We start from the raw sequence: 57671 nt of genomic DNA on the forward strand, positions 1-57671 counted from the left end.
GGCCCAGTAGCGGCTGCGCGCCAGGTTTTTCACTACGCCGTCTTTCACCCATTCGGTGCGTCCCAGCTGCATAAAATCACCGTCGGTCCAGGGTTGAGCCGGCACATCGAGGCTGGTGGGGTCGGAGTAGAAATTTACTCGCTTGTCGAACATCTTCTCGCCGGTACGGTTGCCGCCGCCCTTTTTGCTCATAAAGCTGCGGCCCTCGTCGGCACTGCGCGCATCGAAGCCGCTCATCATGTAACCCACCAGGCCGGACACCGCATTGGGCTCCAGGATCACGGTGTACTTGCCCGGTTCCAGGGCACGGGCTTCCTGGGACAGGACCGCTTTGTCGATGGCGACAGAGGAGGTGCTGCCGGTATTCATTGCACCGAAATCGGTAACGTCACTTTCGGCCCAACCAGAACCCAGGCCATTCTCGGTGCGCATAGTTACAGTGAAATTGGCAGAGGTAGAAGCGTGGTAGCCGAACAAGCCTTTACTGGTGGCGACTGCAGCAAAAGAACGCTGGTCTTCCAGGTAACCTGCGGCAACCACTTTCTTTTCCTTGGCTGCAATAATGGAATCTGCCGCAGCCTTGGCGCGCTGGTCTGGAGTGATATCTGCAGTGGACTTGGCGAAGCCGTCTACGCTGACATATTTCTGCGGTCCCAGCATCGGCATGGCTTCCGGGTTTTCCGGAGATAGCTTGGCCAACTCTTCGGCGCGACGCATCACTTTTTCGAGTGAGGCATCACTGAATTCATTGATAGTGGCCACACCGGATTTCTTGCCGAAACGGGCTTCTACGGCCAGCTCGATATCATTGACGATACCACTGGTGGAAACGCTGTTGCGCGCGTAGCGAATATTGCCGGTTTCGCTGCCGGCCAGCTGCGCGCTGGCTTCATCGGCGCGGCTGTATTTTAAAACCTTGTCGAGAATACGCTTCGCTTCACTTCTACTCAGAATGGCCATTGCCTTTTCTCCAATTACTTATTCTTGTGCGCCGCTCAGGAAATCTTGCGCTTGGTATTGATTACATTAATTTGGTCAAAACGGGTGGTGGAACAGCCGTGGGAGACTGCACTCACCTGGCTCGGCTGGCCCTTGCCATCGAAGAAGGTTCCGCCCAAGCGGTAATCGCTGCTGTCGCATATCGCCGAGCAGGAATTCCAGAATTCCTGGGTATTGGACTGGTAGGCGACGTCCTCAACCTGGCCGACGATCTCGCCGTTTTTGATCTCGTAGAACAGCTGCCCGCCGAATTGGAAATTGTAGCGCTGCTGGTCGATGGAATAAGAGCCGCGTCCGACAATGTAAATGCCTTTTTCCACATCGCGGATCATGTCTTTGGCTGAGTACTTCTTCTCGCCCGGAGCCAGGGAGACATTGGGCATGCGCTGGAACTGCACACTGGACCAGCTATCGCCATAGCTACAACCGTGGGATTCCTTTTGGTCGATCATATGCACCTGATCGCGGGTAGCCTGGTAGTTCACCAGGATGCCGTCTTTTACCAAGTCCCAACGCTTGGTTTTTACCCCCTCGTCGTCATAGGCGACGGCTCCGAGGGAGCCCGGTTGCACCTTGTCGGCAAACAGGGTGACCTTATCGCTGCCGTACTGGAATTTACCGCTGCGCCACTTATCCAGGGTGGCGAAGGACGTTCCCGCGTAGTTGGCCTCGTAACCCAGCACGCGGTCCAGCTCTAGTGGGTGACCCACAGATTCATGGATGGTCAGGCACAGATGCGAGGGTTCCAGTACCAAATCGTACTTGCCCGGATCGATGGACTTGGCTGATAGCTTGGCTTGGGCCTGCTCGGCTGCAAGCACTGCATCCTCGGCCATATCATAGGAAGCTTTGTAGAGCGTGGTCTGACCGCGAATCTTGTCTTTGTCGTGACCGGCCAGGTATTCATAGCCTCTCCCCACTGGGTCACTGAGACCGTTGCGAGTCTTGAAAGCACCGCTCTGTTTATCAACAGCGGTCACCTGCATAGGTGCCCATAGGCGATGGACATCCTGGTCAATATAGGAGCCGTCGCTAGAAGCAAAGTACTTTTGCTCATTCACCAAATACAGGGAAGAGCGGATATAGCTGGCCCCAGCTTTGAGTGCCCCATTGTTAACATCCATCAGGAAATCGACTTTTTCACTGATGGGGACCTGCAGGGCATTTTGTTCGATAGGTGTCTGCCAGGAAACCTCGCCCACGCCTTTTACCGGTGCCAAACGCACGGGCTCGGTTTGGTACTTGGCATTGGCCTTAGCTACGGCAACTGCTTGGCGCGCGGCAAGGGCGACGCCATCCGCTGTAAGGTCGTTGGTGGCGGCGAAGCCCCAGGTACCATTGGCGATCACACGAATACCAGCGCCAAGGGATTCTGTGTTGACGATATTCTCCACGTTGGTTTCGCGGGTCATAACGTACTGGTTCAGATAGCGGCCGATACGCACATCGGTATAACTGGCCCCGGCTTTGCGCGCGGTATTCAGGACTACATCAGCCAGGTGTCTTTTATGGGAGCTGTGCATGCCCTCATTGAGCAGCTGCTCGGCGCTGACCTGAATGCCCTGTAGCGGCAACAAAATACCACTGGAGCCGACGCCGGCGATCTTGAGGAATTTTCTTCTTTCCATTGGCTACCTTTACCCCACGAGAGCATGAGCACTCTCTGCGGGTACTTATTGTTATTACGACTGACGCTGGAGGCCTTATGTGCACGGAGGTCAGACTTTGGATACGCACAACTAACAGGACCAACCTAAAGTTGTAAAGTACTCGCTCGGTAAAGTGAAGTTTCGTAGGGGTAAGACGTTGTGAGGGTGGAAAGGGATTCAAAGAGCAGCATTTCTTCGAACTTTGTCGAAAGTAAAATCTTTAAGCAGGATACCGTTGCGGTAAACGGGCCTCAGCAGGTTAGCCTCTGATTTTAGGTCGCTCTGCACAATAGTTCGAAGTGCACCATCATCACCGCGAATCAACGCAAGGCGGCCCCCCTTGGACCTTTTCTCGGGTCCGGTTCTCGGATTCTTAAAAATATCGTACCAACTGCCATTGATACAGATAGCGCTGGCTTTCATTGCAAACCCCATCATATCGCGGTCAACTTTTTGTAGTAATCCTCCTCCCATACCAAAGGTCAGATTTTCTGTGCTTTGATTGTTTTCTTTCATTGCTTGGAGAATTTTCGGGATTACAAATCGGGTGATACCGTCTCCTTGTATAACCCGAATAAAGGGGGGGAGTAATCGATACCCTTTTTTATTCTTCTGCGAGCCAAATATCCGCATCAACCTTTCTATTGCTTCTATCACGATTTCTTCTGGGTTGCCGGAGTCAGGCCTTATTACTAATGTGCCGCCACCGTGAGTAACTTTATCCTTTAATTTTTTTCCCCAGATATTTTCTATAGCATTCCATAAATCATAGCTATCGCTGACAACAGCCACAGTTTTTCCTTCCCCAGAAAATTGCTCAAGTATATTACGGTAAGCATCTTCCTCATGCTGCTGTCCCCAAGCGATAATTGTGCTGTGTTCAGCGGCGGGAATGGAAGCTCCAGGTACAGCGGCGTTGTAAAATCTTTTTGCGGCTAATATTCCGGATATCGTATCAGTCCCCTTAAAATTAACTAAATGAGCCATGCCTCCCAGCATGGCTGTTTCGAGACTGCTGGCTCCCCGAGCCCCGAAATCATGTAAACGAAATTCCAGCGTATCCAGATTTTCCGCTGTTTCAAATAAATACTGTGAGATAATTTTCTTTATTTCGCGGCTCTGGGTAGCTACGGTTGATGGATACCAGATGCTCCGTAAAAGTGCAGTTTCAATATAAGTGGTGAGCCAAAAGCAGGAGGGGCAGGTATTTACAACCTGAGCTAAAACATTGGTTACTGGAATGACTTGTCCTTCTTCTATCGCTGCAATTTCAAGGGGCATTAAACCATTGTGGTCATTTAAAATATGATTCCATCCATCACGGTTAAATGGTAGTCCATGGGGGGTTAAAATATTTTCAGCTTCATCAATTTGATGAGAACTGATGGGGGTGCTCAGGTATTGCTTGATAAACGCCTGCAAGCCAAAGAATACCGTCGACGTAAATTCTCCACCACGACACTCTACATAACTACTAATATGTGATGTTCCTGGGGGGTACTGCAGATAATGACTAGTTTTATAGCTATCGACATTGAGAATAGGATTTTCCAAGCACTGAAAGGATGAATTAGAACTGGGCGCGTTCATATTTTCAAAACCATAAGTTGGCGTTGATTTTATGTTACTATTTACCTGCTGTTATAGCGTGTAATTGATTTTTGAATTGTATGCCAACCACAATGTTCAGTTTTACAGCGCTAATAGCTGCTACTTTAGCAAAGCATAAAAGCAAGCGACCCACGTTTAAAAACTTGTCATCCACTCATTTTACCTTCTATTGATTGACCTACTCTATTGGTATGTGTACATTTATATGCATGTGAGGCAAAGGAACGTCATGCTCAATGAACTCCAGTAAATTTCGGCGTGTTTATCGGCGGATGACTATGCCTACCTTGGTGTCGATCGATTGCAGTAGCGCTGTCACACAAAGTAAAAAATGCGTAAATTGGTTGCTGTAGAGAGAGGTTCGGCAGAGCAAAAAAATCTGCCCGGTCATAACTTTCCTGTGTAGAAGCGTTCCTTCCATTAATGACTTGTTGTTTGGGAAAAAGTCATCGCAGTTTACTAATTTGAATGATATTGGAATTGCTCGTAGAGAATACGGCATTGATATAATTTACTATTGATTCCAATCCTATTGAGCTACTTATAAAAACTCTGCTGCAGACTCGTAATACTTTGCGGAAAAATTGTCTTGCCGTCATAGCAGGAAAGCATAAACAGTATCTTTAGTGAGAGATTGGATACTGTTTCGAGATCATTTGAAGTTTGTAGCTAATAATAAGGTGGATTTTTCTATTTGGGAGCAGGAGATAAGTTATGAGTGAAGGGTTTATAAAGCGCATATCACGTTTAATCTCTGTGTCCGCCAATGCCGTCGTGGACTCGGTTGAAGCCACTGCACCAGAGTCAGTGATGGAGCAGGCAATTCGGGAGGTGGATGATGCAATTGCAGATGTGCGAGATCAGCTAGGGAAGGTGGAGGCATCCAAGTATCTAAACAGTAGAGCGTTAAGCGATGAAAATGCTCGTCATAAGCATTTAGCTGAACAAATTGATATTGCTATAAATGAAGGTCGTGATGATTTGGCTGAAGTCGCCATTGCCAAACAAATGGATATTGAGGCGCAACTTCCAATTTTAGAAAAAGCGATCAATGAAAATGAGATAGAAATAAAGGAACTAGGTTCCTATATTCTTGCCCTGCAAGGTAAGAAACGTGAAATGCGTGAGCAATTACAAGAATTTATTGCAGCCAATAAAAAGGTAAGCAATAGAGTTACTGCCGATGAATATGGCAGGGATAGAAAGCCAAAAGCCCAGGTAGAACAAGCTACCGATGCATTTAATCGAGCAGTAGGTAATATAGCTATATCGACATTTGACTCTGGGATAGATGCCAGCAAATTAGCAGAGCTTGAGGAGTTCGCGCGAAATAATCGTGTGAAAGAACGTTTAGCCAAGATTAAATCGGGGGGCTGATGATATTTTTATTGCAAGACCAAAACCTGATCTTTACTGGTGCGCTGATTTTAATGTTTATGATAGCGCTTCTTGAAGGCGTCATGACATTGATTGGTGTTGGTATTTCAGATTTACTGGATAATTTATTACCAGATTTTGATGTTGACGTGCCAGATACAGGGTTGTCTGGCGGGATGACTAAGATGCTTGGGTGGTTGCGTTTCGGTGAAGTTCCTGCACTTATACTGTTAGTAACTTTTCTGGTTAGCTTTGGAGTCACCGGCCTAGTAGCCCAAATGCTCATAGAGTCTCTTGTTGGATATTTATTGCCAGGCGGTTTACTTGCTGTGGCAGTCTTTTTTCTTGCGCTACCTCAGGTACGTTTTGTTGGCAACATTATGCGGCGCTTTGCTGTGGGTGATGAATCCGAGGCAGTTGAGAGAAATTCCTTTATTGGCCGTGTAGCTATTATTACGATCGGTAAAGCAGAAATCGGTTCACCAGCAGAAGCACGTTTTAGTGATGAATACGGAACTACACATTATGTGATGGTGGAACCGGATGAAAGTGAAACATTTAATCAGGGGGATAAGGTGTTACTGGTTGAAGAGCTGGGAGCACATTTTCGAGTAACACGCCCCAGCAGTATACATCTTATGGAGAATAACTAAATGGAGAATCTAGAAGTGATAGGAAACCTACCGGTTATGGTATTTATTGCCGGGGCTGTACTAGTGGCCTTAATTGTTATTGGAACTATTTTTGCGCGCCTGTATACAAGAGCCTCAAAAGAACGCTCATTTGTGCGTACTGGTATGGGTGGTCAAAAAGTCATAATGAATGGAGGTGCATTGGTACTACCGGTTCTACATGAAATTATTCCTGTGAACATGAATACTTTGCGCCTGGCGGTTTCCCGTAAAGAGCATCAAGCGCTGATCACCAAGGATCGTATGCGTGTTGATGTACTTGCTGAATTTTATCTGCGGGTAAAACCGGATGTAGATGCGATAGCCAATGCTGCACAGACTTTGGGGCTGCGTACTTTAGACCCCGAAGCATTAAAAGAAATGATCGAGGGTAAATTTGTTGATGCGTTACGCTCTGTAGCAGCTGAAATGGAAATGGCCGAATTGCATGAGCAGCGCAGTCAGTTTGTACAAAAAGTTCAGCAGGTAGTTTCCGAAGATCTATTAAAAAATGGATTGGAACTCGAGGCTGTATCTTTGACCGGTTTGGATCAAACCCATAAAGAATTCTTCAATCAGGATAATGTGTTTGATGCTGAGGGCCTCGCCAGCATGACCCGCTCTATTGAGACGCGTCGTAAAGAGGTCAATGATGTCGAGCAGGAAACTATGGTACAGATCGAGAAGAAAAACCTCGAAGCTGAACGCCAAAAGTTAGAAATTGATAAGGAAAAACGTTACGCACACTTGGAGCAACAGCGCGAGCTGGAAAATCGTGAAGCTGCTCAGAAGGCGGATATCGCCCGTGAACAAGCAGAGCAGGAGCGCGCCGCACGCAAGGCTGAAATTGAAGCCCAGCGCGAGGTGAGCCAATCTCAAATTGCTGCGGAACAGGCAACTAAGTTACTGGAAATCGAGAAAGAGCGACGCTTGAAAGAGCAAGAGATTGAAGGTGAGCGTATTCTCGATGAGCAGCGTATTTCCAAAGAGAAATCAGTGGAAATTGCCAAGCAGGAACGTGCAATTGCTGTTGCAGAAAAGTCCAAAGAGCAATCTCTTGCGGACCAACAGGCCAACGTAGCTCGAGCTGAAGCCGTAAAAGCCGAAGAGCAAGTTCGCACGGCTCAGGATGTTGAAGTTGCTGAGCGTGATAAGCGCATTGAAATTATCGAAGCTCAAAAAGTAGCGGAGCGTCAGGCCACGGGTATTAAGGTAATGGCCGATGCAGAGAAAGCAGCTGCAGAGGATAAGGCTGAAGCATTGCGCTTGCAGGCTGCAGCTGAAGCTGAGGCTATTCGTATTAAAGTCGAAGCTGATCGTGAAAAATATGCGGTGGACGCTGAGGGGCAGCGCCTGATGAATGAGGCTTTTAATAGCCTTAATGAGGCCCAGATTGCACTTAAGAAGGTCCTCAGTCTGCACGAAAATCTGCCCAATATTATCCGTGAAAGCGTTAAGCCGATGGAAAGTATTGAGGGAATGAAAATTATCTCTGTTGAAGGCTTAAATGGTGTTGATGGTAGAGCAAGCAGCGGCATTTTAGATGGCGAGGCTGAATCCAAAGGACAAAGCTTGCCTGAGGCTCTGGTGGGTAGTGCTCTAAAACACCGAGCTATGGCGCCGCTGGTAGACTCGCTCTTAAAAGAAGCTGGAGTTGGCGACCTCAATAAGACTACTGAGATTGATAGTTAAAACAACGTACATTTTTTAAATTATATAGTACAAAACTAACTATTGTTTTTAGAAATAAATGATTCTTATAACCCGGTTCTAAATAGATAGATCCGGGTTATTTTTTATTAAGGTACAAAATATGAAGCGCTGTACCAGCTGTAAAGATGGCGTTCTTAAACCAGGATCTATCGAAGAGTTATTTCGTGGATATACCTGTTCTTCCTGTGAGGGTAACTGGATTCTTATTGAAGATTACTTAAGCTGGAAAAGACAAAATCCTGAATACAAATTTTCAGAAGACATTAGTAATCTGAATGATGTAGTTGCCGAAGATACTAAACGAGCTATCCTGTGCCCAGTGTCTGGCTCCATAATGCAAAAGATAAAAATTATTGCTAGTAGTGAGCACCGTATTGATTACAGCACTGTTGTCGGTGGAGTTTGGTTAGATAAAGGCGAGTGGGATTTACTAAAAGCTGAAGGACTTGCTGGCTCACTTAACTTTTTAGTTACTCATGAATGGCAGAAAAAGATCAGGGAGAATAAGGCCCAAGAGACTTTTTCTGAAATGTATCGGAGTAAATTTGGCGATGACTTATATGATAAAGCTAAAGAAGTTCGCAAGTGGCTTAATTCAACCGAACAGAAAGCAGATGTTTTGGCCTATTTAAATGCGGAAGATCCTTACTCTGCTGAACGTTAACGCCTAATCAATATGTCCTGTTCCAGGGAGGCTGACTAACGTGGCTTCCCTAGAATATTAGCTCCATTGTACTCTCATGTAAAAACAGATTTATTTTCAATCGATCATATCCGAAAAAATTACAGATTTAATTTGATTACATTGTTTTTTTGAATTAATGGAATTTAATTGTCTTGATTTGATAACTGGTTAGCTTATTTTTATGGCGTATTTTTGGAGTCGTATAGGAAGCGCAACTGTTCAATGATAACCTCAAATTCGTTGTTTACTTAAAAAAATAATAGAGACATTTAAATTTAAGGTTAGGTATATGGATATCAAAAAATTATTACTGGCAAGTTTACTATTAGTGGGTGCATCTATTTCGTTGCCTGCGCTATCTGCTAATCTTGTGTGTCAACTCAATGTAAAGTCTGGAGGTCAAGTTTTTGGCAATGGCACCTCTAGCTGCACGGGGATAGACTTTAGTTTTGGAAATTCCACCTCTGGTAAATGGACTATTACGAATATAACCAAGTCTATTGATCGAATAAATTGGATAAAAGGTTGTAGTTCAGGCCTTTCATGCAATGTGACAGTAAGAGCCTATTCAACAAATCAAGGCCAAGCATATATTCACTATGTTGATGGCAGTATTGAGTATGTGAGTGCTGATATGTGGTATGAAACAGGTCATTAACCTGTGGTATTTGGCGCCGAATTTTATGTCGGCGTCAAATATAATATATGTATTGCGGTATGCTTGCTGGACTTAAAGTATAAATGCGCCATATCGAAGTTTAATAATTATCCTCAGTGTCTTCACCTTAATGCTGTTTGTTCCGCATCCTAATGACTCTTAAATTAGGTTGGCGGATTCACTCATCACTGACATATTCTTCTGCTAGTTAATTAAATTATGCATGGCAAAATGCACCATCTTTGGCTTTTATTAAAGCCATGGAATACAAGGACTATTACAAAATACTCAGCCTGGATCGGAGTGCGGATCAGGCACAGATTAAGCGTGCCTATCGAAAATTAGCACGTAAATATCATCCGGATGTCAGTAAAGAGGAGGGCGCCGAAGAACACTTTAAGGAAGTAAATGAGGCCTATGAAGTATTGAAGGACCCAGAGAAGCGAGCTGCTTACGATCAGCTCGGCAGTGGTTTTCAGTCTGGCCAGGATTTCCGACCGCCCCCCAATTGGGACCAGGGTTTTGAGTTTCACGGTGGTGGATATACCGAAGCTGATCCTGAAGCTTTTAGTGACTTCTTTGAAAGCTTGTTTGGCCGCGGCGGGTTTCGTCAGGCTTATGGGCAGGGGCAGCGCCGCTCTTATAGTGCCCAGGGTGAAAATACCTATGCCCGCATCACAGTAGACCTCGAAGATAGTTATCGTGGCGGTACACGCCAAGTAACCTTAAAGCACTCGGTATTGGGTGCAGATGGGCGACCGCAACTGCGTGAGCGCACTCTTAATATAAAAATTCCCAAGGGGATCACTGAAGGGCAACAGATTCGCTTAGCTGGACAGGGTGAGCCTGGCATTGGAGAAGGTAAGCCTGGTGATCTCTACCTGGAAATTGCTTTCAACCCCCATCCCCTTTTCCATACAGAAGGTAAAACGGTTTACCTGGATTTGCCTTTGGCTCCCTGGGAGATAACGCTTGGAGCCAAAGTTCAGGTACCCACTCCCGATGGTCCCATTAAAGTGACCATTCCAGCAAACAGCACCAATGGTAAAAAACTGCGCCTCAAGGGCCGCGGTATCCCGGCAAAGCAGCCGGGGGATATGTATATAGTGATGCAAACTGTTACGCCGCCAGCCACTACTGATATTGAACGCGAGGCATACCGTCAGTTTGGCGACGCATTCAACTTCAATCCGCGTCAGTCCATGGGAGGATAATTGTGATGCCTAAAAAGGTTGAGCAGCTTAGCGGTGTTCTCCTGGATGAAGAGAGTGAGTTAACTTTGAGTGAACTGTGTCGGGCTTGTGGTGTGCCGGCGGAGCGCATTATTGCCTTGGTTGAGGAGGGAATTATTGAGCCGCGTAGCAGGGAAGTGCAGTGGCGCTTTAGCGGAATTTGTGTGCGCCGGGTGCGCCGGGTTTACAGCCTGGAGCGAGATCTGGGGGTAAATCTTGCCGGCGCTGCATTAGCGATAGAGCTGCTGGAAGAAATAGAGCGTCTTCAGGCGCATCTGGCACGGCTGGAGAAAGGTCGAAAACGCTAAGGTTATCTATTGTCTTGCTTGTAGATATGGGCCAATCAGCTCGATCTTCTCAATCCAAATAGCTCCGCTGTACCCTTCGGGCAGAAAACTGAGCTCTTCCGGTGTGTAAATACCGGGTAAGCCCCGCTTACCATTTTTATGGTCCACTGCCATCACCAAGCTATTGGCTTTGGCTACTCGTTCAGAGTAGCGGTTGGGCCAACCCCACAAAGCCCATCGCCAGGTATTGGGTGCAACAACAATGCTGTTTCGGCAAGACTCGGGAAAGTAGCCACTCCAACCGAACAGTGCATATTGCAAAGCACATTGTTTGGCGCTTGTCTTGCTGAAGGCCAATGCATTTGGCCGTAACTGGCGCATCCTTTTAATTGGGCGATCGCCACCGTAGACCATAAGCCGGGAATTAATAGGCAATTGGTGTTGCCGAAGATAGTTATCCAATCGCTCTGCTTCTGTTGGATCATTACTCTTAATATTGATCAGAAACTGCTTGCCGGGAAAGTGCAGCAAGACCTCTTTTAAAGTGGGAAGTAAACCCACCCCCTGGCCACGAAAGGGAAATGTCTTGCCGCCATCAAAGGTATAGCCGTAACCAATATCCAGCTTCTTTAAGTCCTTTATGGACTGTTCCCGGGTGACACCTGTTCCATCCGTGCGGCAGTCTATGGTCCAGTCGTGAAATACCGCGAAGTCGCCATCAGTGGTGGGATGGACATCGATTTCGACAATGTCCGCGCCATGAGAAAAGGCAGCTTCCATAGAGGGAATAGTGTTTTCCAGATAGCGGTGTTCCGGGGTATAGATACGGACTGCGGTGCATTCGTCACGGGTCAAATTATCCCGGTTGTAAGTTTGGTAGACGCCGCGATGGGCAATCAGGATCGGTTCCCCTTGCTGGGCTGTCGCCAGCCAAGAGGCATTGAGTAGGTAAATTGCACCGAGTCCAAATAGGGCTGTTAGCGCTACGGTTTTGCCAATGGTGCTTCTCTTCATCAAGCTGCTCTGCACTTTTCCTTGGTAGGTGTTGCAGATATTAGTCAGTTTTTGGGAAGAGAAATGGGCGCAGAGGTGGCGAATTATGGTGAATTCAGGCAGTAACTATGGGGTGGTGCGGCACCACCCCGAATATTATCAGAGTGCAGCTTTGGTAATGGTTCCTACCAGGTAGCCGGTATATACGAGGTAAGCCATTAGCAGCGCGGAGCCTTCCCAGCGATTGATTCGGCCCTGGCCTTTGAAGCCATAGGCAAAAATAAACAGGGCAATTGTGAGGCCCAGAACCATCGGCCAGTCCCGGGACAGCACCTCGTGGGGTACGTTGTTCATGGGAGCAATGGTGCCGGCAATGCCAACCACCGCCAGCAGATTGAACATATTGGAGCCGACAACGTTACCGATGGCGATATCGTGCTCACCTTTTCGTGCGGCCACTAAAGTTGCGGCCAGTTCCGGCAGTGAGGTTCCCAGGGCAACAATAGTCAGGCCTATCACCAGATCACTGACCCCCAAAGATTCGGCAATGGTTACTGCTCCCCATACGAGGATTCGGGAGCTGACAATCAATAGTACCAGCCCCGCTACCAACCAAAATATGGCAGTTCCGAGTGGCATAGGGTTGTCTTCCAGCTCAGTTTCTACTTCTCCCTCAAGCTGGTCACCTTTATTGCGCATGGCAGAAAAGATACTCCAGCCGATCAAGGCGAAGAAACCGAATAACAGAACAATACCCTCCCAGCGCTCCAAGCGGTCATTCCACAGGAAGGCACCACTGAGCAGGGTGATTGCCAGCAGCAGTGGCAGCTCTTTACGCACAATCTTTGAGTGTACCGATAGTGGGATCAGCAGGGCGCTGAAACCGAGAATCAAACCGGTATTGGCAATATTGGAACCGTAGGCATTACCCAGGGCGAGGCCGGGGTTGCCATTCAAGGCGGCAATGGCTGAGACCACCATTTCCGGAGCGGAAGTACCAAAGCCGACGATCACCATGCCTATTAACAGTGTGGGCATGCCGCAATGTTTAGCAGTGGCGGCAGCTCCGTCCACAAAACGATCGGCACTCCAGACCAGCACAATAAAGCCAGCAATGATGGCAGCAGCGGCGAGAAGCATAGGGGGTCCTCAATAAATACATTCAGGCGGGGTTTTTACCCGACAAACGGGGGCCGATTGTACCGGCTCTGGCAAATACAAAAAGGTATTCAGTTATTTGGATGGGCTGTCAGGGGCAAATTAACGTAAATGTCCCGTCAGTCAGATGGTTTCGCTGCCAGTGTGGGCTACAGTCAATGCATGGCCCGGTAAATCTGCAGGGTAATAATGGGATCGCGCGCCTAATCGCAAAATCCCTGAGCTGGTGGAGATGTCGGGTAAATCTACGCGGGTCGCACAAAGCAATGCGCGGCAGATTCCGCGATATCCATGTCACCGGCCGCTAAGCCGGGTATTTAGGAGGCCTTTATGAGACTCAAAGCTTCAATTGGGATACTGGCCGCGGCGATGGTTTTGACTCTGTCTGCCTGCGAACAGCGCAAGAAAGATGAAGGGATGGACGGCAATAAAGGAATGGGCACCGCTGAAACCGGTTGCTGCCAGCATGCCGAAAATGCCTGTGCCGGAGATGTGAGCAAATCCCAGTGCGACCAGATGACCGGCAAGTTTCACAAGGATCATATGTGTCGTACCGATACCGGTAAATGCACGCGTAAATAAGGTCGGCTGTGCATGGGTGTGACGCAACGTCGCACCCGGCTCCCGATTACTCTCCCGATCCTGTCCAAGGACCCGTTGCCAGCTGGTTATTCTCCCAGGCGCTAGCTTTGGAGACTGGTGACTAAAAACACTCTTCTAGTACTCATTTTTTAGCTGATCCAGAGTTCCTTGACATTAGTTACATCTGCAACTAACTTCGTTTGCGCTTTAAATCCACAATCCGCAGCCCCGCTTTGAAGTGCTGCGATGATAAGAAATGGAGGACCGCATGGCCGACTTATTTGAAAACCCGATGGGACTTAACGGCTTCGAATTCGTAGAGTTTACAGCGCCGGAAAAAGGCATCCTTGAAACCGTTTTTACCGCCATGGGCTTTGAGAAAATCGCCCGTCACCGCTCCAAGGCAGTGGAGTTGTGGCGCCAAGGTGATATCAACTTCATCACTAACTACGAGCCCGACAGCCACGCCTACTACTACGCCCAGGAGCACGGTCCCTCCGCTTGTGGCCTTGCCTTCCGCGTAAAAGATGCCAAGTTCGCCTACGAAGAGGCCCTGCGTAAAGGTGCACAGCCTGTTCATGTGAATACTGGCCCGATGGAACTGCACCTGCCGGCAATCAAAGGTATTGGCGGTGCGACCCTGTACATGATTGACCGCTACGAAGATGGTGAGTCCATCTACGATATCGACTTTATCTGGGAAGAGGGCGTAGAGCGCCGCCCCGAAGGTTGTGGTTTCCACACTCTGGATCACCTTACCCACAACGTGTATCGCGGCCGAATGGATTACTGGGCCAAGTATTACGAAGACCTGTTCAACTTCCGCGAGATTCGTTACTTCGATATCAAAGGCGAATACACCGGCCTGCTGTCTAAGGCGATGACTGCACCGGATGGCAAGATCCGTATTCCGCTGAACGAAGAAGCAGCTGGTGGCGGCGGCCAGATCGAAGAGTTCCTGATGAAGTACAACGGCGAAGGTATCCAGCATATCGCCTTTGCTTGTGATGACTTAATTGCCTGTTGGGATCGCCTGAAAGAGCGCGGCATGGAGTTTATGACCCCGCCGCCGGACACCTACTACGAAATGCTGGAAGAGCGCCTGCCTGGGCACGGTGAACCTACTGAAGAATTCCAGAGCCGTGGCATCCTGCTGGATGGCACCACCGAGGGCGGCCAACCGCGCCTGCTGTTGCAGATTTTCTCCGCTAATATGCTCGGCCCGGTATTCTTTGAGTTTATCCAGCGCAAGGAAGATGAAGGGTTTGGTGAGGGTAACTTTAAGGCCCTGTTCGAATCCATTGAGCGCGACCAGCTCAAGCGTGGCGTCATTAAAGAAAAGGAATAATAACGGAGGCTTCAATGGGCATTAAGCGCATTCACCACGTGGCGTATCGCTGTAGGGACGCCAAGGAGACAGTGGAATTCTACCGCGATCTTCTCGGCATGGACTTCCAGCTGGCCATTGCCGAAAACGAGGTACCCTCAACCGGTGAGCCGGACCCTTACATGCACGTCTTTATGGATGCGGGTATGGGGAATGTGCTTGCCTTCTTCGAAATCCCCAACTCCCCGGAGATGGGGCGCGATGAGAACACACCCAAATGGGTGCAGCATATCGCTTTCGAAGTGGAGTCCATGGAGGAAATGCTTGAGACCAAAGCACGACTGGAAGCGGCCGGGGTCGACGTACTCGGTCCTACCAATCACACTATCTTCCAGTCGATCTACTTCTTCGACCCCAACGGCCATCGTATCGAGCTGGCCGCCAATACCGCCAAGCCCGGTATGCACAAAGAGCTAAAGCGGGTTGCTGAGGATATGTTGGAAGAGTGGTCACGTACTAAAAAAGCCCCAAGGCACGCCGCCTGGATGCATGGGGAAGAAGAATTTGTGGAAAAAACTGAAGGGGAGGCACAGTGAAGTTAGCCAGCCTTAAATCCGGCCGCGATGGCCAATTGGTTGTTGTTAGCGACGACCTTACCCGTATGGTGCCAGCTGGCGATATTGCCCCCACCATGCAGAGTGCGTTGGACAATTGGGCATCTGTCAGCAGCGAGTTGGAGAAGCTACACGAACACCTGCAAAATGGTGAGATTCAAGGGGAAGCCTTTGACCAAACTCTGTGTGCTTCGCCTTTACCGCGCGCATATCACTGGGCCGACGGTAGTGCTTACGTGAATCATGTTGAGCTGGTGCGCAAAGCCCGCGGTGCTGAGGTGCCGGAGAGCTTCTACAGCGATCCGCTCATGTATCAAGGTGGTTCCGATACCTTCCTGGATCCACGCGAGCCGGTAAAGATGCCGCAAAGCAATGGCTTTGGCATCGACTTTGAGGCAGAAATTGCCGTGATCACCGACGATGTTCCTATGGGGGTGTCCGCTGAGGATGCACTGTCCCATATCAAGTTGATAATGTTGGTCAATGATGTATCCCTGCGCGGATTGATACCTGCGGAACTGGCCAAAGGATTTGGTTTCTACCAGTCCAAACCCTCTAGTGCTTTCTCCCCTGTTTGCGTAACCCCTGAACAATTGGGTGAAAACTGGCGCGCGGGTAAATTGCATCTGCCACTAATTTCCCATCTTAATGGTGAGAAGTTTGGCGAGCCCAATGCCGGTGTGGATATGACTTTCCACTTCGGGCAACTGGTCGCCCACGCGGCCAGGACTCGTCCGCTTTGTGCAGGCACCATTATTGGTTCCGGAACGGTGTCCAATAAGTTGGATGGCGGCCCCGGTAAGCCTGTTGCTGAGGGTGGTGTTGGTTACAGCTGTATTGCTGAGATTCGCATGATTGAGACCATCCAGAATGGCTCTGCAAGCACACCATTTATGGACTTTGGAAATACCATTGCCATCGAAATGCTCGATGATAAAGGGCAATCTATCTTTGGACGTATTGAGCAGACTGTAGAGCAGGTTTAACACCGCTTAGCCAAACCTCGACCGGATTTTATCCCCTGGAGTTAACGACCTAGGGGCAGAATTTGGTCGAGGCATTTTACTTACCATTCTGCTGTTGAATTATTCCTCCCTAAATTTTTCACAACCAACTTAGTAGTGCTGCCTTGAATGGCTAAAAGTGTGTTGGCAAAGAGACCGGCACAGATGTTATTGCTAAGTTTATATATGCAACTTATTTCATAGCTTTTGTACTTGCCCATCTGCTTTAACAGCTTTTTGTTGTTACAAGCCACATTTTTAAACTGATGAGTTTTGTAAAAGTGTACTTTATATAAATTGCTATGCATCCTATTTGAGATTAAGAATGATAAATATTTATAAGTAAAAATATCTTCTTATCTCTATTTTGTCTTCCCAGTTGGAAACGGCTAAATATTGTCTGTTGCCAGATTATTATCGGCTAATAGATTTCAACAAAGTAGGATTCAGGCAAGGTTAACGCTGGATAAAAAAATAGTGCCAGAGTCGATTTAAAAAGCGCTTTTATACTCTGTTGGCCCTGGAACTTTTCTGGTTCAATGCCCGCCCAATTCACAGGCGCTACAAATTTTCAGTTTTTAAAAAAGGATTTGTGCAGCGTTTTTATCTCATAAAATGAGGGATCGAATATGCCTATTTGGGTCGATAAAACCGTTCTCGCTGTAACTGGAACACGCGTAAACCCCGTACAACAATCTGTAGCCAATCATCGGGGTCAACTGACATACAACTTCAGCCAGTGTAAGGATCCGGTAAAAGCACAAATCACTATTCACGAAGATACTTCCGGTGGTGTTTGTGAAGCGCTTTCCGCTTTTTGGATCAAGTATCACTCTGATGGAGGGAGCTTGTGGGATTGGTTAATGCCGGCGGGTGCACTGGATGAACAGCACTTATTTCACGTAATGACCCTGCAACAGGCGGGCACACAGAATAACCAAGACGCAACTACAGAAGCCTGGCTCAGCACACAGAATATTTTTCCCACCAGTCAAAATGTATTTGGTGGTGCTTTCCCGAATGGCCGGGGAGGAAATACTATTCGGGGTATTCATCATTCCCGTAGAGCGCAAGGCCAGAGTGGCGTTTTCTCTCCCAATGCTTTGGCAAGGGAGATTATTTTGGATCAGACGGGCGGTGCTGGTTGCTATAAGAAGATAGGTCTTGATGGCACTTTTGCAGGTCATGCAATGGCTGCCTGGGTTGCGCAGGACATTACTTTTTTTGACCCCAACTTTGGTGAATTCTGGTTCGAATCCAGAAATTCATTCTTCAATTGGTTTACCCAATCATTTTGGCATAACTCTATGTATTCAGTAGGGCTAAGCGGTGGCTATGAAGTTCGCTCTTACGCTCGCCGCACATAAATTGGCAGTAACTGTTTTAAGTGGTTCTATTAGTAGTAGCAATCCACTACCAATTTTTTCCTCTTAGCCCTTCCCCCATGGGCGCTCGGCAGCCGGGTTCACCCGGCTGCCTTTTTTAGTTATTACCACTTCTACCTATTTCACTTCTTATCATTGACTCATTTTCAAGTCGTAATTATCTGGAGGTAATAAGCTCTATCTCTGGAAAGATAAAATCAATTGTCGCCAACTACAAAAAAATATTTCCATTTAGATAGTTTCCATGTCATAGGTCAATTTTTTTGCACCAAAAATAGTACCAGAGTCGAATTAAAGGACCTGTGTAATCTGACTGGCAAGTGTAGTTGGGTCTGTTCTAGCATGGAATTAATCGTAAATAGCCGTGATATTCTTACCCATAAAAAATAGTGCCAGAGTCAAATAAATACTTGCGCCTCAATCTATTTCGAACTGCTATCTATGGCCTGAGAAAAGAGTGCCAGAGTCGATTTTAAAAAAAAATGGACACCTATCTGCCCTGTAATTTTTCTGTTTCAATCTAATGCATATACCGGAAAGCACTTCTCAGAAGTAGTTAACTAATCGCTGAATAAGTGTTTCTACATTGTGAATACAGGGGAGATGGACATGCCGATTTGGTTTGATAAAACAGTACTTGCACTTACCGGGACAAGGGTTGGTCCTGTTCAGAGATCTGTGGCCCAGCACGGTGGCACACTTCAATATAATTTCAGTCAATGTTTGGATCCGGTGAAGGCACAGATCACCATACACCAGGATACTGCTGGCGGAGTCTGTGAATCCCTGAGTGCCCACTGGATCAAATTTCACGCAGAGGATGGAAGCCTTTGGAATTGGCTCTTCCCCAATAATACATTGAGTGAGCAGCATCTTTTCCATGTGATGACCTTGCACCAGATTGGTGGAAATGCACCAAACCAGGATCAGGTCTCAGAGACGTGGCTGCAATCTCACAATATTCTGCCTCTTCAGAATAATGGCGGTGTGGGTATCGCTGGGCCAAATGGTCAGCGCCAAATTCACGTGGTCACAGGCCCTCGGTTAGATCGTGGACAAACTACTATGCGCAACTCTGCAGCGCTTGCTGATGAAATTATTAGGGAGCCGACGAGAAGCGCTGGCTCTTACAAGAAAATCGGTATTTCAGGTAAGGTGGGTGCCCACGCCATGGCAGCCTGGGTTGCGGAAGATGTGTTGTTTTTCGACCCAAATTTTGGAGAATTCTGGTTCCCAACCAAGAACGCATTCCGCAACTGGTTTGTAAACTCTTTCTGGAATACATCTATGTATGCCATTGGTCTGAGTGGGAGCTATGACGTGCGCTGTTATGCGCATGCCACCTAAGTTGCCAGCCAACTGATTGACCGCTTGGTGGAGGAGATTATACTCCTCCACCCTGCTTGTGGCGGTATGTCTATTCCGCTGAGTCACTATTATCCATCCTTCGTGTATAGTGCTGGTACAAGCTTGCCACGCCTACTCTGTAGGGTAACTAAAAGAGCAAGCTCTGTTGTTCTTTTTAGATGCCAACAGCACTACGGAGCCAAGGGTGAAATTCAAGAAATCACTTACCTACTACCTCAAGTCCCTAACAGGACCGCTTATTGCCACTAGCCTATTGATGCCCTCAGCCTGGGCAGCAACTGCTACAGAAGAGCTTCAAAGTGTTCTTAACGATCACTGGCAATACACGCTGAGAGAAGACCCGATTACTGCCGGGCGAGTTGGCGTTTCCGATTACAATCGAGAACTGCCCGGGGTAACTGCAGAGGATCGTCAACGTCGTATAGAGGCTGAGCAGGCCTTTATCCGGCGCCTTGAGGCTATCGATCAAAGTAAGTTAAGTGCTTCAGACCGCGTCAATAGTGAGCTTCTCTCTTGGGTTCTTGCCAGCTCAGTTGAGGAAGAGGAACTGTTTCTCGACCGAATTCCCCTAAACACCTTCTCAAGTTTTTACGCAAGTGCGCTTGAGGCAAATAGTGGTTTGGCGATGAGGGATATCGCCGATTACGAGGACTATATTGCCCGTATCGGTGAATTTGGTCGCTACTTCGATGAGAACATTGCCAATATGCGCGAAGGTATTCGCTCTGGCTTTGTGTTGCCCAAAATCGTTGTAGAAGGTATAGCGCCAACGGTACGCGCTCAAGTATATAAAGATCCCAGTAAAAGCAGCTTGTATAAGCCTTTTGCTGAGATGCCGCAAACCATCGCGCCCGATGAGCAGAAGCGTCTGCGAGAGCAGGGTTTAGCTGTGATTAAGCAAGTAGCTATTCCCGCATTTGGACGAGTAGCGGATTTCCTTGAGGGCGACTACCTGAAGGCGGCCACAAGGACTTTGGGTGCTGAACAGATGCCTGGTGGTAGTGACTACTATCGCCACAACATCCGCTACTACGTGACCCTGGATCTGGACCCTGCGGAGATTCATCGCACGGGCCTTGCAGAAGTGAAGAGAATCCGTGCGGAAATGAAAGCCCTGATCAAGGAGTCAGGCTTTAAGGGCAGCTTTACAGAATTCACCCAATTCCTGCGCACAGACCCACAGTTTTACGCTAAAACGCCGGAACAGCTGCTCAAGGAAACGGCCTATATATCCAAGCGTATTGACTATGTATTGCCGGAGTTCTTTAACTTACTGCCGCGTACTCCCTATGGCGTGGTACCAGTTCCCAGTGAAATAGCACCTAACTACACTACGGCCTCCTATAATCCAGCCGCCATTGGCGGTACTCGCGGTGGTGCCTACTGGTTGAATACTCACGGGCTGGACCAGCGTCCCTTGTATGAGCTACCTGCTCTTACCTTGCATGAAGCAGTACCGGGCCATCATTTACAAAATGCTCTCTCGCAGGAGCTTGAGAATGTACCGGACTTTCGTCGCAACCTTTACCTGAGCGCTTATGGAGAAGGTTGGGCCCTTTATTCTGAGAGGCTGGGTAAAGAGATGGGACTGTACACCACTCCCTACGAGCACTTTGGACGCCTCAGCTATGAAATGTGGCGTGCCGCACGCCTTGTGATTGATACTGGTATTCATTCTCAGGGGTGGTCACGACAGCAGGCATTAAACTTTCTTTCCAATAATACATCCCTCTCTCCGGCTAATGTACGTGCAGAAGTAGATCGCTATATATCCTGGCCGGGGCAGGCGCTATCTTACAAGATGGGGGAAATTAAAATTCGACAGCTGCGAGCTATTGCGGAAAAAGAGCTTGGCGATAAATTTGATTTGCGATCGTTTCACGATGCACTGCTAAGTAATGGTGCTTTGCCTCTTTCGATGCTGGAAGAACAGATGCAGCGCTTTATTGAAGAACAGAAGTCTGCCTAAGCCTACCCTGAATCCCATTCACTACCTGTGGGTGGGATTCAACCTTTTCAATATGTCCTCTGTCGTAAGCAAAACTTTCTTTTAGATAGCTGAAAATACAAGTCCCTTTGTTGGCGCAAAATGCAATATTTTTGTCTCATATTTGGAGTGGAGGTTGTGTAGGCAATAAAGGTCTAATAATCACACAATATGTATTTTTTAAGATTGAATACCTGGTTATTCTTTCCTTTTACATTTTTATGAGAAGTAAAATGAATATCTTTAAGTGGGTGATTTTTTTAGGCTTGTCTCTGATAAGCGTTATGGCTTTTTCCTCAGCGAAAGTAACAGATAAAATAACAATTGATTTTGAGAGCGCTGATAGATTAGTTGATATTTTATCTGGAGACAAAGTATCTGATAATCAATTAGATAAGCTGATGAGTTTACAGGGTATACAAGCAACGATCCATCAAACCTCAAGATTTGACAATAAGGCCAGTGCTGAGTCATTTCGGTCTAGTTTGATCGATGTTGTTGAAGGTAATCCAGTTAAAAATGATCCCTTTAGATTTCAACAGTTAAATGAACGATTGTCCGAAGTCGAAGATATTCTCAAGATAATAAAGCGCAATCCTCAGCAATATTTAAATAGTGTAAAGAGGGGAATTGGTGATTATTCTCCTAAAGATATTTCCTTTGATACTAATATTTTTATGGTAGTCGGGGGAACTTCTGACGGTTGGGCCCAAGATGATAACTTTTATATTGCGCTGCAGTATTTTAAAGGAGATTATGAAGGTTTACTGACACTTTCAACGCATGAGTTATATCATGTTGCCCAGTCCAATTTTTATGGAAAGGGAAAAAATCCAGACTCTAATTGTGAGAAAATCTTAAATCAAACCCGTCTGGAGGGTATAGCCTCTATTGTGGGTTCTCCATTAAATGTTACAGACGGAAAAGAGTACACAGAATGGTTTAAGAAAAAATTTAAAAGAAATTTACAGCGAATAGATAGTAACTTTGTTTTATTTGAAACAATGCTTTTTCGTGCATGCATTGACTCAAGTTTAGACTTTGACAAAATCTATCAGTTGGGTTTTTCTGCAGTATGGGATAGCCCGCTGTATTTTGTAGGTTTCTATATCGGCAATAGAGTCGAAGAGTTAAAGGGCAGGGATTACCTGATTTCACTTTTACAGGAATCACCTTCAGCTATGTTTAAAGCTTATATCAAGCTTTATAAAGATGAGGAAAATAAAGATTTAATAAAGTTCGATAAACCGATTGAAGATATTATTCTTGCCATATAGCACCTAATCAAAACTCTAAGAGTTGGTTCTGGAAATTCTAGGCGCCTTGAGTAGGCGTCTAATTCTCTTGTTACATACCCTGATCTTCCCGAAAGCATCTAGCTTAAGCAAATTATCGATTAATAAGTTTGAAAAAAGGTGTATAGCTGTCTACTTTAAGTGGTACAGCCTTTATCAGACTTGATTATATTCAAATTAATTTACTTATTGTGTTTACATTTAATTCTGCTGCTTTGAGAGAATTATAAAGAGAATTTGTATGCCTAACAGTAAAGTTGGGGTGGTGATACCAACATACAATGAAAACAATAATATTGTTAATACGTTGAACTCTATTGTTCATAATAATACGACTGATGTAAAAATTTACTTATCTGACGATAATTCCTCAGATACCACGGTCGGGTTGGCTGCTGATTTTCTTCAGAAAAATAGAATCCCATATAAAATTATTTTAAACGATGGTAACAATGGGGCAGGCTATTGTAGGAATAGTGCTCTCGATCAAATAGCTGAACCGCTGACTTTATTTTTTGATGCCGATGATCTAATCCTCCCAAATATGTTGGATCGAGCGGTTTCAATTGCTACAAAAGTTAACAGTGATGTTTTGTTGATGGCCTATCAGTGTAGATTTCCAGGAAGCACTATTAATCTCGGTATGGCAGGTGATGACAATTTCATTTTCTACAGAGCGATTAGAACCTTTGGTAACAGGACTTTTTCCACTTTTGATCATGATAGCATTCTATGTTTAACACCCTTTCCTTGGAATAGATTGATTAAAACCAGTTATGCAAAAAGGGTTTCCCTTAGATTTTCACAAACGCCTGTACATAATGATGTGTTAGCACATTGGAATTTGCTCACAAATGCTAAAGATATTGCATTATTTGAATCCCCTTTCTGTATTCATAATGTCGACTCCACAGGAAATAGGCTTTCAAATATTTCAGATGCACGGCGTACATCTGTGTTACAGGTTTTTGATGAGATTGAAGACTTCTTTAATAAGAATATTAATCTTAGAGATAGATTTTACCACTTGTATGTCAAAAGCAAGTTAGCATTGTTTAACTGGTGCTGGCGTAATCTTGACGAAGAGTATAGGGGGAGCTTTCAATCTCAGTTTACAAGATCTTTTCTATCATTGAGTAATGCGGATTTGAGAATGCTCTTTGACAAAGATCCAGATACTGCTAATTCTGTATTAGATTACCGAACTTCAGTGGTATGCGCATGATTTCGATTGTCATTATTTCAAAGTCTAGCGGTGTCTATCTCAATACTTGTCTGCAGAGTATTATTCGACAGCAATACAAGGACATAGAGATTCTTGTCCTTCATTCTTGCGAAAATGATGGGCGAAACCGGATTAATAACTTTACAGGTTTAATGCCCAGAGTTCGAAGTATTCATATTCCGAGTACTTCACAGATTGATGACCAGCTAATTTTTGAATTTGGAGTAAAAAATACTTTAGGAGAGTATGTTGGATTTATCGATGAAGGAGATTGTTGGTACCCTACATTGATCCCTAAATTACAGGATATAGTCAATAGTGAGAATCCAGATGTAGTATTTTTTAGCCATAATAAACCCCTACAAAAATTCTCAGAATCCATTGGTGATAAATCCAGGTTTGTTTTAAAAATAAATTCTATAAATGTCAGGAGGTTTTATCGCAGGGACTTTGTTTGTGGAAATAAGCTATCCGAATTTATTTTGGGTTCCTGCGTTAATGGTCACTCTCTACATTGGATAACAACCGTCAAGGCTAAATCAATATTAGTTTTACCAGAAATTGGGTCGTATAGTTTAGTCAACATGGATGAAAAGAAAAGTGATCTAATGATTCAGCGATTGGTGAATCAATACCATTTTGTATTTGACTACTTAACAAAAAATGCTAGAGGTGCGGATTATAAGAATGATCTTCTGGGATATTGGTTGCTGTATTTGATAGAATTACGACCGCTATATGGTGATAAAAAAGTAATTTCTCTATTAATTAAGTCAAAATTAATAGAGAAATATACAGAAAGAGAATTTAATGAAGCTTTAGGCGCTCTGAAGTTAGATAGAGATAAGCAGAGTTTGGTGAGAGAGTGGTATTCTGACTGCAATAAGATGGATAAATATTTAAATCTATTTTATAGGTTGCTGCCATCAAAGCTATCTATCTATATACGGCAAAATGGTTTTAGATACTCCATGAGCAGAGGGTTTAAAAATACTTATTATCGACTGCCTGACTGGGTAAAGTCACTGATAAAATTTACCAGGGAAAGAGCCAAGAGAAGAGTTTCCAATGATGAATTGCTAGAGAGATTAGAATATCTAATAAAACAGGGACGGTTTGAGCAGTATATGTCGATAATCAATGAAGATTTTGAGAGCAAGCTATCGAATCAAATCACCGAGATCAAGAAGGAGTTGATGGAGCTTAAAAAAGAAGTTCATTAAAGATCTTTTTAGATACTCCATAAAACAATCCAAAGTCTTAATATTTAATCTGATTTTTCTGAGTTCCAGCCACCTCCATACCTTTCAGAAGATATAATCTATCCATCCCATAGAGTGGATATATTTTATTAACATTCCACCACACATAAGAACTACCATTCCCCGTAAATAACCAGGATTAATTTTAAATAGAAAATGAGATCCCAGCCAGGCACCTATAACTTGTCCAATCATCATTAAGATTCCCGCAGCCCATAAAACTTGACCGGCAAATAAGAATACGATTAAAGATGCGATATTAGTGGAAAAATTGAGAGGTTTTGCATTGGCCGTGGAGGTTAGTAAATCCTGTCCCCTACAGGCAACGCCTGATAAGGCAAAAAATGATCCAGTTCCGGGGCCAAACATACCATCATAGTAACCAATAAATGGGATTACGCCATATTGGTATTTCTTTCTTGAGACCTTGGGTTTAGTACTACTATGAGTAAGGGATGGCGAAACTATAAAATAAATAGCGATAAATAGAAGAACAGCAGGGATAATAAATGACAAAACATCAGTATTGATGAACTGTACCGCTATTGTGCCCATGGCTGCGCCAATAAAGGCAAATAGCATTAGATTTTTAATTCCATCCCAACTGATCTTGTTGTTTTTAAGCATCATGTAGGTAGCAGTTGCAGTACCAATACTGCCTTGTAGTTTATTGGTGCCCAAGGCAGCTAGTGGTGGGACGCCACTAAGAATAAGGGCCGGTACAGTTATCAGGCCGCCCCCACCTGCTAGTGTATCAAGTAGGCCCGCAATAACGGCGACGAAAAACAAAATAAACAATAACTCTATAGAGAGGCTAGCGAACTCCAAGAAGGTATCTCCTTTCGCTTGGTATTATGGTAGATAGTGATTAGTACCAAAAATAATTTTTAGTCGGTTTGTACCGGAATTCCAAAATTAATAAATCGATTTTTTTCCATGCCACCACATTAGGAAATTCTCTCCCACTGAATATTGGGGCAGGGAGTGGCGGCTTCTTTTAATCCCCTGTTCCTGTTCCATCTCGGTTACTTTTAACTTGGCGGCTTCAAACCATGCCCCAGGATTATTCACTCCCTGATTGAGGGCTTCACCGTAAAGCGCGGAACTAAACCAGGTGCGCTCGGAATCATCGCTACATCCAAAGGAGCTGCGATCCGCAGCGGCCGAAGTAAAGATGACCCGATTGGGGCTATGTAGGGCTTCTACCCATTGACCGGAAAAGCAGGCTGAAACAACGATCCACTGGTACTGGGCGTTAATATTGTTCAGCAATCGTTGCCCATCTTTCAGTGAGAAATCATTTAGGGGAATCTCCCCCTCGGCAATTTTGAAATCTCCATTTCGAGCACCATGGCTGACCAGGTGTATAAGAAGTAAATCTTCTTTGGGGTCCATTAACTGATCAATTGCATTAAGGCTTTCCTGGATACTGGTGCGGGTAGCTAGGGGGAAACCGTATCCGCCGCCGTTACTGAGGCGCAGCATACGTTGGTCAATGCTAAAGGCTTCGTCGAGGCGCTCTGCCACCCAGTCCAGCTCCCTGGCAAATACTGGAGAGGTGCCATCACCACCTATAAGTAGGGTATAAATATCGCGCACGCCGGGCCTCTGCGAGGGGAGGGCTTTTATAGCGTCATGTAAGCGCTCACTTTCGCTATAGAGACGGGTTTCTGCCTGGGCACCGGGAATATCCGTCTGTGCGCGCCAGGCGTCTTCGCTGGGGTAATAGGTACCCCCGGAGAAATAGGCAGACTCCTCGACAGTGTTTCCTTCAGCATTCGTACTTATTCGTACGCCTTCTCCTTCTGCTTCTCCATAGCGAAAAGTGGCACGGATAATCGTGCCGTCAGGCTGGGTGAGTTCACCTTCGCCTGAATAGGAGCCGTACTCGAAGCTGCCGGTATAGCGATAGCCATCGCTATCTGAGTAGCTGCCCTGTATTAAGTATCCGTATTCAAAGGCACCCTGATAAAGGCTGCCATCTTCTGCAGTGAGTTTGCCTTCGCCGTGGGGATCAAAGTTTAAAAACTCACCATGATAACTCCCACCTTCATCCCAATTTAAAGTACCGCTTTGCAGCTCCCCTTCATGGAACTCTCCCGCCCACTCAGTTTCATCGCAACTATAGCGACCTTTGCCGTGGGGCTCTCCATTGCGGAATTCCCCTTCATAGCTACAGCCATCACTTCCAGTTAACTCACCTTCACCTGTCATGCGACCTTCTCGAAAATCGCCACGATAATGGCTGCCATTTGGCCATTCGAGCTGACCCCGTCCATGAAACAGACCGTTAAGCATCTCGCCTTTGTAAACAGAGCCATCTGGCAAGGCGGTACCACCTGCGAATTGGGTTGGCTCACATGCGCTGAGAAAGAAAATAAGCGGCGTTAAATAGGTGTATTTCATTCCATGATCCAGCATCCGGCTTTTGGAATCAGACTAACAAAAAATAATGCCAAGTGGCCTCTATGTTTTATTCAGCTGGTCGAATTTAAGACCGTATTTATCTAAAAGTTGGCGTACCCGGTGTGAGTCGTTATTGGATTTTTTTGAGGTGCGGCTTACTTGAAATAATTTGCGTCCGGCTTCTGCCATCGAATTGGACTCTGCACAAACCTGAATTAGCCCAGCTAGTTTGATTTGCTCGTAGTAATCCATCTGTTCGGTGTGGTCACGACCCAACAGTGCTTCGATACGGGCAAGGGATAGTGATGAATCTGTTACTGGATTTTGCCATTTAATCCGCAACCTATGGATTTCCTCTTCTACTACCTGAGTCGTGATACGCCCACCATCGGCGAGGGTACCCATACGCAGGATACTGGCGTTAAGGTCGCGAAAGTTCGCAGACCAGCTGGCCTCGCGGGAGCGCCCAAAACTCAGGTACTTTTCCCGTGCTGCTCTATTAAAGCTGACAAGATGCCCGGATTTCCTGGAGAAAGCCTCCAGCTCAAAATCTATATTGGGTTCCAGGTCTTCAATACGCTCTCGTAGAGAGGGCAGTCGGTAGGTCCACAGATCGATACGGGCGAGCAGGTCCGCGCGAAATTTACCTTCTTGGCAGAGCTGTACCAGATCCCGGTTGGTACCGGCGATCAGCTGGAAGTGACTGCTTACTTCCTTATCAGAGCCGAAAGGCATAAAGCGTTTGTGCTCAATCGCACGCAATAACATGGCCTGCTCATCCAATCCCAACTCACCGATTTCATCGAGAAACAGCAGGCCCTTATCTGCTTCCATAAGCAAGCCCGGCCGGTGGGTGGTGGCACCGGTATAGGCGCCTTTACGATGGCCGAACAGGGCGGACATGGCATTTTCGCCGCGCAGGGTGGCGCAGTTAACGGCTACCAGGCCACCCTCCAGCTTGCCCCGCTGCTTGCGTAGTTCAAAGACACGCTGGGCCAGCTGGGATTTACCTGCCCCTGTGGGACCGGTAATTAGTATGGGGGCGTCGGAGCGAATCGATACCTGCTCCAGCTGCTCGATCATCTGGTTAAAAGCGAGATTGTTGGTCTCGATTCCCCCCTTCAGATAGGTGGTGCCCTCCTGGTGTTCCCTCTGGAAGCGCGAGGCAATCTGGTCGTATTTGGACAGGTCCAAATCGATGATTTGGTATTCGCCCGGCAAGCTACTGTTCTTTCGCGCCGGGGAAGTTTGCAGCAGACGCCCGGGGAAATACCCCGCCTCTGTTAACAGGTACAAGCAGATCTGGGCTACATGAGTACCGGTGGTGATATGCACCAGGTACTGCTCGTCATCCGGCTTGAAGCTATAGGCGCGGGCGAAATCCAGCAGATTGCTATACACACTCTCGAAATCCCAAGGGTCATTGAAGTTCACCCGGTGGTGGACCACTTCGGTCTCTGGAGAGACCCGCGCAATATCTTCTGTGACCTGGTCAGCCAGGCTTCTCGAGTGGTTGTCGAAAAGGAGCTCCAGCCGATCGATCAATAGGTCATCGTGCTGGCACATGGAAATGTTTGGGCGCCATTTATCCCAGCGCTTGTCGCCTTTGCCGCGCCGGTCCTTGCTGGTACCGAGAATACTGATAGCGATTGTCTTCATGCTATCTAAAATATGATTTAACTATCAAAAAAGATAGATATTTATGAATCCCCTGTCTCAAGAATTCTACGAAAAAATCCTGAGATAAAAAATAAATCGTTAAAAAACAATAGGTTACAAGTATTTTTCAGTTGTCTGCAAAAGTTGGCACCCAATTCGCTATATCAATAACTAAATGAAACACATGAATACCAAGCGCGGTTTCAAAAGGGGTGGAAGATGAAACCAATGCCATATGAAGTAATGCAGGCAGGTGGGGTACCGATTAAGTCTTGGACCCTGGGTGTGCCTTTTGAAGATGAAGCCAAAGCGCAGCTCAAAAATATCTCGCAGATGCCATTCGTCCATAAATGGGTCGCGGCGATGCCTGATGTACATCTAGGCAAAGGCGCCACCATTGGCAGCGTGGTCCCAACTCTAGGGGCAGTAATTCCCGCTGCCGTAGGGGTGGATATTGGCTGCGGTATGATGGCGGTTCGCACCAGCCTGACGGCGGCGCAACTGCCGGACAACCTGGCTGGAGTGCGCAGCGCCATCGAACGCGCTGTGCCCCACGGCCGTACTGGACGACACCGGGGGAGAGGGCGGGATAAGGGGGCTTGGGAGAACCCACCGGACGATGCACTTGCCGGTTGGGTGCCTCTTGCCGCCCAGTTTGAACTGCTCAAAGAGAGGCATTCAGTATTAAAAAATACTAATAATATCAATCACCTGGGAACACTCGGCACAGGCAATCACTTTATCGAGATGTGCCTGGATGAACAGGGTAGCGTGTGGTTGATGTTGCATAGTGGCTCTCGGGGAGTGGGAAATAGAATAGGTACTTACTTTATTGAGAAAGCCAAGCGGGATATGGAGCGCTGGCATATCCACTTACCGGACAGTGACCTGGCCTATTTCCCGGAAGGTACAGAGCACTTTGATGACTATGTGCAGGCGGTGGAGTGGGCGCAGGAGTTTGCCCGTATCAATCGCGAAGTAATGATGGTGCGAACTATTAGCGCGGTGAAGCAGGCCCTGGGAATGGATTTTGAGGCACGGATGGAAGCGGTGAATTGTCACCACAATTACGTTTCCCGCGAGCATCATTATGGCAAAGATGTGTTGGTGACCCGGAAAGGCGCTGTAAGAGCGCGTGCCGGCGAAATGGGTATTATTCCCGGTAGTATGGGGGCCAAGTCATTTATTGTGCGGGGGCTGGGTAACGAAGAAAGCTTCTGTAGCTGTAGCCATGGGGCCGGACGAGTGATGTCCCGTACCAAGGCCAAAAAGCTGGTCTCCCTGGAAGAGCATCGCGCGGCCACCGCCGATGTGGAATGCCGAAAAGACGAGGGTGTGATCGATGAAACCCCATCGGCCTACAAACCTATCGAAAAGGTTATGGCAGCACAGAAAGACCTGGTGGAAATCGTCTACACCCTCAAGCAAGTGGTTTGCGTCAAAGGCTGACGCGTTTTAGGCCAGGGATCGGCCGAACTAAGGCAATTGCTAAAGTATGCAGGCCGCCGAGCGAATTCGCCGGGTTGCCGCAACCGAGTTTGAGTTCTTTAGCCCGTCAGCGGAGCCGGTTCTGAATTCCGGCCCGGCACCACCGCCTATGGCGGCAGGTGTACCCACGGGATAGAAGTTCAAACGCCTACTTTGTAGCTCACTTGGTAGAGCAGTCGATAACTTATCGATTGGTAGCAGGTTCGATTCCTGTCAAAGTCCCATCGTTATCCAAACGACCTGGAAAGAGGCGAGAGCCTGGGGTTCGATTCCCCATTAAAAATCTACCTGGGGTCCGATAGCCTCTTGATACGGTAAATAGGATTTAGCGATTTACTGCGGAGGCATTCTGGCAACTGTGTCGTTAATCGTGGGTCTGCCCTGTGCGATCCAGCGGCAAGATTTATGATTGTGTCTCCTGGCCAAGAATTTTGGCTGTAGGCTCAGGGGGAGCTAAGTGGAGAAAATCGTAATTCCTCTGCCGCTGGGGCCAACTCGGCACAAACGGTTTACCACCTGTCGCTGGACGGGCCCCACCCTTGCGGCCCAATGGGGTAGCGCAGTATGGAAACGGAATAAAAGATAAGAACCATGATATCTCTGTTCAAAATATGGAAGAACGTGGATGTTGCGGATAGCGAGCGAGTGTTGCTATTTCGCCGCAACCGTTTTGAAGGGGTGCTGCCACCTGGCAGCCATCGTATATCCCTATTGTCCGGTGATGTACGGGCAGAAACTTATGATATTACCGATGTGGTATTCGGTGAAATCAAAGCCAAATTTTTGTTAAACACCTATGGTGAGATCCTTGGTGAATACCTGCAATCCTATGAATTGTCAGACCATCAGGTGGGATTGTTTTACCGGGATAATCACTTGGTCGATATTTTGCCACCGGGTACTTTTCGTGCTGTGTGGAAGGGCGGTGAATCCGTGCGGGTGGAAATCGTGGACATTTCTGAGGAATACGCCATCGATAAAAAAGTCCTGGGCTTACTGGGGCGAGGTGTACGTGCTGGACAAATGCGCACCGCCCTTCAGGCGGTAAGCTACAACGAGATTCCCGATGAGCACGTGGGCCTGTTAATGGTCAACGGTAAGTTGGAAAAGGTGTTACAGCCCGGCTGTTATGGCTACTGGAAATACAACCGCTCTATCGAGGTCAAGGTACTGGACTTGCGGTTAAAAACCATCGAAGTCAGTGGCCAGGAAATTCTGACCAAGGATCGGGTCAGCCTGCGTATCAACTTGACTGGTGCTTACAAAATTGCCGATGCAAAAAAAGTAGCGCTAAAGCTCAGCGATAGTACAGGCTTTATTTATCGCGAATTGCAGCTGCACTTGCGCGAGGCCGTGGGTACCCAAACCCTGGATAGCCTTCTGGCCGATAAGGACAGGCTGAATATTGTGATTGCGACTGGCATCCGTGACAAGCTGGTGAAATATGGTATCGAGCTTACTAGTGTCGGAGTCAAGGATATTATTTTGCCCGGCGATATGAAAATGATCCTTAATCAGGTTGTAGAAGCACAGAAGGAATCTGAGGCAAATCTGATTAAGCGCAGAGAAGAAACCCAAGCAATGAGATCTCTGCACAATACCGCCAAGCTGATGGATAACAACCCGGTACTGTTGCGCTTGAAAGAACTGGAAGCTTTGGAACGGGTCAGTACCCGCATCGATAAAATTTCCGTATATGGCGGTCTCGATGGGGTGATGAATGAGTTGGTGAAGTTACGCCCTACGGCTTAAAGGCGCCATTCACCAAAAAAAGATGTAAATTTTAAGGAATTAAACAGTGATTGAGATAGACGGCGCCCAGGGGGAGGGCGGCGGACAGATTTTGCGGACTTCCCTCACTTTGTCTGTTTGTTTGGGAGTACCGGTTCGAATTAAGAATATTCGAGCGGGTCGTAAAAAAACCGGTTTGTTGCGCCAGCACCTAGCCTGCTTGCGAGCAGCCAAAGCAATTAGCAATGCCGAAGTTAGCGGCGAACAATTGGGTGCTTCGGAAATAACTTTTGCACCGGGAAAAGTGCGTCCCGGTAAATACCACTTTCCTATTGGCTCGGCCGGTAGTACCAGTTTGGTGTTTCAAACCGTCTTGCTACCGCTGTTATTGGCCGATAGTGCCAGTGAGTTGCGCTTCGAAGGTGGCACCCATAATAAAAGTGCTCCCAGTTTCGATTTTATGGTCCATGCTTATTTGCCTTTGTTGGCTCGTATGGGCGCAGGTGTAGAAGTGGCTCTGGATGATTATGGCTTTTACCCTGCCGGAGGGGGCTCTTGGCGTGCTCGTGTCCAGCCGTTATCACAGTGGTCAAAGCTGGAACTGACGGAACGCGGCGAACTTCTGAATCGCGAAGCAGTTGCCACCTCTGCCTATATTCCCGCTCATGTGGCCCAGCGTGAACTGGCACAGGTGCACAGAAAGTGCGAATGGCCATCGGAGCAATTGCATCAAAGGCAGGTGAAATCCCAGGGGCCGGGTAACTTATTATCGTTGCGGTTGCAATTTGAAAAAGTGACAGAAGTTTTTGAATCTACGGGTGAGCAGGGGCTGAGTGCCGAGCGAGTTGCACAGCGTGGAATCTCACAAATGCAGAGATATTTAAACTCTAGCGTGCCGGTTGGTGAGTATTTGGCTGATCAGTTGTTACTGCCGATGGCCCTGGGCACTGGTGGTCGTTTTCGCACTATAAATCCTAGCCCACATCTTCTGACCAATATCGAGGTAATTAGGAATGTTATTGGTACGGAAATACAGTTAACAAAATTTTGTGACAATGACTGGGAGGTTTGGGTTGGTGATACTTAAAGCTCTTCAGAGAAAAATATAGTTATCGGATGAAAATAGTTTTAGGTTATCATAGCCCCCCTCAAAGAAGCTTTTTCTTACTCATCCTACAAGGAAAATAAAGGAGATTTCTGCAAGCGTTAGAGGTGCTTTGGTACTGATTTTGGCATTAATGCTCAGACTAGCGAATATCTTTTTTAATTTCTCTTTCTACGACATTTTTTCTTGATGAACTTTTTACAAACTTATAAAAGGAATTTATAGGAATGAGCACTAATTTCCTAAAGTTAGCGGTTCCTATGCTAGCTCTGATAATAACGGCATGTGGTGGCGGAGGGTCATCAACATCTGAATCGAATCAGGCACCAGTAGCCAGTTTTACTTTATCTCCTGAATCAGGGCTCTCACCAGCTGTTGTTAGCTTTGATGCATCTGCTTCCAGTGATAGTGATGGCAATATTAATAGCTACGACTGGGATTTTGGCGATGGTAGTAGCGCTAACGGGAAGGATGTCGAGCATACTTTTTATGCAGACGAAACCGCAAATCAGGAGTACACGATTAAGCTGACCGTAACTGATAATGATGGAGCCACGGATACAGCCGAGATAACGTTTACAGCACTAAAAAATTCACAACCGGTTGCAAAATTTTCGTACAGCCAACCAGATGTTAAATCTCGTTCAATTAAGTTTGATGCATCAGAAAGTACTGATGTGGAAAGTAGCGAATTACTCTACACCTGGGACTTTGGTGATGGTAATACCGGTGAGGGTGTACAGCCCGAGCATGAATACCAAGAAAACGGAGAATATGAAGTTCATCTTGTGGTGGACGATCAAACGGGGCTGACTAGTGAACAATCTATTAGCGTAATCGTCAGCAACGGAGAGTTTCTTATCTCGGGCCAGTTGTCGCTTTTGCAGGGTGTATTTGTTGATAGCGACACCAATGATTCAAACACCGAGCACATGCCTAATAACCTCATGAAAGATGCACAGGCAATTTCAAGTATTAGCGAAGTGTCTGGTTTTGTAAGCCGATTAGATAGCAGCTCCGAGGAAAGTCGGTACGATTTTTATCTCACTACCCTAAAAAAGAATCAAGAAGTATTCCTCCACATGCAGGAGTGGAATGATGGCAGTGCAGATATTGACCTGTATCTCATCGATGAATCTGGAAATTGGGTAGAAGGTTCATATGGTGTTGAAGATGAGGAGTCTGTGCTGGTACCTGAAGACGGTACTTACTATGTAGTTACACATGCTTACTGGGGTGCCTCAGCATACCGAATGCGATTGTCTTCAGTTCCGACGGTTGCCGGTGCAAGAAAAGGAATCCGGGCTAGTGACAATTTTGTGGCCAATCAGCTAGTAGCTCGTCTTAGGCCCAGTCTTAAAGCTGCTGGTATACAAGCGCTGGACTCAGTGGGTGCGATTAAGGGAAGTTCTGGAACTCATCGACCGATGCTGTTAGATGCTAATCAAGCTGCAATTGGGTTTGGTAAGGCTAAGGCAACCGGCACTGTTACAGATTTAAGCCGCATTGGAATAAAAGTTCCTAGTGAAGTGCAGTTCAAGTTGGAGACCATTGATGCACTTAAGGGCCTCCATGCCACCGGTCAGTTTGAGTATGTGGAATTAAACCGTATTCGCCAAAGTCAGTCAGTTGACGACCCACTTTACCCCAGAATGTGGCACTACTCGCAAATTGCTGTATCAGATGCATGGACAACTTCTACGGGTGAAGGGGCAATTGTCGCGGTATTGGATACGGGTATTTTATCCGGGCATCCTGATATGCAGGGCCAGTTAGTTTCTGGCTACGACATGATTAGTGATAGCGGAGCAGCACTGGATGGGGACGGTATTGACTCTAATCCAGAAGATCCGGGAGACGATCCCAACAGCATTTTTGACTCTTGGCACGGAACCCATGTAGCGGGCACTATCGCAGCAACGGCCAATAACGGCGTCGGTATTGCAGGGGTTGCTTATAACGCCAAGATTATGCCTGTGCGGGTACTCGGCTACGGCGGCGGGAGTGATTATGATATCGCACAAGGCATATATTTTGCAGCGGGCCTTACCAATGATTCTGGCACAGTCCCCGATCGCAAAGCAGATGTTATCAATATGAGTCTTGGTGGGCGGGGCTACTCCCAGACCTTGCAGGATGCGGTAAGCGCAGCTCGTGAGGCGGGTGTCATAGTGGTTGCGGCTGCCGGTAATTCTACAGATGATGCTACTAATTACTCACCAGCAGGCCTAGACGGGGTTGTGACGGTAGCTGCGACTCGAGAGGGGGGCGAATCTGCCTGGTACTCCAATTATGGCTCCGTTGTTGATTTGACTGCGCCGGGGGGGGAGACAGGAGAGTTCAATGCCGACGGTGGTGTGATTAGCACGGTCGGGCAAGAAACTGAAAGTGGGGAAATAGAATTTACCTATACGGGGATGCAGGGCACTTCCATGGCCGCACCTCACGTGGCTGGTGTTATTGCTCTTATGAAAGAGGAGTGGGAGTCAATGACTCCCGACGACTTTGATGGGTTAGTCACAGACTTCAAGGTTTCATACGGCGAGACACCGGATGCCTTTTACGGATATGGTGAAATTGATGCGGAGCTCGCTGTTGCCTCGGCAAGAGCCCAGGCCACTGGCTCAACTATGGCTGGTCGCCTTTATGTCGAGAATGGCCACCAGCGAGAGTTGTGGACCCAGACCGAGCTGGATATTGAGCTGCTCGCCGATACATCGGGAGTTTCGGTGGCTGAAGTTAGCGTGTCAGACTCTTGGTTAAGTGCTACTTACCTGGATGAGGAATCAAGCGGACTTGGTAGTTATCGAGTTACTGTAGATACCGATGCCATGCAAGCCGGACGCTATACCGGCACCGTCAGCTTTACAGCATCTACAGATACCCGATTTGATCTGTGGGTGTCGGTGCAGATTGCCAGTGAGGATGTTGCTTCAAATTCTTATGCTGGTGCCATATATGTGGAGTTTGTAGATATTGCAACTGGCGAAGCTGTTGGTCGGGTGATGGCAACTTATGATCCTGAGCTGGGAAGTTATAGTTACACCTCACCATCTTTGGATGCGACCTCGGAATCAGGCTTTGGTGTGATGGCTGGTACTGATGTCGATAATGATGGTGTTATCTGCGAGATAGATGAACTCTGCCAGCGTTTAGAAGGTGAGGATGGCTGGGATCCGGTGAGTGCAGGACCATCTCATATGAACGTGAAAAACGTAGATATGGAGTTGGGTGTGCTGTCGGATACCCTTGAAGAGTTATAAACTCAAGTACACTTGATTAAGTTTGGCAATCCCCATCCCTTGATGGGGATTGCTGCAAGTTTAAGCTCTTATCTACTTTTACTATTAAAAATAATGCATAGCATGGATTTTGAAGTACCGTTTAGTTAGTCAAGTCCGTAGAAAATTCCATAGTTTTTACAATTGTCAAAATCAATAACTGACTATTGGTTTTCGTAGTTATTGATCTTTTCTTTTGTTACGGCCAGGTTAGTTCAAGTATTAATACGCAAACGGTGTCACGTATTCTGCCCCGCGATATTAATAACTATTTGGCCTGCCATCACCACTTTCCAGGAAGTCCCTCAAGCTGCCGAGTAGATAGTGGTCCCAACCACTCTTACACATATCCCAGCATTTAATGTCAGGGGATAGGCCAATATGAGTGAATATGATTTCGGTTCCATTGTTGGCACTGCTAAATTCAAAACGTAGTGTGGTTCCTTCCCACTCTTTGGGATCATCAACATATTCTGAGATCATAAAAGACTGTATACATTCGAGTTCTATCAGCTGCATAGGTATTAATTTTTTGGCGCGAAATATCCAATATGACTTCCCTGTAAATCCAGTTTTGGCGATATCGTCAACTGCCAAGAACGGAGCGCTTGTGGGAGTCCACCACTTAGGCATTTGTTCAGTTACTGCCAGATAAGCTCTTTCCTGTGTAACTGGACTAAAGAAAGATACGGTATAGTCAGACATAACTCTCCTCCCACTTAGGTTTTTTCTTTGGATAGATTTTAAATATTAGTTTTAGCGTTAAATACTATTCTTGCAAATGTTTAAGCTGAAATTATTTGCTTTATTGAGCCGGCCTAATGGTATTACTCTTTTATTTCACTCATAGTAACTGGTGTTTATTATGATTTTTAATACCTATATTAGTTAAATTTGTTCAAAATGTTCCATTAAGCTGTTTTTTTCTATTTTATTTAGCTATGGAAGATCTGATTTCAAGTGGTTGATGTGTCTCAGTTAAATTAAATTGTAAAAGAGCTGAATATATTTAGAAGAAGACAATTTCACTGATTTATATCAATAGCTAAGTTGCTACTCGAGCTGCATAATGCTCCCCGCACCTGGGATGGCTGCTGAATATTGGAATTATTTTATGGAATGAATCCTGTTTCAGCGGTTGCCTTCTACTTAATCTTTTGCAAAGGAACGGCGAATGAAACAACAGAAATTATCCACCGTAATCGCGGCCATCATCCTTGGCATTTCCGGCTCTCAGGGAATTGCAGCAGAGAATGAAAGCGCCACACTCACTGATGCCCTGACTTCAGGGCAGGCGGGGGTAAATCTTCGCTACCGGATAGAAAATGTTGATCAGGACAATATGGACGATGTTGCTATTGCCTCAACCTTGAGAACCCGACTGAATTGGACCAGTGGCAGTTACCGTGGTTTTGATGCGTTTTTTGAAGTGGATAACATTAGTGAAATTGGCAACGACAATTACAATTCCACCGTGAATGGCAATACCGAGCACCCCGTGGTTGCCGACCCCCAGGGCACAGAGGTTAATCAAGCTTACTTAAAGTACAGTGGTTTTAACTCTATGGTGATTGCTGGTCGACAGCGCATTAACCTGGATGATCAGCGTTTTGTCGGTGGTGTGGGTTGGCGCCAGAATGAACAGACGTATGACGGCCTGCGTTACCAATTTGGCGGGGAAGGGGAGTTACAGCTGGATTACAGCTATATCTACAACGTAAACCGTATTTTTGGAGAAGACAGTGACTTATCGGACCTGGATGGGGATATTCAACTGTTTCATGCCAGCTATCCACTGGTAGAAGCGCATAAGTTAACTGCCTTCTTCTACAACCTGGACCTGGATAATGCTGAGAACTTCTCATCCCGTACTTTCGGTGCCGCTTACCGGGGAGATTTTGGCCTGTTCGAAACTCAGCTGAGTTATGCCCGCCAGGAGGATATCGGCAATAATCCCAGTAATTTTGCAGCCGATTATTATCTTGCTGAAGTTGCCGCACCATTGGGGCCGGTAAAAGGCAAGTTGGGTTATGAAGTTCTGAGTTCTGACGACGGTGTGGGTTTTAGCACACCACTGGCGACACTACACAAATTCCAAGGCTACACAGATAAGTTCATTGAAACTCCAGCAGATGGTGTTGAAGATTTATATCTCGGTGCCAGCCTGGCACTTGCCGGGGGAGACTTGGGAATTACTTACCACAGTTTTGAGGCCAATGAAGGTTCAGCAGATTACGGGACTGAGTGGAATATCAGTTACGGTCACGAGTTTAATGAATATTTCTCAGCGTTGGTAAAGTATGCCGCTTACGATGCAGATGAATATAGTGAGGATACCGATAAGCTCTGGTTGATGCTTACAGCAAAATTCTGATTTTTGTTAATTAACAATTTTCAAGTAGATATAAAAAAGCTGGGCTTGTACATAACGAAGCCCAGCTTTTCTTGTCTCAGCAGTAAACTCTGGCTTATAGATGCGTCAGTAAATTTGCAATCTACTTGTCCATTGTTAACAGGCCAGAAACCTCACCTTTGGGGTCCAGCTGGGTATGCAAGTTAACAAAGACCTTCCCATCCATTAGCGCCTTGCGATAGGGCTCCTCCACCATCCACTTGCCCATAATATATCCACTGGTGCCTTCAGCACATTTTTTTGCCAGGCCGTGCTTGCCCTTGTCAGTTTTAGTCTCGGGCCAGTCCGGGACCATACCCGGGTGATTGGGCATTCCGCAGATAGTCTGGATAATCGGGCCACTAGGTTTACCCGGCTTGCAAATAGGGGGCTCTTTGCCATCGCCTGCACATTGCATATGGAAGTGCGACATTGCCACCCCGCCCTTTGATAGATCGCTGTAGCCCACCATAAAGTGCAGCATATGTGACTGTTTGTCGTAGGCGCCAATAAAGAAGCCATCGGCATCTTTGGGGGTTTGCGGATTCACCTTCTTGCCGAGCATATTCTCATTAGCGGTGGTTAAGTCAGATTTAAAGATGGTGAACATCTTGTCATTGCCCGCTTTGGACCAGGCTTTCTCACCACCAGCCCCATGCTTGGCAGCTGATGGATCTTTCTCTTTTTTGTTATGGCTATCGGAAATCGTGAATGCAGAATAAGCCAGCAGAAATACTGCCAACATTAAGAAAGTGGCTCTGGGCAATGAACTCAGTTTCATAAACCTCTCCTCTCTATTAAATCGATATAGTCATTGCTTGATGGAATGGTTGGGTGCCAGGCCATCGAGGAGGCTGATATTCACCAATGTAATTGGTGTGAATCACGGGATAGGCTAGCGATAAGTACTTGTAGCATATGGGCTCGCGGTTGGCCCTTGGGGGTCAATTTAAGAGTCAGAATTTTTGACGATAGCTACTTGGGTGTTGGAGGAGCTTCAGGATGGAAGAGCGCTTGGATAGGTAATAAGGTCGTTGAAGATAGTTACTACTGGGGTGGAAGGAAAGAATACACCGCACTCGAGACACGCAGTGAATACATCCCTGTAACCTCCTAATCGGCATCCATGCCTCATAGGGTCCCGAGCGCGGTGTATTCTCTCTTTCTCCCTTTTTAGTAATAAAGATACTGGTGGATTTCGAATGATAGGGGCGGCACTAATGTGTTCGTTCCGAGTGACCTTTCATAAAGGTAGAGAGTTATCACCCCACGTCTTTCCACACCAATTCCCGCTCGCGGGCGTAGAGGGGAATAAAGTTGAAGCGCACTTCGGTGCCCCCTTCGCCGCGGCGGCGGATATTCAGATTGCCATTCAGGTTGCTGGCGCGCTCTTGCATGATCGACATACCGAAGTGATTGCGTTTCTCCGGCGCGTTGCTGATACCGATGCCGTTGTCGAGGATGCGTACATTGAGGGAGTGGTTGTCGGCTTGGGTCAGGCTGATCTGCACCATATCGCCCTGGGAGTGGTACACAGCATTTTGCGAGGCCTCGCGCACCAGTTGTAACAGGTGAATTTCCTCGTGGGGAGTTAGTGGTACTTCGTCCAGATGGTAGTCCAGCAGGACGTTAATCTGCGGGTGCTGCTCCCGGTAAGCGAGGATAGATTGCTCCAGGATACTGCGCAGGCCGCCGGGACCTATTTGCAGTCGGAAGGTGGTGAGCAGTTCGCGCAGCTGGCGGTAAGAGGAATCCAGGCCCTCTTTCAGCTCGGTAATAATCTCCTCTACCTTGGACTTGTCCACCTGCTCACTGCGATTGGCGCGGTTGAGTCGGGTAACCTGAATTTTCAGATAGGACAGGGATTGGGCCAGGGAATCGTGTAGCTCCCGGGCGATGATTGCGCGCTCGTCCAGTAGGGCAACACGGCGCTCCTGTGCCTCCCGCTCGTTGATGGCGATGGCTGCAGTGACACTGTCGGCAAAGGTAGCCAGGCGCTGCTGCTGTTCTTCGTCAAGATTCTCGCCTCGGGGCAGGGTACAGGTGAGTACGCCGTAATTGCGTTTGTCCACTTCCAGTGGGAATCGGTACACGCGCTGTTGGTCTTCATCGGAGGGGCCGCAGGTGTTTACGCAGATATGGCATTCACTACCCGTGCACTGGGTGTTGCCGAGCCCCTTCACCAGGTGTTCGTAGGGGGCCTCGCCCTCCGGGGTCATCAGGCATAGATCCAGGTTGTCCAGGCTGGCGACATTGGCGAACTCTCCCAGCCACTGGCCCAATTCCGCTCCCGAGAGCGGCCCCTCGCTTATCCGTCGAGCCAGGCGGTACTGGAAGTCCAGCGCTTTATGGCTCTTCTGTAACTGGGAGGTTTTCAACTCCACGCGATGGGCAAGATCCCGGTGGGTCGCGTGAATTTCATCGCTCATATAATTGATGGTACGCGCTAAAACCCCCAGCTCGTCCTCGCTGTTAATCTCCAGACGGTTTTGGTTGAAGTCTCCCTGGGCGATACTCAGGGAGCGGTTGGTCAGCTGCTTGAGAGGCTGCTCCACAGAGCGGTGCAGAATGCACAAAGAGAGATACACCAGGGTCACAATGGCAAACAGTGAACCCACCTGCACCAAACGCAGCAGGCTTATTTTTTCCTCGGCGATGGTCTGATAATCGAACACCAGTGTATCCACATCACCGATAAAGGGCTCCAGGCGGTTGGCCAACTGCAAGGAGTCCATGGAGGTGCGCTCGGTGGCAATGGACTCCAGCAGTGGGCGGATTTCTCCCTCCCAGCTTTCGATTACCTTGCGGTAATTGCGGGCTGCGGGCAGGTTATCGCTGGCGGTGAAGTCGGAAATGCTGAGTACCCGGGTCAGGCGTGCGGTCACCTCGTCTGCCAACTCAGCTGTGGTTTCGACATCCCCGGAGGGTGCGGTGGCCGCAAGTCGGTAGCTCATAGCCCGCAATGATCCGGCGAGGTTAACGGCGGCGGCATCGTTTTCGGCGGCATCGGAGATAATATAGGACGCCACCATAGAGCTCAGTGCTACCAGCACAGTGAGCAGCATCAGGGTGCCGATGCGGTAGACGATGGACTGTCGAATTCGGTTCAGCATATCGGATTCACTTCGCCCTGGGGCGGTTGTGGATGGCTGATCTCTATTGTGCCGTCCATTGGCGCACAAAGTTGTGGGTACCACTAAAGATCGCCAGTTTTGCACATAATTTAACCTGGCGCCTGTTTTTTGCACAGAGGCCCTGTTATTGCTGGGATAGGGCTCCACCATAGCGGCCCCCTGGCGTCGTTTCCCTACCCATTCGGGGGTAGTTCGTCGCTTTTCTACCCCTTTTTGGTCAGGTGATCCCGCCGCCCCTCCCTTTTATATTCCCGGTAAACCGATGCTTTAACCGCATGCCGATGCCCTGGGAGTACCGCATGAGCCATTTCCTGGACCGACTGAAATATCTGAAGAAACAAAAAGAGCCCTTTTCCGGAGGACACGGGGAAAAGACGAATGACGACCGCAGCTGGGAAGATGGCTACCGTCGTCGCTGGCAGTTCGACAAGATTGTGCGCTCCACCCACGGGGTGAACTGTACCGGTTCTTGCAGCTGGAAGATCTACGTCAAAGACGGCCTGGTCACATGGGAAACCCAGCAGACCGACTACCCGCGCACCCGCCCGGACCTGCCCAACCATGAGCCTCGTGGCTGCCCCCGTGGTGCCAGCTACTCCTGGTATATGTACTCGGCCAATCGCCTCAAGTACCCGAAGATCCGCAAACGTCTGGTAAAACTCTGGCGCGAAGCCAAGTTGAGACACAGCGATCCGGTGGAGGCCTGGGCCAGTATTGTCGAAGACCCGGCCAAGGCGCAGTCCTACAAAGAGCGCCGCGGTATGGGCGGCTTTGTGAGGATCAAGTGGGATGAAGTTAACGAGCTGATTGCCGCTTCCAACGTCTACACCACCAAGAAATACGGTCCCGACCGGGTGACCGGCTTCTCGCCGATACCCGCCATGTCCATGGTGTCCTACGCCGCTGGTGCCCGCTATCTGTCTCTGATCGGCGGCAACTGCCTGAGTTTCTACGATTGGTATTGTGACCTGCCGCCCGCCTCACCGCAGGTCTGGGGTGAGCAAACCGACGTGCCGGAGTCCGCCGACTGGTACAACTCCAACTACCTGATCGTATGGGGCTCCAATGTGCCTCAAACCCGTACCCCGGATGCGCATTTCCTCAGTGAAGTGCGTTACAAGGGCGCCAAAACCTGTGTGGTCACCCCTGACTACTCAGAGTGCTCCAAGTTTGGCGACACCTGGCTGGCACCGCGCCAGGGTACCGATGCGGCCCTGGCGATGGCCTTTGGCCATGTGATCCTGAAAGAATTCCACGTCGACAAGCCCAGCGCCTACTTCACCGAGTATGTGCGCACCACTACCGATATGCCGATGTTGGTGACCCTGGAAGAGCGCGACGGCAAGCTGGTACAGGGCCGATTCCTGCGCGCCTCTGACTTGGCGGATAACCTCGGCCAGGATAACAACCCAGAATGGAAAACCATCGGTGTTAATCACGATGGCCAGCTGGTTTCCCCTCAGGGCTCCATGGGTTATCGCTGGGGAGAGCCCTCAGCGAAAGAAGGCCGTGGCAAGTGGAATATTGAGCAGCGCGATGGTCGCAGTGGCGAAGAGTTGGAGCTGAAGCTCAGCCTCAAAGACTGCGCCGATGAAATTGCACAAGTCGCCTTCCCCTATTTCGGCGGCCAGACCCACGAGCACAATTACTTCCAGCACACCGAACACGATGAAGTAATCGACTACAAGGTGCCGGTGAAGCTTGTTCAAAACAAAGATGGCGAGATTCTAAAAGTAGCCAGCGTCTACGACCTGACCCTGGCGAACTACGGTGTCGAGCACGGCCTCGACGACCCCAACTGTGCTCAGAACTACGACGAAGACAAGCCCTACACCCCCGCCTGGCAGGAAAAGGTGACCGGTTGTCGTCGTGAGAATGTCATCCAGGTAGCCCGTGAGTTTGCCAACACCGCCGACAAGACCCGTGGACGCTCCATGGTAATTCTGGGGGCGGGTCTCAACCACTGGTACCACATGGATATGAACTACCGCGGGATCATCAATATGCTGATGATGTGCGGTTGTATCGGCCAGAGTGGCGGTGGTTGGGCCCACTATGTGGGACAGGAAAAACTGCGTCCGCAGACCGGCTGGACCCCACTCGCGTTCGGTCTCGACTGGCAGCGTCCACCGCGCCATATGAACGGTACCTCCTTCTTCTATAACCACGCCAGCCAATGGCGCTATGAGAAGCTGGAGATGGATGAAGTGGTTTCGCCGCTGGCCGACAAGAGCAAGTGGCAGGCTTCCATCATCGACTACAATAGCCGCGCCGAGCGCATGGGCTGGTTGCCCTCCGCGCCGCAGCTGGGGATCAACCCCCTGCAACTGACTAAAGATGCCGCCGCCGCCGGTATGTCTGCCAAAGACTACACGGTGCAGCAGCTCAAGCGCGGTGCGCTCAAATTCGCCAACCAGGACCCGGATAACCCGCAGAACTTCCCGCGCAATATGTTTATCTGGCGCTCCAACCTGCTCGGCTCCTCAGGTAAGGGCCACGAGTACATGCTGCGCCATCTGCTCGGTACCAAGCATGGTTTGATGGGCAAAGACCTGGGTGAAGAAGGCGGCAAAAAACCAGAAGACGTGGCCTGGCATGACGCCCCCAGCGAGGGCAAAGTGGATCTGCTGGTGACACTGGACTTCCGTATGTCCACCACCTGTCTCTACTCCGATATCGTATTGCCGACGGCCACCTGGTATGAGAAGGACGACCTCAACACCTCAGACATGCACCCCTTTATTCACCCGCTCACCAAGGCGGTGGACCCGGCCTGGGAAGCGCGAAGTGACTGGGAAATTTTCAAAGGCATAGCGAAGGAATTCTCCAACCTGACCGATGGGCACCTGGGGGTGGAAAAGGATCTGGTGACTCTGCCGATCCACCATGATACCCCCGGAGAAATCGCCCAGCCGTTCGGCGTTCAGGCTTGGTGGAAGGGCGAATGCGACCTGATCCCCGGCGTTACCGCGCCGAGCATGATTGAGGTGGAACGCGACTACCCCAATACCTACAACCGCTTTACCTCTATAGGCCCATTGCTGGAAAAACTCGGCAACGGCGGTAAGGGTATCAGCTGGAATACTGATGACGAGGTGGACTTCCTCAAAAAGCTCAATCGCACTTGGAAAGATGAGACTGCTCGCGATGGCCGCGCCCGTATCGACAGTGCGGTAGATGCTGCGGAGATGATCCTGTCACTGGCCCCTGAAACCAACGGCCAGGTAGCCGTGAAGGCCTGGGAAGCCCTCGGTGAGATTACCGGTCGCGATCACACCCATTTGGCCAAGCCCAAGGAAGACGAAAAAATTCGCTTCGCCGATATCGTGGCACAGCCCCGCAAGATTATCTCCTCGCCCACCTGGTCTGGCCTGGAAGATGAGCATGTGAGCTACAACGCCGGCTACACCAATGTGCACGAGTTGATCCCCTGGCGCACCATCACCGGCCGCCAGCAGTTCTACCAGGATCACGAGTGGATGCGTGACTTCGGCGAAAACATGTGTGTGTACAAGCCGCCGATCAACCTGAAAACCGTGCAACCGGTGTTGAACCAGAAGCCCAACGGTAACAAGGAGATCCTGCTGAACTGGATCACCCCGCACCAAAAGTGGGGCATCCACAGCACCTACTCCGACAACCTGCTGATGCTCACCCTGTCTCGCGGTGGACCCATCGTTTGGATGAGTGAGTACGACGCCAAGTTGGCAGGTATTGAAGACAACGACTGGATCGAAATCTTCAACGTCAACGGCGCCATTGCTGCCCGCGCAGTGGTATCTCAACGAGTGCCCGACGGTATGGCCATGATGTATCACGCCCAGGAGCGCATCGTGAATACACCGGGAGCGGAAACTACCGGCACCCGAGGCGGTATCCACAACTCCGTAACCCGCGCGGTGATGAAACCCACCCATATGATCGGTGGCTACGCCCAGCAGTCCTACGGCTTCAACTACTACGGCACTGTGGGCTGTAACCGGGATGAATTTGTGGTGGTCAGGAAAATGAACAAGGTCGATTGGCTGGATGGCGAAGACGTCAAAGAGCCGACGCGAGAGGAGGTGTAGCAATGAAAGTTAGAGCCCAGATAGGCATGGTGCTGAACCTCGATAAATGTATCGGCTGTCACACCTGCTCGGTGACCTGTAAAAATGTGTGGACCTCCCGCGAGGGGGTTGAATACGCCTGGTTCAATAACGTCGAGACCAAACCCGGTGTTGGCTACCCCAAAGAGTGGGAGAACCAGGACAAATGGAACGGCGGCTGGACCCGCAAGAAGAACGGTAAATTGCAGCCGAAGATTGGTGGCAAGCACCGCGTACTAGCCAACCTGTTCGGCAACCCGGATATGCCGGAGATCGACGACTACTATGAGCCGTTCGACTTCGACTACCAGAACCTGCACAAGGCTCCGGAGCAGAAGCACCAACCGGTAGCCCGCCCGCGCTCGCTGATTACTGGCGAGCGCATGGAAAAAATCGAATGGGGCCCCAACTGGGAAGAGATTCTCGGCACCGAATTCGAGAAGCGTAAAAAGGACAAAAACTTCGAGCAGGTGCAGGCCGACATTTACGGTGAATTTGAAAACACCTTCATGATGTATCTGCCGCGCCTGTGCGAACACTGCCTCAACCCGGCCTGTGTTTCTGCGTGCCCCAGCGGTGCCATCTACAAGCGCGAAGAAGACGGCATCGTTCTGATCGATCAGGACAAATGTCGCGGCTGGCGCATGTGCGTATCCGCCTGCCCCTACAAGAAGATCTACTACAACTGGAAAACCGGTAAATCTGAGAAGTGTATCTTCTGTTACCCACGAATCGAGGCGGGTCAGCCAACCATCTGCTCCGAGACCTGTGTGGGCCGTATCCGCTACCTGGGGGTGTTGCTCTATGACGCAGACCGCATCGAGGAAGCCGCTTCTGTAGAAGACGAAAAAGCGCTCTACCAGGCCCAGTGCGATATCTTCCTCGACCCGAGCGATCCCAAGGTCCAGGAAGCTGCCCGCGCCGAAGGTATCCCCGAAGCCTGGCTCGAAGCTGCGCAAAACTCCCCGGTGTACAAGATGGCTATCGATTGGCAGATCGCCCTGCCGCTGCACCCGGAATACCGCACCTTGCCCATGGTTTGGTACGTGCCACCCCTGTCTCCGATCCAGAACGCAGTACAGGCCGGCCAAGTGGAAACCGTTACCGTGGGTCGCGGCGCCGAGATCCCCGATCTCTCCACCCTGCGTATCCCGCTGCAATACCTGGCCAACCTGCTCACCGCCGGCGACGAGAAGCCAGTGGCCCGTGCCCTGGAACGCATGATTGTGATGCGCGCCTATATGCGCGGCATCCATGTGGACGGCATTCAGGAGCGCGAATTGCTGGAAGAGGCTGGCCTGACCGTAGCCCAGGTAGAAGAGATGTATCGCTACATGGCACTGGCCAATTACGAGGATCGCTTCGTGGTGCCTTCAAGCCATAAGGCCTACGCCGAAAACGCCTACGACATGAAGTCCTCTTGTGGTTTCAGCTTCGGCAACGGCTGTAGCACCGGCAACGACAGCACCAATATTTTCGGTGGCAAGCAGCACGCAGTGCGCGAAGTAATACCCGCCAAAGTAGTCGACTAAGGTCGAGCGGAGAATACCGATGAAAGTACTAAACCTGATCGCCCGCCTGCTGGATTACCCGTCCGATGAGCTGGTGGCGCACCTGGATGAGCTGACCAGCTGGTTGGCTGAATCCGAGGATCTGGATGCTCCGTTGCGCGACAAGCTGCTGGCATTTATCTCCCATTACGAGCGTATGGATGCGCTCGATTGGCAGAGCGAATACGACGGTTTGTTCGAGCGCGGTCGCGCTGTATCCCTGCATATCTTCGAGCATATCCACGGCGAATCCCGTGATCGTGGCCAAGCCATGGTAGACCTGACCGCGCGCTATCGCAGCGCCGGCCTTGAGCTGAATGAGCGCGAACTGCCGGATTACCTGCCCACCTACTTGGAGTTCTGTGCCACCCAGGGGGAAGCAGCCTACGGCTGGGTTCACGATATTACCCATGTGATAGCCCTGTTGAGCGCGCGTCTGTCCAAGCGTGAGAGTCCCTACCACCTGCTGATGGATGCGCTCTTGCAGATGGCCGGGGTATATGTCGATCTGACAGCACTCAAGGAAGAAGTCGCCAACGAAGAACGTGACGATACCCCCGAGGCGCTGGACAAGATCTGGGAGGAAGAGGCCGTGAGCTTTAGCGGCGCCAACAATTGCGACCAGTCAATAACGCGGCCCAGCAATGCGCAGCTGCGCGACGGCCAGCCCCTTAACTGGGCCAACGCCGCGCAGAATTCTGCCCAGCCCGCACCACAGGAGTAACAAGATGAACTATCTGAATACGCTGCTCTTCGCCATCTACCCCTTTGTCGCCCTCACGGTATTTCTGGTGGGTAGCCTGATCCGCTACGACCGGGATCAGTACACTTGGCGCACCGGCTCCAGTCAGTTGTTGGAGCGCAAGCAATTGCGCATCGGCAGCTACCTGTTCCATATCGGCGTGATAGCCATTCTCGCGGGCCACTTTGTCGGCCTACTCACACCCAAAGCGGTGTGGCACTTCCTCGGCATTGAAGCTTCCACCAAGCAGATGATGGCAATGGGGATCGGTGGTTTCTTCGGGGTGATCTGCTTTATCGGTCTTACCATTCTGGTTAAACGCCGCCTCACCAATAAGCGCGTACGCGCCACCACCTCCAAAATGGACTTGGCCATACTGCTGATGCTCTACGCGCAATTGATCCTCGGCCTGATCAGTATTGTGGTATCTGCTGGCCATATGGACGGTGCTGAAATGCTCAAACTGATGGCTTGGGCTCAGTCCATTGTCACGCTAGATGGTGCCGGTGCAGCTGCTGCAATAAGCGGAGTGAACATCATTTACAAGCTGCATATTTTCCTCGGCATGACACTGTTCCTGCTGTTCCCCTTCAGCCGCCTGGTACACGTATGGAGTGTTCCGGTGCAGTACTTCCGCCGCAATTACCAGGTAGTCCGCGCCAAAGCTGCGCGCTAATCCCTGCAACTATTAAATGGCCCGCCATGAGCGGGCCCAGTGTGGAGTTGAGTCATGAATACATTACTGGCCACTGATGCTGCCGGCGGCGAATTTGAGATGGCCGAGGTAGTGGCCGTTAACGGAACTGAAATCCCCGCCGACCTGATCTACCAAGAGATGCAGTACCAGCCTGCCGATTCTCCGCGTCAGGCGATCTACTGCGCCGCACGCGCTCTGGTTATCGGCTGGCTGTTACGGGATCGAGCCGCAGGGCAGGGTCTCTGCGCTGCCGACGAAGACTTGCACAGTGAGGCTTTCGATCGCGCAGTCTCAGATCTATTAAAAGGCGAGCTACAGGTGAACCCGGCAACCGACGCCGAGTGCCGCGCGTACTTCGAAGCCCACCCGTATAAGTTCCGCTCCGATCCCCTCGCAGAAGTACGCCATATCCTGATCCCGGCTGCACCGGATGACTCCGAGGCCTGCGCCAAGGCACGCATCGCAGCCGAGAATATGCTGGAACAGATTCGCGCCGACTCCAATCCGCTTCAATCTTTCGCTCGTTTAGCCCAATCCCACTCAGCCTGCTCCTCCTCCGAAGCCGGTGGTAGCCTCGGCCAAGTGGGGCGCGGTGACACCGTCGCCTCCTTCGAGCGCGCAGTGTTCGAGCAGGGCACCGGATTGGTAGCGGAACCCGTGGAGACCCCCTACGGTGTGCACCTGATTTATGTGGAGCAATGCGAACCGGGCCGCCCACTGGAATACGAATATGTCTCGGAGCGTATCGAGGAATACCTGACTGAGAAACGCCGCCGCCAAATGACCAGCGACTACCTGCAAAAAATGGTGCAGGCCGCGCAAATATCCGGCCTGGACTTATCGGGGGAGGCCCACTGAGGTGGCAGAGATTCGCCAATTGTTCGCGCGCAATCGCGCCTGGGCAGAGGATAGGACGGCACAGGACCCGGAGTTTTTCCAACGCCTGAGCCGCCTGCAAGTACCCAAGTATTTATGGATCGGCTGCTCCGATTCCCGCGTGCCCGCCAACGAGATTGTGGGCATGGCACCGGGGGAGCTGTTCGTTCACCGCAATATCGCCAACGTGGTGGTACACACAGACTTTAATTGCCTCTCGGTGCTGCAATACGCCGTAGAAGTACTCAAGGTGGAACACGTGGTGGTGTGTGGCCATTACGGTTGTGGCGGCGTACAGGCTGCCATGGGCCACAGCGAATGTGGCTTGGTGGATAATTGGCTGCGCCATATCAAGGATGTCTACGCCCGCCACAGGCAAGAGCTGGAATCCCTCGATAAAGAATCCCGCTCAGCGCGCCTTTGTGAATTAAATGTGATGGCACAGGTACAAAACCTGGCCATGACCAAAATAGTCCAGCACGCCTGGGACCGAGGCCAACGCCTCAGCCTGCACGGCTGGATCTACGATATTCGCGACGGCCTGATTAGAGATCTGGGAATGCGGATGGACGACCGCGGTCAGGTGCCAGAGATTTATCATGTTTATGGTGAGGTGCAGGAGGAGGGGTGAGTTTATAACTGCTTTATCCCGTTCTAGACCATAAGTATAAATAGTGCAGTTGCGTTTAAATATTTTTAGAAATACAGCGTTTGATTCCGCTTCGATTCTGCTAAAGCCGACGGCTATCAGCATCAGGTAGGGCGGCGATACCGCCTTCTCTTTCCAAACTGCAAAGAGGGTAACCATAAATACCGTTATCCTCAATCACATGTTCGACCCATGCTTATCTTTATTTCTTCTAACTCCCAATACTGCACTGAGTGCAAGGCACAGCGACTAAATCCCTAGTATGATAAATAAAGAGCGGTTTATTACTGACAGGGCCCTCAAATAGCAGAACTACCCAAGCTGCGAAATAAAGCCAACGCACTCAAGATCTCGGGATACTGGCGTAATAAGAGCTAGAGATAGATTTTAGTGAGGAGATAATCTTTTGGCAAAAACGGAAGGACAAACCCTAGAACGAGCTGAACAACTTTTAGAAGTACAAAATCAAATTGATCATTTGAACATCAATTTAGATATGTGAGTTATACGCTAAAATCTCTCTTTCTCCTATTCTGTGCTTGCTGCTCCCCGTAGCACTCTGCTTTTCCTAAAACGCTACTTTATATGCCACTTTATCGTCTGAAGTCTATCTGATTTTCGAACATCGATAGGAGACAAAAATATTTATCTTAAAACCTTCGATTACTGGAAACTCAATATTTGAAAAATATTCAAATTTAGTAACAAGAAATTAAGGATAAGCAGACAAAGATAAAGAGTTTTACGCCCCCAGATTGTGGCTTACTTATTATAAATAAATATATTCACGAATAAATGAAAATCATTAAGTAATTTATAAATTCATAAAATTAATAAGCGCTCCCGATATTTATCCTCACGAAAAAAATATAACTAAAACTGGCATCAAATACCATGTTTATCAAAATTTGTATCCCTCCGAACTGACGGAGAAAAGCGTCTTATAGGAGTGGAGATAAGAGGACTTGGAAGTTGAATGTTACTGCAGTTTAAGTGGGCCCAATTTTTTGCTTCTCCAGCGATGATTAATGTAGATGCATTACCCGTAAGGGATGAATACCCAGCGTATTCATGCTTCTACCTATTCTAATTACTAAAAATAGGAAATAATGAACATGAAAAAGATCCTTACCGCGCTCGCCCTGGCAATTGTTAGCACCGGCGCAGCCGCTGACACCTGGTCTCCCCAAGGTACCATTGGCCTGGCCAATGTCGGTGATATAAAAGTATCTAAGGGTATAAACCTTACTTGTGGTCTATCTGGTAGTTCTACTACAAATTCAGCAGGTAACGCCTCTGTGGGCAGCTTGTCATTGAATACTGGTTTCCTTTGTGGGTCAGTTAGCTTTACCAATCTGCCCTATACATTGGTAGGTAATGCAGGGAATACCGTTACCCTAAAAGATGTAACTGTTGCAGCTATTACCGGCAATTGTTTTGGTGATATTACCGGTAGTTTTAACCAATCTACCGGAGAAATTACTTTTAATGCCGCGGTACTCCCAAGCGTAGGTTTTGGTAGCGACTGCAAAATAACCGGTACTATCTCCACAAATCCCCAGGCATCTTTCGTGCCATAAGTAACCTTTAAAAGGCCAATATCTAAAGTAGAGTAGTCAGAAAGTACTGGCTACTCTACTTTTTCCCCGGCGGTATATTCATAAAAAAACAAGATATTTGTTTCTAAATATCAATCATTATCTGCAAAAAAATTCTCATCCTCTTTTTTTAATATGCCTGCCATTAGTTTACCCGTTCGCTTCATTAACTCTGCACGTTAATAATGTACCAAATGTACAGATATATAGTTTTTGCCAAACTATTTGTCTATAGATTGTATAAACTTGCATTTCGCCGCAAAGTTACTTTAGGTCTAAATAAGAAGACAATGTAGGGAGACTAGGGTATTCCCAAAATAAAGTACAATTGGGAGGTGTGTGGCTAGCCCTAGCAAACAATCACCAACCGCCCGCTATACGATTGATCGATGATCTATATGAGTGAAAAGAAAATTAGAAATGGAGGTATTTTCAAGCATAGCCAGTCTGAAATACCAGTAAGACACTATAGAACCATTAGTGTCTTACTGGAAATATAAAAATTAGAAACGCTTATTTAGACTAAAGCCTATAATACGCGGATCCAGGGTAAATACATTGGTGGTAAGGCCGGAGTCATCGCTATTGGTAAAGGCGCTTGTGATAGGCGTATCATCAAAGATATTCTTCACATACAACTGCATTTGCAATTCTGATTCCGGATGAGTAAGGGTCGCTGATGCATTGAAGTTATCCCAGGCTTTTAAGCGGTCATACTCGGTATTATAAACCCGCGCATAACTTTCAGACTGTCGATAGTAATCTGCACGTAAAGCTAATTCCCAATCCGAAAGGGGAATAACATGCTCCACTGCTAAGTTAAACGTTAACTTAGGAGCATTTGGTAATTCATTGCCACTTAGGTCAGCAGAAAAACCACGCCCGCCATTTGGGGCATCTGTTAGCGGGTTATATTGGGGCAAATCGTAACCGAAAAGAGCTAAAATTTGATCATATCTTAGGGGAGCTTCAATCGCATCAGAGTATGAGCCCCACTGCTTTGAGCCTGCACATAATGCCCATAAGGGTGTCATGAAAAACATAGGCTCCAAAGCAATAGCAGCTTCAACATACTCGACTGGGGCAATACAGTTGGAAGGTACCTGCAAGGAGGGCCGCAGTACGGTCCAATCTTCATTCCCCTGGGTACGATCCATGACATCTATGGATTCCTCCCCTTCCGCTATGCGGGTTCTTAAGTAACCCACATTCATATTCATCCTGGTACTCTCTGTCATTTGCCATGCCAGCTCTAACTCCAGTCCCATACTTTCTGCATCAAAGTTTTCGTTTAATGCGATACGGTCAACAATCTGGGAAACCTGGTAGTCGGTATAGTCGTAATAGAAGGCAGTTGCGTTTAAGTTTAGGCGGCCATCCAGCAAAACATTCTTGGTGCCGAATTCAAGGGAATTTACGAATTCCGGCTCAAAAGTGTTGTCTAGTGGCTGATATTGAACCCGCGCAGGGTCAATCTCCGCCCGTGGTGGGTTGGAGCCGCCTCCTTTATAACCGTGAGCAAAAGAAACATAGAACATTGTATCATCGGTAAAGGGGGTATCTGTTCGCCAGTCCAGCACCGCTCGTCCGGTATACTCCTTCCAGCTTTGAGAAAGCTTCTCCCCTTCAGGATATCCCATATGCGTATAGCCACCTGAGCTGTTACCTGGAACAGTAATACCATCTTCATGATACGTACCAAGTAATAACTGGCTGGATATAGGGGTGGTAGTTTTTTCGTCATCAGTATACCGGAGGCCTGTGGTAAGTTTTACATCGTCCGTGATTTGCCAATATGCCTCCCCAAATACAGCCCAGGAACGGGTATCTACTAAGTTACGACTGAGAAAGTAGTTGTGTCCCATTTCATCAATATTTTCCAGGGAATTAGGGTCGATATATATACAGTCTGAGCTAACTAAATCTGTGGTGGGGTCAACGCAATTGATCGGAATATTATTGCCATCCTCATCTGTTCCCCGGCTGTAAACATATTCAGCAATCATGGTGAACATATTATTAAAGACAAAGTAGTCATCCTGGGTTTCAAAATTCAGGTAGTTCGCACCGAAGGAAAAATTCCAGGGCCCATCAAATGCAGTCTGCAACCGGAATTCCTGGCTCCACTGTTCATTATCGGAACGGCTGATATCAACTCCTAAAATACCGTCAGAAGGACCAAGTTGTGGGTCAGTATAAATGCCTCCGGGGGTGGGGCCCAATGACCACTGATCACCTATTTCTGCTAGGTCATTAAAGACCGCGCCAGTGGTAAACCGATTATAATCCTGTGAAGAATAGTAATCATCCTTAGCATAGGTAGACTGGGAGTAAAAGGTGAGGGTATCAGATAAAGCCCATTCAAAATTCAGCTGTACCAAGTCATTTTCCGCACGAAATACTGGGTCAAAACTAGTAGATATTTCACGTAAATCTCGCGACTGCTCTACACCGCTGTAGGGATCTTTCCAGTCTGATAAACTACCTCCAAAAAGGTATGGGTCAATCAGCCCCGCTGCTGAAAGTATATAGGCGAGCCCCGTTCCATTGGGTGCATCAAAAGCATCTGCGCTGTATAGTGAACCAGGCAAACAGCCCTGACTTGTCATGCCTTTTGATAGACTTGTTGTCTCTGTGTTCCCGACCATGTCATCACCGGGGTCAGTAGTACAAAGCTGCTTACCAGTGCGGGATCGCTTGTCATCTTCATCAAAGTGTTGCCAAATCAAATTAGCATTAAACTTATCACTGGGAGTCCATTCAAAAATGGCACGCGTGGAGTAGAGATCCCGGTCGTTAACATCATTCTTGGTATAAGTATTGTAATCAAAGCCATCCCGCTTGGTCATGGCTCCAGAAAAGCGGAAAGCCATGGTTTCACCCAACGGTATATTCAACATACCCTTGGTGCGCTTACTATTATAATTGCCCACTTCAACCTCAATCTCTGAGGCGAATTCATCTTCCGGCATGATTGGTAACATATTAACCACACCAGCGGTGGCGTTACGGCCATATAATGTGCCCTGAGGGCCACGCAGAACTTCTACCCGCTGTACATCAAAAAATTCCTGCTCAAACAGACGATTCCTGATTAAAGAAGCATTATTAAAACTTACTGCAACGGCAGGATCACTACTGGCAGAAATTGACTGAGTTCCCACTCCTCGAATAGAGAAATTGTATGAGCTAAAGTTTGTTTTGGAGAAGTTAACATTGGGAACGGCTCGCAGCAGTTCATTGCCCCCTTCAATCTTTAAAGCATCCATGTTATCCCCAGATAGCGCAGAGACTGCAATAGGCACATCCTGAATGCTTTCCTCAATTTTCTGTGCGGTAACCGTAACTTCTTCAATAGCCGAACCAGAATAGTTACTGGGCTTGTCCCCTTGCCCCTCCTGGGCAAATGCTGCCACAGATGCAGTATTTATTACCAAACAGGCAATCGCCACACTGTACCAGGGGGTTGAATAGTCGCTAGGGTTTGCGGCGGGGATTGCTTGAGCAATCAAATTTTTTTGTTTACGAAGGCGCATCATCATACTGAGTTTCTCTCTCTTATGCTCACTATTATTTTTTTCAAGGCCAAAACTGCCTTCCTTGGGGCCCAACTAGATTGAAGACGTAAAAAAAAGATATTAGGGGGGATAAAAAAGAATATAGAAGTTTAAAAATTTTACTTTTTCTAAGTAACGCACAAAAATTGGGCGCAATCGAAGTCTGAGCGTTGAAAACCGTGCCTAAATGGTTGGTGGGTATCTATATTAAATAGAAATTTTTCAACAAATAATTACCTTCAGGATCTCATATTTACATTGTAGATATAATGTAAGTCCTCACAGAATGTTGACGTAGAACAGAATTGTATAACATATGAAAGAAAGAGCTTTTCATAGATATCATAAGGTTAATGTCTAGCTTGATTCAGCTTATTGTCCGTTAAAGAAGCATGGAAATTAAATGTGGTTACTATTTGGTAAACCTAAGTCTTACTAGATAAGTATGCTAGTAGTGAGAATGGCCTTGTCTGAAGTAGGTAGAAAATATCAAACAAATCATAACACTCTAATATTTAAAAATTTTTAATTTAAATTCTGGCGTTTGTTTTTCCTCTGACAGATATTTTTCCAGGTAAGCTTATTCTATTAAAAGCATGTCATTCTATTTGGTGAATTTCGATACGTATTCTATAGAACAGGATGTACAACTCATCAAACAAATTTTTGTAAAAATTCTATATATTAAATTTATAGCATTTTTCAGGCATGTGATTTTTATGCTCTGATTTGGTGCATGTCTTCCGTTCTTGATCCATCAGTAGGGTGCTAATCCAGTCTTTTTAGGGGGAACCTATATAGATATGTCTTGGCTCCTAGAAGAGCAACTTGAATTCAAAATACTTTTATAAAATAGTCAACCAATAGAGGCGTAACAATGAAATTTATCACCACTCTAATTGCTGCAATAATTTATGTATTACAGGCTGTTATCCAAGATTATAAAACCAGAGAGCGGGAGTATTCCGTTCCACTTTCGACTATGCCAGATAATGTACAGGCACTTGCAGATGAAATGTTTGAAGAAGCAACTAAAGATAAACAGCTTTCTGTAGAGCAAGCTCAACAGATTGAAGCTGGTATTTGGAAGATGTTAGGTGAGGGCGCTGTGTTGCAGAGAAATCATGAGCTGAAAAAAACAAGAGAAAAAATATCTTACTTAGGGCAGCTCCTGTCTTGGTTTATGAAGGCAAAAGGGCTGACCTATGAACAGATTGAAGAAAAATATCGAAGTGAATTTACTGAGTCTGAAAAGGAGATGCATAGAGCCATTGTAGAATCTGCCTCTCGCTCCAATCAGGATCTGCTCGGCAAACTTTGGAAGTCTATTCGTAAAAAATTTTGGGGGTAGGCAAAGTTATAATCAGAAATTTATTTAACTGCCAATCTTATTACGTCCCTAAAATATTAGGGACTTTACCGATCAAGAATTTTTAGTCTGGACAAACTTTGGCTCTCATAAAGTGCGACTATACCAGGGAAATTAGATTCTTATTTTATTGGCAATTCCAAACCAACATGTTGATCTCTTTCGGTGCGCTGAACGGTACGCACACTGAGCCATGTAATCTGTGCTAATTGCTCCTGAGTCATGCCATGTTGCAGCCTTAACTTTCGTACCAGCAATACATTGTAC

The 57671-nt window shown here is 47.9% G+C and carries 45 protein-coding genes and 1 tRNA gene (1 of these 46 cut by a window edge); 32 read left to right on the forward strand and 14 right to left on the reverse strand.

Annotation, left to right across the window (positions count from 1 at the left end):
* The 4 genes from ACG1BZ_RS00540 to ACG1BZ_RS00555 form a co-directional block, all read right to left on the reverse strand.
* Positions 1-960, reverse strand: partial view of a TldD/PmbA family protein gene (locus ACG1BZ_RS00540; protein ID WP_413663965.1) — the 5' portion only. Its footprint begins 372 nt before the window's first position; 960 of the gene's 1332 nt are visible here — the first part of the coding sequence; it begins with the start codon at positions 958-960; its stop codon lies off the left edge, out of view.
* Between the two features lie 35 nt (positions 961-995).
* The gene (locus ACG1BZ_RS00545) at positions 996-2627 is read right to left on the reverse strand and encodes a TldD/PmbA family protein (protein WP_413663966.1); all 1632 of its coding nucleotides are present in this window, start codon (positions 2625-2627) and stop codon (positions 996-998) included.
* Positions 2628-2825: 198 nt separating this feature from the next.
* Positions 2826-4202: a nicotinate phosphoribosyltransferase gene (locus ACG1BZ_RS00550; RefSeq protein ID WP_413663967.1), complete on the reverse strand. Its 1377-nt coding sequence runs from the start codon at positions 4200-4202 to the stop codon at positions 2826-2828.
* 73 nt (positions 4203-4275) lie between these two features.
* On the reverse strand, positions 4276-4413 hold the full coding sequence (locus ACG1BZ_RS00555; RefSeq protein WP_282930454.1) for a hypothetical protein: 138 nt from the start codon (positions 4411-4413) through the stop codon (positions 4276-4278).
* A gap of 560 nt (positions 4414-4973) precedes the next feature.
* Here ACG1BZ_RS00555 and ACG1BZ_RS00560 point away from each other — a divergent pair.
* The 7 genes from ACG1BZ_RS00560 to ACG1BZ_RS00590 all read left to right on the forward strand — a co-directional run bounded on the left by ACG1BZ_RS00560 (position 4974) and on the right by ACG1BZ_RS00590 (position 10903).
* Positions 4974-5636 (forward strand): PspA/IM30 family protein, encoded by a 663-nt coding sequence (locus tag ACG1BZ_RS00560; protein ID WP_282930453.1) that lies wholly within the window; start codon positions 4974-4976, stop codon positions 5634-5636.
* Positions 5636-6289, forward strand: coding sequence for a YqiJ family protein (locus ACG1BZ_RS00565; RefSeq protein ID WP_282930452.1), 654 nt, complete (start codon positions 5636-5638; stop codon positions 6287-6289). The genes ACG1BZ_RS00560 and ACG1BZ_RS00565 overlap by 1 nt, the downstream gene beginning before the upstream one ends.
* Positions 6290-7999 carry a flotillin family protein gene (locus ACG1BZ_RS00570; RefSeq protein ID WP_282930451.1) on the forward strand — a complete coding sequence of 570 codons (1710 nt, stop codon included), beginning with the start codon at positions 6290-6292 and terminating at the stop codon, positions 7997-7999. It begins immediately after the preceding gene.
* Between the two features lie 121 nt (positions 8000-8120).
* A complete protein-coding gene (locus ACG1BZ_RS00575) occupies positions 8121-8684 on the forward strand; it encodes a hypothetical protein (RefSeq protein WP_282930450.1) in 564 nt (187 codons plus the stop codon).
* A 310-nt stretch (positions 8685-8994) separates the two neighbouring features.
* On the forward strand, positions 8995-9363 hold the full coding sequence (locus ACG1BZ_RS00580; RefSeq protein WP_282930449.1) for a hypothetical protein: 369 nt from the start codon (positions 8995-8997) through the stop codon (positions 9361-9363).
* A 260-nt stretch (positions 9364-9623) separates the two neighbouring features.
* Positions 9624-10577 carry a DnaJ C-terminal domain-containing protein gene (locus ACG1BZ_RS00585; RefSeq protein WP_413663968.1) on the forward strand — a complete coding sequence of 318 codons (954 nt, stop codon included), beginning with the start codon at positions 9624-9626 and terminating at the stop codon, positions 10575-10577.
* A 5-nt stretch (positions 10578-10582) separates the two neighbouring features.
* Complete coding sequence (locus ACG1BZ_RS00590; protein WP_413665909.1) at positions 10583-10903, forward strand: chaperone modulator CbpM; 321 nt, start codon at positions 10583-10585, stop codon at positions 10901-10903.
* A gap of 6 nt (positions 10904-10909) precedes the next feature.
* Here ACG1BZ_RS00590 and ACG1BZ_RS00595 read toward each other — a convergent pair whose 3' ends face one another.
* Positions 10910-11896 (reverse strand): glycerophosphodiester phosphodiesterase family protein, encoded by a 987-nt coding sequence (locus ACG1BZ_RS00595; RefSeq protein ID WP_413663969.1) that lies wholly within the window; start codon positions 11894-11896, stop codon positions 10910-10912.
* A gap of 138 nt (positions 11897-12034) precedes the next feature.
* Positions 12035-13015, reverse strand: a complete 981-nt coding sequence (locus ACG1BZ_RS00600) for a calcium/sodium antiporter (protein ID WP_413663970.1) — start codon at positions 13013-13015, stop codon at positions 12035-12037.
* Positions 13016-13363: 348 nt separating this feature from the next.
* On the opposite strand from ACG1BZ_RS00600, the gene ACG1BZ_RS00605 reads away from it, so the two are divergent.
* The 10 genes from ACG1BZ_RS00605 (at position 13364) to ACG1BZ_RS00650 (ending at position 25043) form a co-directional block, all read left to right on the forward strand.
* Entirely contained in the window at positions 13364-13615 is a 252-nt protein-coding gene (locus tag ACG1BZ_RS00605) for a hypothetical protein (RefSeq protein WP_413663971.1), read from the forward strand.
* Between the two features lie 268 nt (positions 13616-13883).
* Positions 13884-14963: a 4-hydroxyphenylpyruvate dioxygenase gene (hppD, locus tag ACG1BZ_RS00610; RefSeq protein WP_413663972.1), complete on the forward strand. Its 1080-nt coding sequence runs from the start codon at positions 13884-13886 to the stop codon at positions 14961-14963.
* A gap of 14 nt (positions 14964-14977) precedes the next feature.
* Complete coding sequence (locus tag ACG1BZ_RS00615) at positions 14978-15538, forward strand: VOC family protein (protein ID WP_252084079.1); 561 nt, start codon at positions 14978-14980, stop codon at positions 15536-15538.
* The gene (locus ACG1BZ_RS00620) at positions 15535-16542 is read left to right on the forward strand and encodes a fumarylacetoacetate hydrolase family protein (protein ID WP_413663973.1); all 1008 of its coding nucleotides are present in this window, start codon (positions 15535-15537) and stop codon (positions 16540-16542) included. The genes ACG1BZ_RS00615 and ACG1BZ_RS00620 overlap by 4 nt, the downstream gene beginning before the upstream one ends.
* A gap of 647 nt (positions 16543-17189) precedes the next feature.
* Positions 17190-17927, forward strand: coding sequence for a YopT-type cysteine protease domain-containing protein (locus ACG1BZ_RS00625; RefSeq protein ID WP_413663974.1), 738 nt, complete (start codon positions 17190-17192; stop codon positions 17925-17927).
* Between the two features lie 627 nt (positions 17928-18554).
* On the forward strand, positions 18555-19292 hold the full coding sequence (locus ACG1BZ_RS00630) for a YopT-type cysteine protease domain-containing protein (RefSeq protein ID WP_413663975.1): 738 nt from the start codon (positions 18555-18557) through the stop codon (positions 19290-19292).
* A 205-nt stretch (positions 19293-19497) separates the two neighbouring features.
* Positions 19498-21282, forward strand: coding sequence for a DUF885 domain-containing protein (locus ACG1BZ_RS00635; protein WP_413663976.1), 1785 nt, complete (start codon positions 19498-19500; stop codon positions 21280-21282).
* Positions 21283-21533: 251 nt separating this feature from the next.
* Complete coding sequence (locus tag ACG1BZ_RS00640) at positions 21534-22577, forward strand: DUF5700 domain-containing putative Zn-dependent protease (protein WP_413663977.1); 1044 nt, start codon at positions 21534-21536, stop codon at positions 22575-22577.
* Positions 22578-22836: 259 nt separating this feature from the next.
* Positions 22837-23820 carry a glycosyltransferase family A protein gene (locus ACG1BZ_RS00645; protein ID WP_413663978.1) on the forward strand — a complete coding sequence of 328 codons (984 nt, stop codon included), beginning with the start codon at positions 22837-22839 and terminating at the stop codon, positions 23818-23820.
* Positions 23817-25043, forward strand: coding sequence for a glycosyltransferase family 2 protein (locus ACG1BZ_RS00650; RefSeq protein WP_413663979.1), 1227 nt, complete (start codon positions 23817-23819; stop codon positions 25041-25043). Before ACG1BZ_RS00645 ends, ACG1BZ_RS00650 begins: the two co-directional genes overlap by 4 nt.
* An 84-nt stretch (positions 25044-25127) precedes the next feature.
* Here ACG1BZ_RS00650 and ACG1BZ_RS00655 read toward each other — a convergent pair whose 3' ends face one another.
* The 3 genes from ACG1BZ_RS00655 to rtcR form a co-directional block, all read right to left on the reverse strand.
* A complete protein-coding gene (locus ACG1BZ_RS00655; RefSeq protein WP_413663980.1) occupies positions 25128-25910 on the reverse strand; it encodes a TSUP family transporter in 783 nt (260 codons plus the stop codon).
* Positions 25911-25997: 87 nt separating this feature from the next.
* The gene (locus tag ACG1BZ_RS00660; RefSeq protein WP_413663981.1) at positions 25998-27488 is read right to left on the reverse strand and encodes a C13 family peptidase; all 1491 of its coding nucleotides are present in this window, start codon (positions 27486-27488) and stop codon (positions 25998-26000) included.
* Between the two features lie 60 nt (positions 27489-27548).
* On the reverse strand, positions 27549-29147 hold the full coding sequence (rtcR, locus tag ACG1BZ_RS00665; protein ID WP_413663982.1) for an RNA repair transcriptional activator RtcR: 1599 nt from the start codon (positions 29145-29147) through the stop codon (positions 27549-27551).
* A 219-nt stretch (positions 29148-29366) separates the two neighbouring features.
* Here rtcR and ACG1BZ_RS00670 point away from each other — a divergent pair, with 219 nt between their 5' ends.
* The 6 genes from ACG1BZ_RS00670 to ACG1BZ_RS00695 all read left to right on the forward strand — a co-directional run bounded on the left by ACG1BZ_RS00670 (position 29367) and on the right by ACG1BZ_RS00695 (position 36734).
* Positions 29367-30596: an RtcB family protein gene (locus ACG1BZ_RS00670; protein ID WP_413663983.1), complete on the forward strand. Its 1230-nt coding sequence runs from the start codon at positions 29367-29369 to the stop codon at positions 30594-30596.
* A 46-nt stretch (positions 30597-30642) separates the two neighbouring features.
* Positions 30643-30771, forward strand: a complete 129-nt coding sequence (locus ACG1BZ_RS00675; RefSeq protein WP_413663984.1) for a hypothetical protein — start codon at positions 30643-30645, stop codon at positions 30769-30771.
* 14 nt (positions 30772-30785) lie between these two features.
* Positions 30786-30857, forward strand: a tRNA-Ser gene (locus tag ACG1BZ_RS00680).
* Between the two features lie 369 nt (positions 30858-31226).
* Positions 31227-32387, forward strand: a complete 1161-nt coding sequence (locus ACG1BZ_RS00685) for a slipin family protein (protein ID WP_413663985.1) — start codon at positions 31227-31229, stop codon at positions 32385-32387.
* A gap of 46 nt (positions 32388-32433) precedes the next feature.
* Positions 32434-33453, forward strand: a complete 1020-nt coding sequence (gene rtcA, locus ACG1BZ_RS00690; protein WP_413663986.1) for an RNA 3'-terminal phosphate cyclase — start codon at positions 32434-32436, stop codon at positions 33451-33453.
* A 245-nt stretch (positions 33454-33698) separates the two neighbouring features.
* Complete coding sequence (locus ACG1BZ_RS00695; protein ID WP_413663987.1) at positions 33699-36734, forward strand: S8 family serine peptidase; 3036 nt, start codon at positions 33699-33701, stop codon at positions 36732-36734.
* A gap of 279 nt (positions 36735-37013) precedes the next feature.
* On the opposite strand, the gene ACG1BZ_RS00700 is transcribed toward ACG1BZ_RS00695, so the two are convergent.
* The gene (locus tag ACG1BZ_RS00700) at positions 37014-37457 is read right to left on the reverse strand and encodes an SRPBCC family protein (RefSeq protein ID WP_413663988.1); all 444 of its coding nucleotides are present in this window, start codon (positions 37455-37457) and stop codon (positions 37014-37016) included.
* Between the two features lie 469 nt (positions 37458-37926).
* Here ACG1BZ_RS00700 and ACG1BZ_RS00705 point away from each other — a divergent pair, with 469 nt between their 5' ends.
* Positions 37927-39126, forward strand: coding sequence for an alginate export family protein (locus tag ACG1BZ_RS00705; protein WP_413663989.1), 1200 nt, complete (start codon positions 37927-37929; stop codon positions 39124-39126).
* A 121-nt stretch (positions 39127-39247) separates the two neighbouring features.
* Here the strand turns inward: ACG1BZ_RS00705 and ACG1BZ_RS00710 are convergent, their stop codons facing one another.
* The gene (locus ACG1BZ_RS00710; RefSeq protein ID WP_413663990.1) at positions 39248-39925 is read right to left on the reverse strand and encodes a CHRD domain-containing protein; all 678 of its coding nucleotides are present in this window, start codon (positions 39923-39925) and stop codon (positions 39248-39250) included.
* Positions 39926-40406: 481 nt separating this feature from the next.
* Positions 40407-42257, reverse strand: a complete 1851-nt coding sequence (locus ACG1BZ_RS00715) for a histidine kinase (RefSeq protein ID WP_413663991.1) — start codon at positions 42255-42257, stop codon at positions 40407-40409.
* A 320-nt stretch (positions 42258-42577) separates the two neighbouring features.
* Between ACG1BZ_RS00715 and ACG1BZ_RS00720 the strand changes: the two genes are divergently transcribed.
* The 7 genes from ACG1BZ_RS00720 to ACG1BZ_RS00750 all read left to right on the forward strand — a co-directional run bounded on the left by ACG1BZ_RS00720 (position 42578) and on the right by ACG1BZ_RS00750 (position 52460).
* On the forward strand, positions 42578-46348 hold the full coding sequence (locus tag ACG1BZ_RS00720) for a nitrate reductase subunit alpha (protein ID WP_413663992.1): 3771 nt from the start codon (positions 42578-42580) through the stop codon (positions 46346-46348).
* A 2-nt stretch (positions 46349-46350) separates the two neighbouring features.
* The gene (gene narH / locus ACG1BZ_RS00725; RefSeq protein ID WP_413663993.1) at positions 46351-47898 is read left to right on the forward strand and encodes a nitrate reductase subunit beta; all 1548 of its coding nucleotides are present in this window, start codon (positions 46351-46353) and stop codon (positions 47896-47898) included.
* A 19-nt stretch (positions 47899-47917) separates the two neighbouring features.
* Positions 47918-48640 carry a nitrate reductase molybdenum cofactor assembly chaperone gene (gene narJ / locus ACG1BZ_RS00730; protein ID WP_282930423.1) on the forward strand — a complete coding sequence of 241 codons (723 nt, stop codon included), beginning with the start codon at positions 47918-47920 and terminating at the stop codon, positions 48638-48640.
* A gap of 4 nt (positions 48641-48644) precedes the next feature.
* Positions 48645-49334, forward strand: a complete 690-nt coding sequence (gene narI / locus ACG1BZ_RS00735; RefSeq protein WP_282930422.1) for a respiratory nitrate reductase subunit gamma — start codon at positions 48645-48647, stop codon at positions 49332-49334.
* A gap of 54 nt (positions 49335-49388) precedes the next feature.
* Positions 49389-50213: a peptidylprolyl isomerase gene (locus tag ACG1BZ_RS00740; protein WP_413663994.1), complete on the forward strand. Its 825-nt coding sequence runs from the start codon at positions 49389-49391 to the stop codon at positions 50211-50213.
* A 1-nt stretch (position 50214) separates the two neighbouring features.
* Complete coding sequence (gene can, locus ACG1BZ_RS00745; protein WP_282930420.1) at positions 50215-50862, forward strand: carbonate dehydratase; 648 nt, start codon at positions 50215-50217, stop codon at positions 50860-50862.
* Between the two features lie 1133 nt (positions 50863-51995).
* On the forward strand, positions 51996-52460 hold the full coding sequence (locus tag ACG1BZ_RS00750) for a hypothetical protein (protein WP_413663995.1): 465 nt from the start codon (positions 51996-51998) through the stop codon (positions 52458-52460).
* 521 nt (positions 52461-52981) lie between these two features.
* Here the strand turns inward: ACG1BZ_RS00750 and ACG1BZ_RS00755 are convergent.
* The gene (locus ACG1BZ_RS00755; protein WP_413663996.1) at positions 52982-56020 is read right to left on the reverse strand and encodes a TonB-dependent receptor; all 3039 of its coding nucleotides are present in this window, start codon (positions 56018-56020) and stop codon (positions 52982-52984) included.
* 892 nt (positions 56021-56912) lie between these two features.
* Between ACG1BZ_RS00755 and ACG1BZ_RS00760 the strand changes: the two genes are divergently transcribed.
* The gene (locus tag ACG1BZ_RS00760; protein WP_413663997.1) at positions 56913-57386 is read left to right on the forward strand and encodes a hypothetical protein; all 474 of its coding nucleotides are present in this window, start codon (positions 56913-56915) and stop codon (positions 57384-57386) included.
* A 140-nt stretch (positions 57387-57526) separates the two neighbouring features.
* Here ACG1BZ_RS00760 and ACG1BZ_RS00765 read toward each other — a convergent pair whose 3' ends face one another.
* Complete coding sequence (locus ACG1BZ_RS00765; protein WP_413663998.1) at positions 57527-57628, reverse strand: hypothetical protein; 102 nt, start codon at positions 57626-57628, stop codon at positions 57527-57529.
* Positions 57629-57671: the final 43 nt, after the last annotated feature.

The organism is Microbulbifer sp. CNSA002 (assembly GCF_047324085.1).
In the GTDB taxonomy this organism is placed as follows: Bacteria; Pseudomonadota; Gammaproteobacteria; order Pseudomonadales; family Cellvibrionaceae; genus Microbulbifer.

Bases quoted from the DNA above. Each gene is read 5' to 3' on its own strand.
- ACG1BZ_RS00685 (WP_413663985.1), top strand. From the start codon at position 31,227: ATGATATCTCTGTTCAAAATATGGAAGAACGTGGATGTTGCGGATAGC.
- ACG1BZ_RS00645 (WP_413663978.1), top strand. From the start codon at position 22,837: ATGCCTAACAGTAAAGTTGGGGTGGTGATACCAACATACAATGAAAAC.
- ACG1BZ_RS00755 (WP_413663996.1), bottom strand. From the start codon at position 56,020: ATGATGATGCGCCTTCGTAAACAAAAAAATTTGATTGCTCAAGCAATC.
- ACG1BZ_RS00715 (WP_413663991.1), bottom strand. From the start codon at position 42,257: ATGCTGAACCGAATTCGACAGTCCATCGTCTACCGCATCGGCACCCTG.
- ACG1BZ_RS00625 (WP_413663974.1), top strand. From the start codon at position 17,190: ATGCCTATTTGGGTCGATAAAACCGTTCTCGCTGTAACTGGAACACGC.
- ACG1BZ_RS00560 (WP_282930453.1), top strand. From the start codon at position 4,974: ATGAGTGAAGGGTTTATAAAGCGCATATCACGTTTAATCTCTGTGTCC.
- narI (WP_282930422.1), top strand. From the start codon at position 48,645: ATGAACTATCTGAATACGCTGCTCTTCGCCATCTACCCCTTTGTCGCC.
- narJ (WP_282930423.1), top strand. From the start codon at position 47,918: ATGAAAGTACTAAACCTGATCGCCCGCCTGCTGGATTACCCGTCCGAT.
- ACG1BZ_RS00565 (WP_282930452.1), top strand. From the start codon at position 5,636: ATGATATTTTTATTGCAAGACCAAAACCTGATCTTTACTGGTGCGCTG.
- ACG1BZ_RS00765 (WP_413663998.1), bottom strand. From the start codon at position 57,628: ATGACTCAGGAGCAATTAGCACAGATTACATGGCTCAGTGTGCGTACC.
- ACG1BZ_RS00595 (WP_413663969.1), bottom strand. From the start codon at position 11,896: ATGAAGAGAAGCACCATTGGCAAAACCGTAGCGCTAACAGCCCTATTT.
- ACG1BZ_RS00720 (WP_413663992.1), top strand. From the start codon at position 42,578: ATGAGCCATTTCCTGGACCGACTGAAATATCTGAAGAAACAAAAAGAG.
- ACG1BZ_RS00650 (WP_413663979.1), top strand. From the start codon at position 23,817: ATGATTTCGATTGTCATTATTTCAAAGTCTAGCGGTGTCTATCTCAAT.
- ACG1BZ_RS00705 (WP_413663989.1), top strand. From the start codon at position 37,927: ATGAAACAACAGAAATTATCCACCGTAATCGCGGCCATCATCCTTGGC.
- ACG1BZ_RS00670 (WP_413663983.1), top strand. From the start codon at position 29,367: ATGAAACCAATGCCATATGAAGTAATGCAGGCAGGTGGGGTACCGATT.
- ACG1BZ_RS00695 (WP_413663987.1), top strand. From the start codon at position 33,699: ATGAGCACTAATTTCCTAAAGTTAGCGGTTCCTATGCTAGCTCTGATA.
- ACG1BZ_RS00675 (WP_413663984.1), top strand. From the start codon at position 30,643: ATGCAGGCCGCCGAGCGAATTCGCCGGGTTGCCGCAACCGAGTTTGAG.
- hppD (WP_413663972.1), top strand. From the start codon at position 13,884: ATGGCCGACTTATTTGAAAACCCGATGGGACTTAACGGCTTCGAATTC.
- rtcR (WP_413663982.1), bottom strand. From the start codon at position 29,147: ATGAAGACAATCGCTATCAGTATTCTCGGTACCAGCAAGGACCGGCGC.
- narH (WP_413663993.1), top strand. From the start codon at position 46,351: ATGAAAGTTAGAGCCCAGATAGGCATGGTGCTGAACCTCGATAAATGT.
- ACG1BZ_RS00605 (WP_413663971.1), top strand. From the start codon at position 13,364: ATGAGACTCAAAGCTTCAATTGGGATACTGGCCGCGGCGATGGTTTTG.
- ACG1BZ_RS00640 (WP_413663977.1), top strand. From the start codon at position 21,534: ATGAATATCTTTAAGTGGGTGATTTTTTTAGGCTTGTCTCTGATAAGC.
- ACG1BZ_RS00615 (WP_252084079.1), top strand. From the start codon at position 14,978: ATGGGCATTAAGCGCATTCACCACGTGGCGTATCGCTGTAGGGACGCC.
- ACG1BZ_RS00575 (WP_282930450.1), top strand. From the start codon at position 8,121: ATGAAGCGCTGTACCAGCTGTAAAGATGGCGTTCTTAAACCAGGATCT.
- ACG1BZ_RS00590 (WP_413665909.1), top strand. From the start codon at position 10,583: ATGCCTAAAAAGGTTGAGCAGCTTAGCGGTGTTCTCCTGGATGAAGAG.
- ACG1BZ_RS00545 (WP_413663966.1), bottom strand. From the start codon at position 2,627: ATGGAAAGAAGAAAATTCCTCAAGATCGCCGGCGTCGGCTCCAGTGGT.
- ACG1BZ_RS00580 (WP_282930449.1), top strand. From the start codon at position 8,995: ATGGATATCAAAAAATTATTACTGGCAAGTTTACTATTAGTGGGTGCA.
- ACG1BZ_RS00740 (WP_413663994.1), top strand. From the start codon at position 49,389: ATGAATACATTACTGGCCACTGATGCTGCCGGCGGCGAATTTGAGATG.
- ACG1BZ_RS00660 (WP_413663981.1), bottom strand. From the start codon at position 27,488: ATGAAATACACCTATTTAACGCCGCTTATTTTCTTTCTCAGCGCATGT.
- ACG1BZ_RS00760 (WP_413663997.1), top strand. From the start codon at position 56,913: ATGAAATTTATCACCACTCTAATTGCTGCAATAATTTATGTATTACAG.
- ACG1BZ_RS00710 (WP_413663990.1), bottom strand. From the start codon at position 39,925: ATGAAACTGAGTTCATTGCCCAGAGCCACTTTCTTAATGTTGGCAGTA.
- ACG1BZ_RS00630 (WP_413663975.1), top strand. From the start codon at position 18,555: ATGCCGATTTGGTTTGATAAAACAGTACTTGCACTTACCGGGACAAGG.
- ACG1BZ_RS00750 (WP_413663995.1), top strand. From the start codon at position 51,996: ATGAAAAAGATCCTTACCGCGCTCGCCCTGGCAATTGTTAGCACCGGC.
- ACG1BZ_RS00570 (WP_282930451.1), top strand. From the start codon at position 6,290: ATGGAGAATCTAGAAGTGATAGGAAACCTACCGGTTATGGTATTTATT.
- ACG1BZ_RS00585 (WP_413663968.1), top strand. From the start codon at position 9,624: ATGGAATACAAGGACTATTACAAAATACTCAGCCTGGATCGGAGTGCG.
- ACG1BZ_RS00600 (WP_413663970.1), bottom strand. From the start codon at position 13,015: ATGCTTCTCGCCGCTGCTGCCATCATTGCTGGCTTTATTGTGCTGGTC.
- ACG1BZ_RS00700 (WP_413663988.1), bottom strand. From the start codon at position 37,457: ATGTCTGACTATACCGTATCTTTCTTTAGTCCAGTTACACAGGAAAGA.